At 61.0% G+C, this 53,717-nt stretch carries 49 protein-coding genes and 3 pseudogenes (1 of these 52 only partly in view); 33 read left to right on the top strand and 19 right to left on the bottom strand.

The window, feature by feature from the left end:
• Together NKH78_RS28110 and NKH78_RS28115 are read right to left on the bottom strand one after the other, a co-directional pair.
• Nucleotides 1-521 carry the 5' portion of a type II secretion system F family protein gene (locus NKH78_RS28110; protein WP_352542681.1) on the bottom strand. It extends 451 nt beyond the left edge of the window, so only the first 521 of its 972 coding nucleotides appear in the window; the start codon lies at nucleotides 519-521; its stop codon lies beyond the left edge, outside the window.
• The gene (locus NKH78_RS28115) at nucleotides 521-1,903 is read right to left on the bottom strand and encodes a TadA family conjugal transfer-associated ATPase (RefSeq protein WP_352706318.1); all 1,383 of its coding nucleotides are present in this window, start codon (nucleotides 1,901-1,903) and stop codon (nucleotides 521-523) included. Before NKH78_RS28115 ends, NKH78_RS28110 begins: the two co-directional genes overlap by 1 nt.
• Nucleotides 1,904-2,440: 537 nt before the next feature.
• Here NKH78_RS28115 and NKH78_RS28120 point away from each other — a divergent pair.
• The 11 genes from NKH78_RS28120 (at nucleotide 2,441) to NKH78_RS28170 (ending at nucleotide 11,408) form a co-directional block, all read left to right on the top strand.
• Nucleotides 2,441-2,614 (top strand): Flp family type IVb pilin, encoded by a 174-nt coding sequence (locus NKH78_RS28120; RefSeq protein WP_352719138.1) that lies wholly within the window; start codon nucleotides 2,441-2,443, stop codon nucleotides 2,612-2,614.
• Nucleotides 2,615-2,697: 83 nt separating this feature from the next.
• Nucleotides 2,698-3,735: a Flp pilus assembly protein CpaB gene (gene cpaB / locus NKH78_RS28125; protein WP_352739459.1), complete on the top strand. Its 1,038-nt coding sequence runs from the start codon at nucleotides 2,698-2,700 to the stop codon at nucleotides 3,733-3,735.
• Nucleotides 3,736-3,789: 54 nt separating this feature from the next.
• The gene (locus NKH78_RS28130; protein WP_502899861.1) at nucleotides 3,790-5,235 is read left to right on the top strand and encodes a type II and III secretion system protein family protein; all 1,446 of its coding nucleotides are present in this window, start codon (nucleotides 3,790-3,792) and stop codon (nucleotides 5,233-5,235) included.
• Nucleotides 5,222-5,512, top strand: a complete 291-nt coding sequence (locus NKH78_RS28135) for a hypothetical protein (RefSeq protein ID WP_352884831.1) — start codon at nucleotides 5,222-5,224, stop codon at nucleotides 5,510-5,512. The genes NKH78_RS28130 and NKH78_RS28135 overlap by 14 nt, the downstream gene beginning before the upstream one ends.
• A gap of 64 nt (nucleotides 5,513-5,576) precedes the next feature.
• The gene (locus NKH78_RS28140; RefSeq protein WP_352778842.1) at nucleotides 5,577-7,061 is read left to right on the top strand and encodes a TadE/TadG family type IV pilus assembly protein; all 1,485 of its coding nucleotides are present in this window, start codon (nucleotides 5,577-5,579) and stop codon (nucleotides 7,059-7,061) included.
• A 20-nt stretch (nucleotides 7,062-7,081) separates the two neighbouring features.
• The gene (locus NKH78_RS28145; RefSeq protein ID WP_352884832.1) at nucleotides 7,082-7,594 is read left to right on the top strand and encodes a TadE/TadG family type IV pilus assembly protein; all 513 of its coding nucleotides are present in this window, start codon (nucleotides 7,082-7,084) and stop codon (nucleotides 7,592-7,594) included.
• Between the two features lie 2 nt (nucleotides 7,595-7,596).
• A complete protein-coding gene (locus NKH78_RS28150; protein WP_352739450.1) occupies nucleotides 7,597-8,232 on the top strand; it encodes a TadE/TadG family type IV pilus assembly protein in 636 nt (211 codons plus the stop codon).
• Complete coding sequence (locus tag NKH78_RS28155) at nucleotides 8,229-9,392, top strand: CpaE/TadZ family protein (RefSeq protein ID WP_352739448.1); 1,164 nt, start codon at nucleotides 8,229-8,231, stop codon at nucleotides 9,390-9,392. The genes NKH78_RS28150 and NKH78_RS28155 overlap by 4 nt, the downstream gene beginning before the upstream one ends.
• Nucleotides 9,376-9,966, top strand: coding sequence for a L,D-transpeptidase (locus NKH78_RS28160; RefSeq protein WP_352739446.1), 591 nt, complete (start codon nucleotides 9,376-9,378; stop codon nucleotides 9,964-9,966). The genes NKH78_RS28155 and NKH78_RS28160 overlap by 17 nt, the downstream gene beginning before the upstream one ends.
• On the top strand, nucleotides 9,963-10,556 hold the full coding sequence (locus NKH78_RS28165) for a hypothetical protein (protein ID WP_352739444.1): 594 nt from the start codon (nucleotides 9,963-9,965) through the stop codon (nucleotides 10,554-10,556). The genes NKH78_RS28160 and NKH78_RS28165 overlap by 4 nt, the downstream gene beginning before the upstream one ends.
• 216 nt (nucleotides 10,557-10,772) lie before the next feature.
• Nucleotides 10,773-11,408 (top strand): ribbon-helix-helix domain-containing protein, encoded by a 636-nt coding sequence (locus tag NKH78_RS28170; RefSeq protein ID WP_352739443.1) that lies wholly within the window; start codon nucleotides 10,773-10,775, stop codon nucleotides 11,406-11,408.
• An 811-nt stretch (nucleotides 11,409-12,219) separates the two neighbouring features.
• Here the strand turns inward: NKH78_RS28170 and NKH78_RS28175 are convergent.
• The 5 genes from NKH78_RS28175 to NKH78_RS28195 form a co-directional block, all read right to left on the bottom strand.
• Nucleotides 12,220-12,366: a hypothetical protein gene (locus tag NKH78_RS28175; protein ID WP_352739441.1), complete on the bottom strand. Its 147-nt coding sequence runs from the start codon at nucleotides 12,364-12,366 to the stop codon at nucleotides 12,220-12,222.
• 975 nt (nucleotides 12,367-13,341) lie between these two features.
• On the bottom strand, nucleotides 13,342-14,472 hold the full coding sequence (locus tag NKH78_RS28180) for a LacI family DNA-binding transcriptional regulator (protein ID WP_352706336.1): 1,131 nt from the start codon (nucleotides 14,470-14,472) through the stop codon (nucleotides 13,342-13,344).
• 89 nt (nucleotides 14,473-14,561) lie between these two features.
• Nucleotides 14,562-16,091 (bottom strand): amino acid ABC transporter permease/ATP-binding protein, encoded by a 1,530-nt coding sequence (locus NKH78_RS28185; protein ID WP_352739439.1) that lies wholly within the window; start codon nucleotides 16,089-16,091, stop codon nucleotides 14,562-14,564.
• Between the two features lie 76 nt (nucleotides 16,092-16,167).
• A complete protein-coding gene (locus NKH78_RS28190; protein ID WP_352509064.1) occupies nucleotides 16,168-17,004 on the bottom strand; it encodes an ABC transporter substrate-binding protein in 837 nt (278 codons plus the stop codon).
• 134 nt (nucleotides 17,005-17,138) lie between these two features.
• Nucleotides 17,139-18,029 (bottom strand): PfkB family carbohydrate kinase, encoded by an 891-nt coding sequence (locus tag NKH78_RS28195; RefSeq protein WP_352509063.1) that lies wholly within the window; start codon nucleotides 18,027-18,029, stop codon nucleotides 17,139-17,141.
• A gap of 100 nt (nucleotides 18,030-18,129) precedes the next feature.
• Between NKH78_RS28195 and NKH78_RS28200 the strand changes: the two genes are divergently transcribed.
• The 4 genes from NKH78_RS28200 (at nucleotide 18,130) to NKH78_RS28215 (ending at nucleotide 21,368) form a co-directional block, all read left to right on the top strand.
• Nucleotides 18,130-19,131 (top strand): SIS domain-containing protein, encoded by a 1,002-nt coding sequence (locus tag NKH78_RS28200; RefSeq protein WP_352509062.1) that lies wholly within the window; start codon nucleotides 18,130-18,132, stop codon nucleotides 19,129-19,131.
• A 63-nt stretch (nucleotides 19,132-19,194) separates the two neighbouring features.
• Entirely contained in the window at nucleotides 19,195-20,322 is a 1,128-nt protein-coding gene (locus tag NKH78_RS28205; RefSeq protein ID WP_352509061.1) for an NAD(P)/FAD-dependent oxidoreductase, read from the top strand.
• A gap of 430 nt (nucleotides 20,323-20,752) precedes the next feature.
• Nucleotides 20,753-20,995 (top strand): type II toxin-antitoxin system Phd/YefM family antitoxin, encoded by a 243-nt coding sequence (locus NKH78_RS28210; RefSeq protein WP_292653697.1) that lies wholly within the window; start codon nucleotides 20,753-20,755, stop codon nucleotides 20,993-20,995.
• Entirely contained in the window at nucleotides 20,976-21,368 is a 393-nt protein-coding gene (locus NKH78_RS28215) for a type II toxin-antitoxin system VapC family toxin (protein WP_352884833.1), read from the top strand. The genes NKH78_RS28210 and NKH78_RS28215 overlap by 20 nt, the downstream gene beginning before the upstream one ends.
• A gap of 774 nt (nucleotides 21,369-22,142) precedes the next feature.
• Here the strand turns inward: NKH78_RS28215 and NKH78_RS28220 are convergent.
• The 4 genes from NKH78_RS28220 to NKH78_RS28235 form a co-directional block, all read right to left on the bottom strand.
• Nucleotides 22,143-22,580: a TA system VapC family ribonuclease toxin gene (locus NKH78_RS28220; RefSeq protein WP_352706342.1), complete on the bottom strand. Its 438-nt coding sequence runs from the start codon at nucleotides 22,578-22,580 to the stop codon at nucleotides 22,143-22,145.
• Nucleotides 22,577-22,804 carry a CopG family transcriptional regulator gene (locus NKH78_RS28225; protein ID WP_352479447.1) on the bottom strand — a complete coding sequence of 76 codons (228 nt, stop codon included), beginning with the start codon at nucleotides 22,802-22,804 and terminating at the stop codon, nucleotides 22,577-22,579. The genes NKH78_RS28220 and NKH78_RS28225 overlap by 4 nt, the downstream gene beginning before the upstream one ends.
• 301 nt (nucleotides 22,805-23,105) lie before the next feature.
• Nucleotides 23,106-23,699, bottom strand: a complete 594-nt coding sequence (locus NKH78_RS28230) for a DJ-1/PfpI family protein (protein ID WP_352884834.1) — start codon at nucleotides 23,697-23,699, stop codon at nucleotides 23,106-23,108.
• 153 nt (nucleotides 23,700-23,852) lie between these two features.
• Nucleotides 23,853-24,554 carry a GntR family transcriptional regulator gene (locus tag NKH78_RS28235; protein WP_352739437.1) on the bottom strand — a complete coding sequence of 234 codons (702 nt, stop codon included), beginning with the start codon at nucleotides 24,552-24,554 and terminating at the stop codon, nucleotides 23,853-23,855.
• Nucleotides 24,555-24,736: 182 nt separating this feature from the next.
• On the opposite strand from NKH78_RS28235, the gene NKH78_RS28240 reads away from it, so the two are divergent.
• Genes NKH78_RS28240 through NKH78_RS28250 form a run of 3 tightly spaced genes read left to right on the top strand, consistent with a single transcriptional unit; the run spans nucleotide 24,737 to nucleotide 28,299 of the window.
• Nucleotides 24,737-25,963: an iron-containing alcohol dehydrogenase gene (locus NKH78_RS28240; protein WP_352884835.1), complete on the top strand. Its 1,227-nt coding sequence runs from the start codon at nucleotides 24,737-24,739 to the stop codon at nucleotides 25,961-25,963.
• 18 nt (nucleotides 25,964-25,981) lie between these two features.
• The gene (locus NKH78_RS28245) at nucleotides 25,982-27,469 is read left to right on the top strand and encodes an NAD-dependent succinate-semialdehyde dehydrogenase (protein ID WP_352778848.1); all 1,488 of its coding nucleotides are present in this window, start codon (nucleotides 25,982-25,984) and stop codon (nucleotides 27,467-27,469) included.
• Between the two features lie 8 nt (nucleotides 27,470-27,477).
• Nucleotides 27,478-28,299 carry an alpha/beta hydrolase gene (locus NKH78_RS28250; RefSeq protein ID WP_352706352.1) on the top strand — a complete coding sequence of 274 codons (822 nt, stop codon included), beginning with the start codon at nucleotides 27,478-27,480 and terminating at the stop codon, nucleotides 28,297-28,299.
• Here NKH78_RS28250 and NKH78_RS28255 read toward each other — a convergent pair whose 3' ends face one another.
• The 6 genes from NKH78_RS28255 to NKH78_RS28280 all read right to left on the bottom strand — a co-directional run bounded on the left by NKH78_RS28255 (nucleotide 28,300) and on the right by NKH78_RS28280 (nucleotide 34,767).
• On the bottom strand, nucleotides 28,300-29,049 hold the full coding sequence (locus NKH78_RS28255) for a ribonuclease activity regulator RraA (protein WP_352884836.1): 750 nt from the start codon (nucleotides 29,047-29,049) through the stop codon (nucleotides 28,300-28,302).
• Between the two features lie 22 nt (nucleotides 29,050-29,071).
• A complete protein-coding gene (locus NKH78_RS28260) occupies nucleotides 29,072-30,235 on the bottom strand; it encodes a mandelate racemase/muconate lactonizing enzyme family protein (protein WP_352509052.1) in 1,164 nt (387 codons plus the stop codon).
• 33 nt (nucleotides 30,236-30,268) lie between these two features.
• Nucleotides 30,269-31,366, bottom strand: coding sequence for an ABC transporter ATP-binding protein (locus tag NKH78_RS28265; RefSeq protein ID WP_352884837.1), 1,098 nt, complete (start codon nucleotides 31,364-31,366; stop codon nucleotides 30,269-30,271).
• Between the two features lie 10 nt (nucleotides 31,367-31,376).
• On the bottom strand, nucleotides 31,377-32,267 hold the full coding sequence (locus NKH78_RS28270) for a carbohydrate ABC transporter permease (protein WP_352808439.1): 891 nt from the start codon (nucleotides 32,265-32,267) through the stop codon (nucleotides 31,377-31,379).
• Nucleotides 32,264-33,223, bottom strand: a complete 960-nt coding sequence (locus NKH78_RS28275) for a carbohydrate ABC transporter permease (RefSeq protein WP_352884839.1) — start codon at nucleotides 33,221-33,223, stop codon at nucleotides 32,264-32,266. The genes NKH78_RS28270 and NKH78_RS28275 overlap by 4 nt, the downstream gene beginning before the upstream one ends.
• Before the next feature lie 65 nt (nucleotides 33,224-33,288).
• The gene (locus tag NKH78_RS28280) at nucleotides 33,289-34,767 is read right to left on the bottom strand and encodes an ABC transporter substrate-binding protein (protein WP_352884840.1); all 1,479 of its coding nucleotides are present in this window, start codon (nucleotides 34,765-34,767) and stop codon (nucleotides 33,289-33,291) included.
• 208 nt (nucleotides 34,768-34,975) lie between these two features.
• Between NKH78_RS28280 and NKH78_RS28285 the strand changes: the two genes are divergently transcribed.
• The 14 genes from NKH78_RS28285 (at nucleotide 34,976) to NKH78_RS28350 (ending at nucleotide 52,869) form a co-directional block, all read left to right on the top strand.
• The gene (locus tag NKH78_RS28285; protein WP_352739431.1) at nucleotides 34,976-35,686 is read left to right on the top strand and encodes a GntR family transcriptional regulator; all 711 of its coding nucleotides are present in this window, start codon (nucleotides 34,976-34,978) and stop codon (nucleotides 35,684-35,686) included.
• Nucleotides 35,687-35,741: 55 nt separating this feature from the next.
• A complete protein-coding gene (locus NKH78_RS28290) occupies nucleotides 35,742-36,908 on the top strand; it encodes a mandelate racemase/muconate lactonizing enzyme family protein (protein ID WP_352706358.1) in 1,167 nt (388 codons plus the stop codon).
• A gap of 55 nt (nucleotides 36,909-36,963) precedes the next feature.
• Nucleotides 36,964-38,325 (top strand): mandelate racemase/muconate lactonizing enzyme family protein, encoded by a 1,362-nt coding sequence (locus NKH78_RS28295; RefSeq protein ID WP_352778850.1) that lies wholly within the window; start codon nucleotides 36,964-36,966, stop codon nucleotides 38,323-38,325.
• A 17-nt stretch (nucleotides 38,326-38,342) separates the two neighbouring features.
• The gene (locus tag NKH78_RS28300) at nucleotides 38,343-39,542 is read left to right on the top strand and encodes a mandelate racemase/muconate lactonizing enzyme family protein (protein ID WP_352778852.1); all 1,200 of its coding nucleotides are present in this window, start codon (nucleotides 38,343-38,345) and stop codon (nucleotides 39,540-39,542) included.
• A 475-nt stretch (nucleotides 39,543-40,017) separates the two neighbouring features.
• Nucleotides 40,018-41,121: an efflux RND transporter periplasmic adaptor subunit gene (locus tag NKH78_RS28305; protein ID WP_352650761.1), complete on the top strand. Its 1,104-nt coding sequence runs from the start codon at nucleotides 40,018-40,020 to the stop codon at nucleotides 41,119-41,121.
• The gene (locus tag NKH78_RS28310; RefSeq protein WP_352778854.1) at nucleotides 41,118-44,321 is read left to right on the top strand and encodes an efflux RND transporter permease subunit; all 3,204 of its coding nucleotides are present in this window, start codon (nucleotides 41,118-41,120) and stop codon (nucleotides 44,319-44,321) included. The genes NKH78_RS28305 and NKH78_RS28310 overlap by 4 nt, the downstream gene beginning before the upstream one ends.
• Nucleotides 44,322-45,699: 1,378 nt before the next feature.
• Nucleotides 45,700-46,311, top strand: coding sequence for a cupin domain-containing protein (locus NKH78_RS28315; RefSeq protein WP_352778856.1), 612 nt, complete (start codon nucleotides 45,700-45,702; stop codon nucleotides 46,309-46,311).
• Between the two features lie 116 nt (nucleotides 46,312-46,427).
• A complete protein-coding gene (locus tag NKH78_RS28320) occupies nucleotides 46,428-47,366 on the top strand; it encodes an ABC transporter substrate-binding protein (protein WP_352483917.1) in 939 nt (312 codons plus the stop codon).
• 74 nt (nucleotides 47,367-47,440) lie between these two features.
• Nucleotides 47,441-48,238: an ATP-binding cassette domain-containing protein gene (locus NKH78_RS28325; RefSeq protein ID WP_352778857.1), complete on the top strand. Its 798-nt coding sequence runs from the start codon at nucleotides 47,441-47,443 to the stop codon at nucleotides 48,236-48,238.
• Nucleotides 48,235-49,239: an ABC transporter permease gene (locus NKH78_RS28330; protein ID WP_254819827.1), complete on the top strand. Its 1,005-nt coding sequence runs from the start codon at nucleotides 48,235-48,237 to the stop codon at nucleotides 49,237-49,239. Before NKH78_RS28325 ends, NKH78_RS28330 begins: the two co-directional genes overlap by 4 nt.
• A gap of 4 nt (nucleotides 49,240-49,243) precedes the next feature.
• Nucleotides 49,244-50,332, top strand: coding sequence for a phosphotriesterase family protein (locus tag NKH78_RS28335; RefSeq protein WP_352778858.1), 1,089 nt, complete (start codon nucleotides 49,244-49,246; stop codon nucleotides 50,330-50,332).
• 27 nt (nucleotides 50,333-50,359) lie between these two features.
• The gene (locus NKH78_RS28340) at nucleotides 50,360-51,130 is read left to right on the top strand and encodes a glutamine amidotransferase (RefSeq protein WP_352706373.1); all 771 of its coding nucleotides are present in this window, start codon (nucleotides 50,360-50,362) and stop codon (nucleotides 51,128-51,130) included.
• A gap of 3 nt (nucleotides 51,131-51,133) precedes the next feature.
• Complete coding sequence (locus NKH78_RS28345; protein WP_352706375.1) at nucleotides 51,134-52,042, top strand: ribokinase; 909 nt, start codon at nucleotides 51,134-51,136, stop codon at nucleotides 52,040-52,042.
• The gene (locus NKH78_RS28350; RefSeq protein ID WP_352706378.1) at nucleotides 52,039-52,869 is read left to right on the top strand and encodes a BtpA/SgcQ family protein; all 831 of its coding nucleotides are present in this window, start codon (nucleotides 52,039-52,041) and stop codon (nucleotides 52,867-52,869) included. The genes NKH78_RS28345 and NKH78_RS28350 overlap by 4 nt, the downstream gene beginning before the upstream one ends.
• Before the next feature lie 14 nt (nucleotides 52,870-52,883).
• Here the strand turns inward: NKH78_RS28350 and NKH78_RS28355 are convergent.
• Nucleotides 52,884-53,114 (bottom strand): annotated as a pseudogene (locus tag NKH78_RS28355) (type II toxin-antitoxin system VapC family toxin); the annotation flags it as partial.
• A 170-nt stretch (nucleotides 53,115-53,284) separates the two neighbouring features.
• Here NKH78_RS28355 and NKH78_RS28360 point away from each other — a divergent pair.
• A pseudogene (locus NKH78_RS28360) lies at nucleotides 53,285-53,371 on the top strand (transposase); the annotation flags it as partial.
• A 35-nt stretch (nucleotides 53,372-53,406) separates the two neighbouring features.
• Here NKH78_RS28360 and NKH78_RS28365 read toward each other — a convergent pair.
• A pseudogene (locus NKH78_RS28365) lies at nucleotides 53,407-53,717 on the bottom strand (S-(hydroxymethyl)glutathione synthase); the annotation flags it as partial.

Raw genomic sequence — 53,717 nt, forward strand, 5'->3', positions numbered from 1 at the left:
CTTATAGCCACGGAAGTCGGATGACCGGCACGCAGCGAACGCACGATCATCTCAAGGGCATCCGGCAATTGCTTCGCGAATTTCTGGATTCGCCTGGCGCGCGCGCGGCGGAGAACCAGAAACGGCAGGAGGAATACGATGAGCAGAAAGATGATAAACGAAAACACGGCGGAGAAGTGCAGCAGGAACGCAAATACCAGTGCCAGGGCCAGTCCACCGAGAGCAAATGTCGCGACGAACGACAGCGGATTTCCGGTAACGCCGGATTGCGTGTACAGCCTGTTCAGGCCGACCGCATTGAAAAGAAAGTCGCCCGAGCTGGTAAGCCCACGTTCTTGCAGCAATCGCTGCAAGGTCTGTTCGGCCGGAGCGTCGTCGGCGAGCCGCTTCAGTCGACGGTTGATCGTGCTGACCGTTGAGCGCCGCTTGGAGTAAGTCACATACAGAGCCTCGGCCGCGAGGATGAGCGAGGCAGCCGCCAGTACATAGATGAAGTAGAGCAATGTCTGGCCGGTCAACATTAGAGCGGGACCTGTGGGTTGAACGCGTCCCTGGCGAACTGATGGCCAAGGGTCGCCGCTTCCTGGGCAAAGCGCGGACGAATGCCGGTCGCCCGAAATTCACCAACGATCTGGCCCTCGGCAGTCACATCGCGGCGGACGAAATGGTAAAGTTCCTGAACCTGTACGACATTGCCTTCCATACCGGTGAGTTCTGATATGGAAACAACCCGCCTTCCACCATCGGAAAGCCGTTGCGTCTGCACAATGATGTCGATGGCCGAGGCAATCTGAGCCCGTATTGAATCGTGGCTCATCGGCATGCCGGCCATACCGACCATCTGTTCCAATCGCGATATCGCATCTCGGGGCGTGTTGGCATGAATGGTGGTCATTGAACCTTCATGGCCGGTGTTCATAGCCTGCAGCATGTCGAAGGCTTCCTCGCCTCGCACCTCACCGACGATGATGCGGTCCGGCCGCATGCGAAGCGCATTTTTTAGCAATTCGCGCTGGCGAACTTCGCCCTTTCCCTCAACATTGGGCGGACGCGTCTCGAGACGGCCCACATGCGGCTGCTGCAGTTGCAGTTCCGCTGCGTCCTCGATGGTGATCAGGCGCTCCCTGGCTGGGATGTAGCTCGACAGGGCATTGAGCAGGGTCGTCTTGCCGCTGCCTGTGCCGCCCGAAACCAGGATCGACTTGCGGGCCTGCACGGCAATGCGCAACAGGTCGACCATCGGTTGCCGGATCGAATTAAACGCCATCAGACGTTCGAGCGAATAGGGGTTCTTGGAGAACTTGCGAATCGAGACCAGCGGGCCATCCACCGAGATCGGCCGCACAGCTATATTGACTCGCGACCCATCTTCCAGCCGCGCATCGACCATTGGCGCCGATTCATCGACGCGCCGGCCGATAGCCGAGACGATCTTGTTGATGACACGTAGCAGATGGGCTTCATCGCGAAAGCGGATCGCCGTCTCCTCTATGACTCCCCGCCGCTCGATGAAGACTCGCTTGTGGGTGTTGATCAGAATATCGGAAATCGAATCATCCTTGAGCAAAGGCTCGATCGGACCCAGCCCGAGCATCTCGTCAGCGGTGTCGCTGGTCAATTGGTCAAGTTCGCGGGCGTTAAGCGGCACGTTGCGAGCACGAACGAATTCCCGCACTATGGGGCGGATCTCGTTCAGGATTTCCTCCTTGGACGCACTTTCAAGGGCCGTCAGGTTGAAGCGATCAATCAAGTGGCGGTGGAGCTCGACCTTGAGCGTAAGGAAATCATCCCCCGGCGATTCGAATTCCGCAGAACGGGACAGTACGGGGACTGCCGGCACGATCGGATCAAGCTTCGGCTCGACCCGCGGCTCGCTTGGCCCTTTCGTGAATCGGCCCAGCATTTTGCGCTACCCCCCTTGGACACGCGTTGGGGGAACCTAAACGTCAACCCCGCAAGACGACAGCACCAAGCACTTCCACGAACTCAATGCTCTTGCACAGTTAACACTTAGGTCAAAAAAACATCTCATCTATTCGAAGGAGGCGTCCGGCCGTAAGTATACAAGGGCCTGCCAAAACATCCCCTGTGTCTTTTTGACCACAAGGCGCTTTACGGGCTCCGGCAAGGCCTTGGATATAATGGCATATGCCTATCCGCTAATATCGCCTCGCTTCTGCCACAGGCGCGGCGAAATTGTGAACGGATGGTTACAGACAGGCGAAAAGCAGGCAGATTCAACGTCTTGCTGCAGACAGAATCTCGAAACGTTATTACTATTTCAGGCACAGCCAGGTATAAAGAAGTCAAAGAACCGTTAACTTATTTGACTCTGCTTTTTATCGGCCCCTAGGATTAAGTCGACGGAGGATGCTTAGGTATGCGATTTCATCCTTGGCTCGTCTCGTCAGGGTTTGAACCTCCAAAGGGAGAAATTGGCATGAAAAGGCTCATGACGATGACCCGGCAGTTTCGCGACGACGAACACGGCGCTGCCATGGTCGAATATACCATCCTGCTCGGCATCATCACTGTCGCAGTGATCGCCACCATCATTCTTGTCGGTGGCTGGGTTACCGGCCAGTGGACAACGCTCCAGGCGGCGCTGCCGTGATATCCTGATTGTCATCATTGACGCCGGGAGGTCTCCCGGCGTCGATCCAGGCGGTGGGTGAAGGAGTCTGGCGGGGAAAGAAAGTGCGTGCAAACACTGTCATTATGATCGTTCTCGCCGGCGTATTCGGCGTGCTCGCAGTGGTTCTCGCCAATATCTGGCTGACCAGTCAACGCAGCGCTATGGCGAACACGGACGTGCCGCGCGACACCATTGTGGTGGCGGCCGTGTCTTTGAAATTCGGCGACACGCTGTCGGCCGATAAGCTGCGTGAAATTACATGGCCGGCGGGCGCGGTTCCGGCCGGTGCTTTCAAGACGACAAAAGATCTACTCGCTGGCGAAGGCACAAAGCAGGCGCTGCAGGCGATCGGCGCCAATGAACCCGTTCTTGCCACCAAGATTACCGGTCCCGGCCAGCGCGCCACTCTTTCGGCGGTGCTCGGCGAAGGCATGAAAGCTGTTTCCATCAGAGTCAACGATGTGCTCGGGGTCGCAGGATTCGTTTTCCCAGGTGATCGGGTCGATGTGCTCTTGACCCGCACCGTGCGCAATCCTGGAGGTGCGGACCAGAGTTTCGTCGACGTGCTGTTGCAGAGCATGAAGGTGCTCGCCGTCGACCAGGTCGCTGATGAAAGCACGGACAGTCCGACGGTGGTGAAATCGGTGACCGTAGAGGCTAGCACCAAGGACGCTCAGAAGCTGACGCTGGCCGCCGGCGCCGGCCAGTTGTCGCTGGCGCTTCGCCAGGCAGCAGCCGGCAAGGACGAGATCACCCAACGCATCACGCTTTCCGACCTGACCGGCGAAACGCCGGCCGATGTCGCAGCCAGGCAAGCCGAACTCGCCAGGCAGGCGACGGCGGATGCTGCTGCGGCAGCCGAGCGCAAGCGAGCCGACGACAAGATCAATGGCCTGACTCGGGCCGTCGAACAGGTCGGAAGCCGGCTCGACGACTTGAGCAAAGCAAAGCCTGCTCCGGCCGTGACCTCGGCACCCGAAGCGCAAGAGGTCGTTAATGAAGTGATCAAATATGTGCAGCCGGAGCCGTCAGCCCGTGCGACTATCGGCGTTTTTCGGGGCGTGAAGCTCGAAACATATGACGTACCGCGACAAAGATAACTCTGGTATATGGGATAAAGAGCGTCCGAAGAGCCGCCAAAAGGGGGAATGCAGATGCGAACGGTCCGGAAAACACTGGCAGCCGCCGCGCTGGCCTGTTCGGTGATATTACTGCCGATCGGCCTTGAGGCTACGGCAGCCGATCGCCGTATCGACGTGTCGAACCCCAAGGTCCATCGTGTCTTCCTGCCCATGTCGCAATCGCTGACGATTGAGGTGAATGCCACTCTTGGCGATATCGTCGTCGCCGACGAGAAGATCGCAGATGCCCAGCCGATGACCGACAAGACGCTCTACGTCATTGCCAAGGGCGCCGGTACCACCACCGTCAATCTCTTTTCCGAAGACAAGCGCTCGCTTGGCGTAATCCAGATCGAGGTCGGCGTCGACGTCAATGATATGGCGCAGGCAATTCGGCAGGTAGCGCCCAGATCGCGGATCGATATCGGTTCGGTCAATGGCAAGGTCCGGCTTGGCGGGCATGTGAAGGACGGCGCCACGCTGGCGTCGATCCTGGAAGTGGCCCAGCAATACGGTCCCGACGCGATTATCAATGCCGTTACCGTTGATGACAGCCAGCAAGTTAATCTGGAAGTGCGCGTGCTTGAGGCCAAGCGCAATGCCGGTCGTGACCTTGGTGTGTCGATCCGGAGCACGAACAACAGCGGAACGACACGAACTGGAACGGGCATTGCCGCCGTCGATGAAGATAACGTGGTGCTCGGACCGGGCGGTCTGCTCACTGGCCTGCTGTCGAACACCAATCCATTCGCGGCGCTGATCACTCGCGTCATCGACAGCAACATCAAGGTCGATCTGATCATCGAGGCGCTTGAGGCAAAGGGTGTCGTGCGCATGTTGGCCGAGCCCAATCTCACCACACTTTCCGGCGAGCCGGCCAGCTTCAACGCCGGCGGTGAAGTACCCATCCGCAGCCTCGACAGCGATGGCCAGATCAACATTGTGTACAAGCAGTTCGGCGTAAATCTGCAGTTCACGCCGATCGTGCTCAACGACGTCAAGATCCATATCAAGCTAGCGCCGGAGGTAAGCGACCTGAACGGCTTCACGCCGGCCGGTGACCCGATCTTCACCACCCGCAAGCTGGCGACCGTCGTCGAGTTGCGCGACGGTCAGAGTTTCGCCGTCGGCGGGCTTTTGTCCAGCAAGAATACCAAAATCCAGAGGCAGGTACCATGGCTGGGCCAAGTGCCGATTGTCGGCGCGCTGTTCCACAATTCAAGCAATCAGAAGGAAGAGACCGAACTGGTCGTCATCGTCACCCCGCATATTGTTCGCCCAGTGAAGCCCGGCGAGCAACTGGCGACCCCATTCGACAAGACACGGCCGGCCAACGACCCGGAATTTTTCGTGCTTGGCCAACTGGAAGTAACCAAGGACATGGTGCGCAAATATGAAGTAGGCGAAGGCGTCGTCGGCCCCTATGGCCACATGCTCGACGTGAAATCCAAGGACAAGATGATCTATGTCAAGAAATAGGGTGTTGATCATGCTTTTGTGCGCCAGCGGGCTGACGGGCTGCGCCGACTATCTGAACCGCTACGACACGGTGACATTGGCCGCGGGCGACACCCAGAAATACAATTCGCTTCTGCAGACGGTCGACCCGCTCAATCCGGCGTCGAAAAAGACCACTATTGAAGGGGATGGCGCGCGCGCTGCTGCTCTTGCCCAGAGTTACAAGTTCCCACCGCCACCGCCGCCGCCGCCAGCGATAACGGTCAATGTCGGGACGCCGAAAGACACAGCGGATTGAACGGAAGGATCAGCGCGTCAGGTAAACGAGGGATCCTGGCGCCAAAGAGCAAAAGAGCAAGGCCATGCTGCGTATTGTTCGCGCGTTCTGGCACGATCAGAGGGGAATAGCGCTGATACTGGTCAGCGTCATGCTGCCGGCGATCATCGGGTTTTCTCTGCTGGTGATCGACATGAGCCGGGTCAACAATCTGCACAACGATCTGCAGAAGGGGGCTGATGCGTTTGCGCTGGCGGGCGCGGCTGAGCTGGATGGGACGTCGGACTCTATCAGCCGTGCTGACAGGGCGATCGCTACGCTGGTAAGCAATCGATACACCTTCTCGACCGCCGGCCCTCCTCAAATGCTCGCTTCTGCCGGAGTAACACGCCGATATCTTCGCTCGTTGCCGGCCACCGACAATCTCCCGATTGTGCCCGCCAATGTGATCACCGACGAGCTGAATGACGCCAAACTTGCCCGTTTTGTTGAAGTCACTGTAACCCCGGTCGGGTTTGCCGCAATCTTCCCGGCTTCCTTCTTGTCATCCGGCGCCAGCAACAGTTTCAATGTCGGCGCAGTCGCCGTGGCGGGCTTCACCTCCGCCGTCTGCGATTTCACGCCGGTCTTTATGTGCAACCCCTACGAGACGGTGAACGGGACGAATGCAGCGGGCGGATACACACTTGAGCAAGCCATCGCAAATCCGGCTGTCCATCGTCGACTGATCGAACTGAGGAAGGTCGGAAACGGGGCTGCCGCTGGTCCTGGCAACTTCGGTTTCCTCGAACCTCCGGCCGGTGTGGGCAACGGTGCTCAAGCTCTCGCGCAAACGATTGCAACATCAAGGCCGATTGGTTGCTACAGCTCCGCTAGCGTTAGCACGAAGACTGGCCAGAACGCCGGCCCAGTGCAAGACGCCTTCAATGTTCGTTTCGGCATTGCGGCAAGCGGCAACCATTTTGATAGTGCCGAATACGGTCCAGCCGCGAACGTCCGCAAAGGGGCAATTAAGACCCGAGGGAGCGCAAACCAATGTCCTTCCATGAACCAACTTTCATTCACCGAAGCTGGAACAATGGGCCTTCCGCGCGACGCGACCACTCCATACCTCGGCGGCCGAATGGGCGATGGAAATTGGAATTTCTCTGGTTACTGGAGCACCAACTTTGGCTCCGCTGCCTATCCATCCTCATGGAATACGACCAAGCCGACGCGCTATCAGGTCTACCGTTACGAAATATCGGCCGGGTTGGTAGGCACGGCGTCGACCGGTGGAGAGATCGGAACCCCGTCGGCAGCTTGCCAACCCCCTGTCACGACGGTTGACCGTCGGTTGATTTACGGCGCGATCCTGAACTGCAATGCACTCCAAGCAGCCGGCAGCGATCTGTCCGGCCACAGCACGGGTCTGCCGGTCGAAGCTTTTGCAAGCTTTTTGCTCACTGAACCGGTTGCGTCGCCGTCGGAAGACGCATCCGTGATGGTTGAACTGGTAGACGTTACTGGGGGTGGTGGCCAAGGCACGCTAGACAATTTCCTCCGCGACGAAGCTCAGCTTTACCGGTGATGGCGATGATTGGAATTCTATTGCGTCATCTCGATAGATTTCGATACGACCAGCGCGGTGCAGTGCTCATCGAAATGACGCTGATCACGCCGCTGATGCTGATTTTGGCGGGTGGCGTGTTCGAGTTCGGTAATCTGATTCACGAAAAACTCTTGATGGAAGCCGGGCTTTCAGATGCAAGCCGCTTCGCCGCGCGCTGCAACAGCCAATTGTATACACAAGCCGGGCTTGCGGCGATCAACTGCGCCGACATTGCTGCAAATATCGCGGTGTTCGGCAATGCGGCGGGAACAGGCAGTGCACGCGTCGGCGGCTGGCAGAAATCGAATGTGACGGTGACAATCGCTGCCGCCGGTTCCTGCCATGACGCTGTGGTCGCCGGCGTCGCCCAATATCGATCAACCACCGCGCAGGTCTGTATCGTCAGGGCTGCGGGTACCTTGGCGTACAGCGGGGTCGGCATGCTATCGATCATCGGCCTCGGCCCGATCACGCTGAACGGCTCTCATGAGGAGCGGCTGATCCGGTTCTGATCATGATCAAGCGTTTTGCGGAATCGGACGACGGCGCGGCGATGGTCGAAATGACCATCGTTTCGACGCTGCTGTTTGCCCTTGTCCTCGGTTTCGTCGATTTCGCTCACGCCTTCTACCAATGGAACGCTGCTACCAAGGCGGTCCAGCTCGGCGCCCGGCTGGCCTCGATTTCAGACCCCATTGCGACGGCCCTTGCGACTGCGGCGCCGACGACGACACCGGGTGCGCCTGTCGTTGCCGCGGCATATGGCCCCTTCGTCTGCACATATACTGCTGGCACAGGGGCTTGTACCAACGGGGGCGCATTCAATGCCGCCAACTTCAGCCGTGTCTTCCGCGGGGACACGGCAAACACCAACGATGATGCCTGTCCCCCACTCGCAGCAAATCAACGGCCCGGGATGTGCCACTTCTTTCCGCGCTTGCGCCGCGACAACGTGGTGGTCACCTACAGCGCGACTGGCTTGAGCTATCAGACCCGGCTGGGCGGACCGGTGCCGACAATCACCGTAAGTCTTCAAAACGTGACCTTTCAGTTCTTCTTTCTGCAAGGGCTGATGGGCTTTGCGAACGTCACCATGCCGTCCATGCTAAGCACGGTTACGGGCGAAGACCTGAAGAGCACATCACCATGAACGCTATCAACACCAAGGTTCTCCCAACCAAACGAAAGCAGGTCGCCCTGTTCTCGTCGGATTCGCAGTTCAAGCATGACGTGGCGACGCGGCTCGATGCGCTGGCGATCTATGACGTCCGGATTTCCGAAACGGATGACTTTCTCAAAGGCCCGACCCCCGACACGCGGCCGGGCATCGTAATCCTCGATCTTGCCAATGGCGATCTGCTTGGCAAGCCCGGCATTGTCGAGGGGCGCGCCCTGTGGGCGGCCGTGCCGCTGATTGCGGTTTCAGACGAGCTGACCTCTGAACAGACGCGCATCCTGGTGCGCATGAACGCCTCGGACTGGCTGCACAAACCACTCGATGCCAAGGAGCTTCTGAATGCGGTCACCTTTCACGACACCGGCAACCAGGGCACCAAGAGCCGCATCATCACCTTCATCAGCGCTAGCGGCGGCGCCGGCGCCACGACGCTCGCTTTGTCGGCCGCGGACTTCCTGGCCTCGAAATCCGCCGAACGTGCAGCTTCGACCTGCCTCGTCGACCTCGACTTCCAAAGCGCCAATTGTGGCGCCTATCTCAACCTCTTCAACCAGTTCGACCTTGCCGGCATCATCGGCCAGCCGGAAAGGCTCGATGTCGAACTGATGGACGTTATCAAGCTCTCGCGCCCGTCCGGCCTGACGCTGTACGCCTTCGAAAGGCCGCAACTGCCATTCGAGCCGCAGGGCGCGGATTTCGTGTTCCGGCTGCTGGACCTCGTCGCCTATCGCTTCGATGACATCGTCATCGACCTGCCCAACATCGAAACTCCCTGGCAGAATCCTGTGCTTTCCACGAGCGACGCGATCTTCATCGTGTTCGAGCTCAACGTCGCCTCGCTGCGGCAGGGCAAGCGGCTCTACAAGAAGATCCGCGATTTGCGCGGCAATTTGGTGAACATCACGCTGGTCGCCAACAAGCACAGGCGCAAATGGTTCGGCAACCACTTTTCGCGCAGCGAACTCGAAAAGATATTCAAGGCACCGCACATCAAATCGGTTGCCCTGGACAATGCGCTGCTGACCGATGCGCTGAACCGAGCCATCATGCCTTCCGAAGTGGACGGGCGGGCACGCTTCAACAAGGATTTGAAGCGGATGTTCAAAGAGCGGCTCGATGACACTGCCCGATAGATATCGCTTCGTTCCAACGCTTGCGGGCGCCTGCATCATGGGCCTGGCATTGGGGGCATCGGCCTGGGACTGCGCCGATGCCCGCTCCGCGCTATCGGACCAGCCGCCGCTGCCAGCCATGGGCCCCAGCCTGCGCAAGTTCGTTGTTTTCCAAACCGCGGAACAGCCGGGCACGATCATTATCCGCAAGCAGGAGAAGGCGCTCTATCTTGTGACCCGAGAGGGTGAGGCGCTGCGCTACCAGATCAGCGTCGGGCGTGACGGATTTGGCTGGACCGGCACCGTTGAAGTGGGGGCGAAAACCGAATGGCCGGAATGGCGCCCACCAAGAGAAATGCGCGCGCGCCAGCCGGAGCTGCCGGATATGGTGCCGGCCGGTCCCTACAATCCGCTCGGCGCACGGGCGCTCTACTTATCCCGAGACGGACACGACACGCTTTATCGCATACACGGCACCAACGACCCTTCAGGCGTTGGCTTCGACGGCACATCGGGATGCTTTCGTCTTACCAACACCGATGTGATCGATCTTTTCAGGCGCGTCTCGGTCGGTGCAAAGGTGGTGGTCCAATGACGATGATTAGCGACCCGGACATGCCGGCGATCGACATTGGGCCGGCGACCCAACCTATAGAGCAAGCTGTCGCTGGGAAACCGAGCAATGCCAGGATGATCGGCGTTGTCGCTGCAGGCGCCTTGCTGATCACAGCCGCAAATCTAACAGCCGCGTTCTATCTCTTCCGCGGCATCAACGATCTGCGCTCTGTCGAAGGGAGGCTGGAACAGCTCGGATCGTTCGAGCAACGGATTGCGGCCCGGCTCGACACCGTCAATAACGGCTTTCAAAGCCGGTTCGAAAAACTGCACAATCAACTGCAGGGTAGCTTCAGCCAGATCAACGGCAGCATTGCCCGGATTGAACAGAACTTACCGCTGGTCCACGACGACGTTTCTAGCGTGGCGGAGCCTCTTGTTGAGACGACCAGCGCCACGGCGGAGCCGCTCAGCGATCTCGATGGTGAAGAAGCGACCGAACACAGTATCGTCGAAGCACCACGCCCGCCCAAAAGGAGGAGCGCAGCACCGGTGCCTCCTGCCCCAAGCTCCTCCTACCGGCGCATAGAGCAGCCTGACGGCAAGGTGTATTATCGCAAGATCGATTAGAGCGGGATACGGGAGCGTAGGGAATGCTTGCCAGACAAGATCGTCCGCCACTTTTGGCGTCGCGCGTGTCGCGACAGACGAATCGACGCTCGAAAGGGAGGCAAGACTTATTCGGTCATTCGGGGGCATGATGTGCTCAGTCGACATCGAGACGGGTCGCAATACGACTCTGAGTTACCTTTTGAAGCCGATCATCAAGGCGTCAGGAGATCATGAGTGAGCGATATCGCCACCTCTCCTCCCACCAATCGTGATCGGCTGCTTCTAACGATCACGAAAGAGGATTTCGGGCTGGAATTCCGGGTGGTCGCGCGTGGCGGCATACGCCGCGGCATCCGTCTGGAAAAGGCTTTTTGGATATCTCTGAAGCAGATGGCTGAAAGTAGGAAATGCACGATCGGCATGCTGATCGAGGAGATCGCCGAAAGTGCGACCAACACTGGTAACCTGACATCGGCGATACGGGTGGCCTGCATAAACGGGCTCGCCGATGAAAACATCGTCCTGCGGAAGCTTGCATCGATCAGGACGATCAATGCCATATTGCTTGCCTGCCCCTCGCCCGCTTTTGCCTTGGCGTCATCGAAGAAGATCCTGACGTTCAATGCTTCGTTCCAGCAATTGGTCAAGCGTCAGTTGCCGATCGGAGCAAACAATGATGCACGACTAAATCTCAAGCTGGCGCTGGATCTTAATGTCGCCGACATCTTTGCCCAACTCGACGCCGGCGAAGTACCGATCGCCAGCGGCTTTGTAATCGGGGCCGGCGAACTTCGGTATCGAGGTCAATTGAATATAGTACGGGCGCCCGTACCCGAACCGGAGTTGCTGATGGCGTTCGTCAACAGTTAGAGCTGCGGCCTCCGGGGAGCGAGGCTCAATCCGGGATGAAGATGCTTCGTGTCATTTAGGGCGAATAGGAACTGTCTGCGAGCCTTCGCTTGGACCCGACCGCTATGGCCAGCACGACGGCCCACGCCGTTTGGCAGGATCGGATTCTACCATCGCCAATCAACCGAATTCATTACAATGAAGGGCGACAACCTCGAAGAGAGAGGGCATGACGACGTACTGGCGCCAGAGAAGGCTTGGCGAGCGTAAAAACGGAATTGGATCCGAACTCGGGTGATCATCGCGCAGATCCGCGTGGAAAAGCTACGCAAGCTGCAAGAAGAAATATCGCAGGATCGAAACACATGTGTTGGCTGCAAAATAGTAAGCTTCCTCGATCCGCGAAGGTAATTGCCGAGGCTGAGCACGCCGAACGTACCGAAAAAACAGCAAGACTGAGATCGCTTCGGATGGCAGCTCAAAGTGACCTGAAGGTTACGTTCGTCGAGGAGCTCGATTGCTCTTTACTTGTCGCGGCACTGACTAGAGGCGAATTATCGGCTGAACCTCCCGACGGCCTGAATGATCGCATTGGCAGGGGCCGAGCAAGGACAGCGGGCAAAAACCAGTATTCCTCCGCGCTCGCCAATTCGGATTAGCGAGTGTTCCCTCGTCCGATGATTCAGAAGGCGATCTTGACACCCGGCTTGCCGCTGACAGTGGAACTGTCTTGAGACCACCTTGCCGCGAATTTCACTGCTGGGCGTGGTCGATTGAGCGTTGAACCCAGACGACATTGCGACATTGCGACGAGAAGTCTGCGTCTTCAAACTCACTCTTCGCCCTCAACGCTTGCCGTGTTGGAATAGCCGAAGCGCTCCTGGATATCCGCTCGCGCATACGGGCTGATCACCATACCGTCGCCGAACAGAAAATCGGCGTAAACTCCAGGTTCGAACTTGACTGCGCCAAACGACAAACGACTCTTTCGATACGAGACCTGAGCCCGTCAACAGCGCAGCCTTGGCAAGTTATTGGCTACCCTGCAGACGGGTCATTGGGCCCATTTCCATCATCGATGCCGCAGCTTTGATGTTCGCCGCACCTTGGGTTCGCACGCCTACAAGTTCGGTCTCCATGCTGTTCTCGATTGGCTGCGGCGAAGCTTTGCGCGCGATGCTCCGTTACAGGAAACGGCTTGAACGCTCCCCGCGCGGCTTGGGGCCGGCTCGCTTGGGCTGTTCTGTCTGGCGACAGCGGCTGTTTCACGCGAATTTTGCAAAAAAATGAACTGGTGCATTTGAAAAAGGATCTCGTGCTGTAGGCACCGCAGCTATATCCCTCGATTGGGTGATTAGCCGCTGGCGGTCTCCCGACTGGAACCCCGAACACTTTGCGAATTGTTGGCGGATCCGACAGGACTCTGAGGCATAGCTAAGATCGCTTTAGCTCGCGCCCGAGCATGTTCCCGTCTTCGATCATCTGCGCGGTCATCCCGCATCTTCTATGACATGGGCTTCAACGGAACCGGCATTGCACAGACGCCCATCGGCGGCCGCGTGCTCGCCAGTCTGGTGCTCAGCGCAAGGACCGGCGGAGCGCCAGCGGTCTTGTCGGCATCGACCGGCGGCTGGCATTGCCTCCAGAGCCGTTCCGCTATCTCGGCGCCAGACTTGTACGCGGCGCAATCCGGCGCAAGAGCGACATCGAGATCCGCAATCGGAACCCGGATGTTCTCACCCGTTTTCTTGCGCAGCTTACGCCGAGGCATCGCAAGCAGTAGTAGTCGTGCCCAGCAGTCCGCCTGGGCTGTCATTCAGCCGAGCCGATCCCGATGGCCGATGTTGTTGTAGGCAAGCGAAGAGACATACGACACGTCAATATCCGTGCATGGCCTCAACCTCGGCATAGACGCGCTGCAATTCAGCTCCAGCCAGACCGTCGCGGCCGGAGATCAGACGGCCTCGCGGTTGCGGTGAACCGCAATTGAATTACGCTCCACCAAGCGGGCCGCCAGCACACGGTGCTCGAAAGGCAAACTGGCCTCCCCTAACCTCCTCAAGAGAAGCTCCGCCGCCGCCGCTCCGATCAATTGTGCTGGCTGCGCGATGGCTGTGATGCCGTGGGCCACGAATTGCATCCAGTCGAGATCGTCGAAGCAAAGCAGCGAAAGGTTTCCCGGGATCGCAAGCTTCAGTGCCGATGTCGCCTCCAGAACGCCTGTCGACATCACGCCATCGGCGGTAAACAGGGCGGACGGCGCATTGCGCATTGTCAGCAGGTCGAGTGCCTCCTTGCGGGCCGCCTCGCTAGAATAGATCGCCACGCGGCGGATCAACTGCGGATCCGGTGTAATGCCCGCAGCGCGATGGGCTTCGAGGTAACCCAATAGCCTTTGCCAGCTTGGATGATGATAGCGAATATCAGCGCTGGAGAGATCGGCGTTTGCCACAAACGAGCCAACATCATCGCGTTGGCCCGGTCCGAGCTCCGCCAGAATTCCGATGCGGCTGTGTCCGGCGCCGATCATCGCCGCGATGCTGCTACGCGTTATGGAAACATTGTCGACCACCACTGTATCGGTTTCCAGGCCCGCGACCATGCGGTCAAACTGCACGACGGGACAGCGGGCTGCGACTGCCTCACGAAGATGATCCGGTTCGTCCACGAAAGTCGACGAGACAACTAAACCGTCGACCTGCTTTTCCAGCAGGAGCTGCACCGCCTCTCGCTCGAGTTCGGCATTTTCGTCACTATTCGTGACGATAACCCCGAAGCCGCCACAGCGCGCGACATCCCCTATTCCGCGCAGGACGCTGGCATAGAAGGGGCTTTCGATGTCGCCGACGACAACTCCGATAGTCTGCGTCTTACCGGTGATCAGGCCTTTGGCCAGGCGATTGGGCCGATAGCCCAGCGCAGCTGCCGCGGCGCGCACCTTCTCCTGAACCTCGGGGCTGCTGTAGCCGTACCCACCAAGGACACGCCCGGCCGTGGCGGAACTCACCCCGGCCCGGCGAGCGACCTCTATGATAGTTGCGTTTTTCGACGATCTTTGAGTCACTCGGCAAACCCCGCCGCCCATGCGCGCGTTGTGACGGGGACCTAGCGGCAGTTAAGCCCGCGCCGCAAGGCCGAACACCGAAGCACCCGCCGTTGCGCACACCATTGCAATCACAGCACCTCTGACAGAAAGCGCCGAAGACGTGGACTCTGCGGATTGTCGAAAAGGTCCTCTGGTCGTCCTGCCTCGACTATCCGCCCCTCGTCCATGAATACGACCTGGTTCGCGACTTTGCGAGCGAAGTTCATCTCGTGTGTAACGACCACCATCGTCATCCCGCCCCGCCCGAGGTCGGCCATCAAATTCAGGACACCTTTGACCAATTCCGGATCGAGGGCACTGGTGACTTCGTCGAACAGCATAACCTCAGGTTCGAGGGCCAGGGCGCGCGCGATGGCCACCCGCTGCTGTTGCCCACCCGAGAGATTAGCCGGCCGATGATCTTTGCGCTCCAGCAGTCCGACTTCATTCAGCCTCGCTAAGGCCGCCCCCTCAGCCTCCTCGCGCGACATGCGTTTAACTTTGCGCAGCGCCAGGGTGATGTTGGCGAGGGCGCTGCGGTCGGGAAACAGATTGAACTGCTGGAAAACCATGCCGACGCGCCGCCGGAGTTGGTCAGGGGTCTGTTTGTAGATGTTTTCGCCATCGAGCAGAATGTCACCGGCTCGACACTCTACGAGGCGGTTGAGGCAACGCAGCAAGGTCGACTTGCCCGAGCCGGACGGCCCGATGAGGCAGGTGACGGTCCCGGGCTGCACTTTCAGACTGACGTCATGGAGCACCTGGACGACGCCGTAGGCCATGTCGATATTCTTGACCTCGATGCCGCCGCCCTTGAAGCGTGTGGGCGCCGCTGCAGGCAACGTCGCTGCGCCCGGCACGATCGCTTCGGCAAGCTCGGCGACTTCCTTGAGGCCGCTCTGCACAGCGGTGATACGTTTGCCGACGCGCATGCGAGCGTCGATGTAATTGACGAGGTGGGTTAGCGGCACCGTGATCACGAGATAGAACACGCCGGCCAGCAACAGTGGTGACAGATTGCCGGTCAGCACGGCCTGGTCCTGGCCGACGCGAAACAGTTCGCGTTCGGAGGCGAGCAGGCCAAGGAAATAGACCAGGCTGGAGTCCTTGACGTTACCGATGAACTGGTTGACCAGTGCAGGCAGGACGCGGCGGATGCCTTGCGGGATCACCACCAGGCGCATGCCTTGGCCGTACGTCATACCGAGAGTGCGCGTTGCGTCGATCTGACCACGCTCGACGCTCTGAATACCGGCGCGAAAAATCTCTCCGATGTAGGCGCCGGCAATCAGGCTGAGTGCCAGAATGCCCAGCGGATAAGGCGATGGACCGAACAGATCTCGGCCCAACCGCGCGAAGCCTTGGCCAATAATCAGGATCGTGACAATGGCGGGAAGCCCGCGGAAGATATCGGTGTAGACTCGGGCAAGGAGTTTCAGCGGCCGGTTTTCGGAAATCCCCATGACAGCGAGGACGATACCGATCAGCGTCCCGAAAAACGTCGAGGCAAGGGCCAGGATCAAAGTGTTCTTGAGGCCGACCATCACCATGTTTGGCAGAACTTCTGCCATCGCCTGGAAATCAAGGAAGCTGCGGGCGAAGGTATCGAACCAGCTCATATCAAGTCCATCTATAACTCGGCCGGGCACCGTTGCTCACGGGCCCGGCCGGAAACGAAAATGAATACGCGCGAATTTACTTCTTGGGCAGATATTGATCGGGCATCGGAGTGCCCGGGAACCACTTCTCATGCAGCCGTTTCCAGGTGCCATCGTCCATGGCCTCGCGCAGCGCCTTATTCAGCGCCTCGCGGAAGGCATCGTTGCCTTTCTTGACCACGAACCCGGCCGGCGCATCGAAGGACGGCACGTTCATTGTTATCTTCAGGTTCTTATAGCGCTCCACATACTGCTTGGCCGACTCATAATCAGTGAAATGGCCATCGATCGTCCCGTTATTCAGCGCCGCCACCGCAGTGTTGTTGTCGGGGAATTTGACAATGTCGCCCTTCAGATTCTTCTCGGCATAGATTTCCTGCAGCGTTCCCTGGATCACGCCGATGCGCTTTCCGGCGGTGCTCTCATTGCTCGTCAGTGCCGGATCCGCCGAAATGATCGACAGGTAGCCGGCGAGATAGCCGTCGCCAAAATCCACGGTCTTCTTGCGCTCCGCGGTCGTGCCGATGGCCGCGACAGCGACGTCGAAGCGGCCGTTGGCCACCGACGGCAGCAGCGCCGAGAATTCCTGGCCGGTGAAAACGACCTGTTCCTCCTTGAACCCGAGCCGGCGCGCCACATCACGGAACAGTTCGGCGTCGAAGCCAGTGAAGTTACCGTTGGCGTCGGTGAAGACATAGGGTTTCGCATCGCCCATGGTTCCGACGCTGATCACCGTCGGGTCGATGAGGTTGTAGGGGTTGTCGGCCGCGTTTGCCTGCGTTGACGAGGCCAACGTGCCAAGTCCTGTCAACAGCGCGATCGTCAGCGCCAGACCGGATTTCACCAGTTGGCGCCTGCTCAAATTCGTGTGCATGTCTTCTCCTCTTACGATTGGCCGAACTCGGCCCTGCGATCCCACTCGACGTCTCATTTAAACGCTCTTAGGTGGCGTTTTGGTCAGATAGGTGAGAACGTTATCATTTTCACTAGCATTGTCCATTTCTCGCGTCAATTGCTTCGGAGAATTTCGCTGCTAGACGGTTTCCAGTCTTGAGCGTGCCTAGCTCCGCGAAGGATCTCCGGCGTCATCTTTCCTAACTCGATTGCTGTCGCGTGGCCGATCGCCCCGTAGTACTGGCAGGTAGCGGCCGCCGCCTCCGCGGCATGGCCGAGAATGTCTTGAGGCGCCTCTTCCTTAAGCAGGCCGAATAGCGTTCTGGCGATGAAGGTGTCGCCCGCGCCCAGGGTGTCGACGGGTTCGACCAGCCGCGCCGGGGTGCTGTAGGAGACGGTGTCGCTGTGAAGCACCGCGCCAGCTCGACCTCGAGTCACCAGAACCCATTTTGAACCACATGCAAGCAGTTCGGATACGATTGCAGCCAATTTATCGTCGTTGAGACCGTCGCCCGAGACGGAGGCCAGATAGCAATAGCGCCCAATCTCGCGCCGGTGTCCCGGCTCCCGCCGTGTAGAAAAATCGTAAGATAACAGGGATTTGCTCGATACCGCGGCAACCCACGGGTCTAACCCGCTGGATTGGCCGATGTGGACGGCCTGAAAGCCCGAGAGAAAATCCAGATCTTCTTGCGTTGGCGTGAACATCGAGACGCCGAGGTCGAAGTCCAGGAAAATCCGATCAGCGTTTCGGTGACCTATGAGGCAGTAGGCAGTCGACCCTTCGAGGCGACGCAATCGGGTGACGTCCACGCGTTCCGACGCCAGTGCAGCGCAGATCAGGTCCCCGGCCCGGTCTTTGCCGATCGCTCCAACATAGGCCGACTGCCCGCCGAAGCGGCTCACATAGACCGAGACATTGAGGCAGTTTCCTCCGGGGAACATCTCGCCGCGAGCAAGATAACAATCGACCACGTTATCACCCATCGCGGCAATCTTGACCATTGCATGACTTTCAGTTTAAAGGATATGAGAACGTTCGCACAATCACCACTATCTGTCAATTGTGCCCCCGGCCAAGCTTGTCAACGAGACGAGGAAGCTCATGATTTCCGCCCTGCCCGCCGACGTGGAACGCGCCCTGACCGCTACGACGGGCAAGCGATTTTCGCACCTATTCCTCGTGGCGTGCGGCGGCTCGCTCTCGATCATGATGGCAGGCAAATACTTCGTCGACCGTCACAGCGGCACATTCGCCTGCGACATCTACAACGCGGATGAGTTCGTCTGCCGAGATCCGCGACGGTTGGGACCTGACACGCTCGTTGTCCTTTGCTCGCAGACAGGAACCACCACGGAGACCGTGCGGGCGGCCAATCACGCAAAACACCGAGGCGCAACGACAATCGGTATGACGCTCGACCAAACATCGCCCCTCGCGCGGGCGGTCGACCACCCGGTAGCCTACCAGGCATCCTACACGACGGGCAAAGCAATCGATGCGGCCTACAGCAATTACGGCGTGCTCTATATGTTGCTCGCTGGCCTGATCGATGCTCGGGAGGATGCCAAGCTAACCGCCGACCTGCTGATGAGCCTGAGCCATCTTCAGCCGGCCATCGAACGTGCGCACCGGATCTATGCCGACCGGTTTCGGGCCTTTGCACCCCGTTTCGCGCCGCGCAAGGGGATCTACACACTTGCCAGCGGTGCCAGCTATGGCGCGGCCTATTCCTACGCCATCTGCGTGTTGATGGAGATGCAATGGTACGACTCGCAGGCCATACACGCCAACGAGTTTTTCCATGGCCCCTTTGAGGTGGTGGACAAGGATGCCGGCTTCGTCGTGATGTTGGGCTTGGACGAAACGAGGCGCCTCACGGAACGCGCCCGCGACTTCCTTGTCAAGTACGGCAGCCGGGAAAACACCCTGGTGCTCGATGGAGCGGAACTCGACCTCAGCGGTATGTCCAATCGCATCAAACCCTATCTCGTGCCCTTGGTCTTCTTCGACACTCTGTGGCGTTTTGCCTACGAGCTGGCCGGTCTGCGCGGCCGGCCGATGCTCGAGGGCCGGCGCTACATGAAGAAGCTAACGGACTACTAGTTCCGCCGCGCTCTGCAGCGATCTAACAACTCCAGCCCGTCTTCTGCGAAGAAGGATTTCTCTATGACTGCATTCCCAAAGCCGCGCCATGTCGTTGTTATCGGCGCGGGCATCTTCGGCATCTCTTCCGCGTTGCACCTCGCTCGTCTTGGCGTTGATGTAACCATTGTCAACGACGGCGCGCCCGCCAATGGCGCATCCAGCCGTTCACTTTCCTGGCTGAACTCAGCACGACGTGCGGACACTGCCTACCACCGCCTGAGGCTTGCAGGCATCGACCGTTATCGGACCCTGGCCGCCACAAGGCCGGAAACGGCGGCCTGGCTTCGCTTTGACGGCGGCCTCACCTGGGATGCGGATGACGAGGCGAACCAGATCGCGTCCATCTGCCAGCTGGAGCAGGATATCGGGTATGACGCGCTTCTGCTCGGCCCTGCCGAAGTCGGCGCAGTGGCGCCCGGCGTCAACGCCAGCGCCATCACCCCGCAGGGTGCCATCTTCAATCCTGGCGAAGGATGGGTTGACCTGCCCTGCCTGATCGATCTGCTGCTCAATGAGTTCCGCTCCCGCGGCGGCAAACTCGTGCAGAACGCTGGACGCGTGCGGATAGATGCCACAGATGGTCGCGCGCGTGGCGTCGTCACTGCCGACGGTATGCCGTTAAAGGCGGATGCGGTGGTCCTTGCCGTTGGGCCAGCGACGCCCGCCATGCTCGCGACGGTCGGAGTTCATGTCCCCGACGCCACCCCGATTTCACTTCTCTTGAAAACCAAGCCGATCAAGACCGAGCTCCGTGCCGTGCTGAATACGCCCCGCGTGGCGGTGCGCCCGACGCCGGATGGCGCACTTGTTTTGGATTCGGCGTGGTCGGAGGAAGAAGTCATGGTCAACTCCGACGGAACCTACACCGTGCACGACAAGACCGTCAAAGGACTGCTCGAGGAGGCTAGTGCGGTGCTCGAGGGCAATCCGCGGCTCCAACTCGCTACCTATGCAGTTGGCCCGAAGCCGATCCCCGGCGATGGCGAGCCAGTGCTTGGCTCCGTCGAGACCGTTGCCGGGCTTCACGTCGCCTTTAGCCACAGCGGCGCCACGCTTGGATTGATCGTCGGCGAATTGCTTGCCAAAGAAATCGCCTCAGGCAATCCGCATCCCATGCTTGCAACGTTCCGCCCTAATCGTTTCAACTGAAAGGGCAATTGGGCAAGGCCGAACCGTCCAGATGGGCCGCGGGCCTGGGGAATCTTGCCCTTACCGAGAGAGGGGTGACAGGATCGCGTGATCAGGTCGTCGTCTTATGGTCAGATGGCCACTCGCGATCCATTGGAGTGCGCTGACCGCGACAAGTTGCAAGCCTCTGCATCTTCGAAAACCAGATAACCGCGCACGATCAGAAGCCCCGTTCCACCAGAACGAACAACTTCACCTTGTTGAGAGACGGCCCGCCTTGCGGTCTGCGAGGGGTCGGCAATGTCCAGGCCTAGTGACTTGACCAAGCATTGACCAAGCGTCAGCATTGCGCCTATTGTTGTGTACAGCGATTGTCGGGCAATCCACACTCAGCTCAACGGCAATGAACACGGCTCGCCGCGAGGGGCCCCGACGTGTACAAGGACAGAAAATGCCCATCACGGTGAAAGTTGGCGAGGCCAAGACGCATCTCTCGGAACTGCTTTCAAGAGTCGAAGCAGGCGAGGAGGTGATTATTTCGCGCGGCAACGATCCCATCGCTAAACTGTCGCGGATTCAACGGCGCAACGATGTCGAAGCCGTGATCGAAGAGATCAGCGCTGCCCGGGCCCGCGCCAAGCCCGTGACGCAGGACGAAATTCGGGCCTGGCGCGATGAAGGGCGCCGCGCTTGATGGCGATCATCGTGTGATGCCTTTCGTGGTCGACCTTTCCATGGCGGCTGCCTGGATTCTTCCTGATGAAGACAGCGAGGCGGCGGCCGCCCTGATGCGACGATTGCCGGGAACAAGGGCGCCTGTCCCTTCTCTGTTCTGGCACGAGGCGCGGAACGTCGTACTGATTGCCGAGCGGTGTGGCCGCATCGCGGCGGGCGAAGCTGCCACCACCATGGCACGGCTGCGCCGATTGCCGCTAGAGGACGCGGGCGGCGGGTCGGACGGCGCGGTGCTGAGCCTAGCGGCTTCGCACGGGCTCAGCGTCTATGACGCCGCCTATCTTGCGCTGGCAATCGAAACCGAGTTGCCCCCTGGCCACCCTCGATCGTAAGCTCGCATTTGCCGCGCGCGGCCAGGGAGTCCGAATTCTGGGGCCGCTCGCGAATGGCAACTGACCTCTTCGCTCGACCACCTGCCAATGTTGTTCGACGTGCCAAAGTCTCTCGTTTCCGTGCTGCCCTTGGATCGCCGCAAGTTTCTGGCCGAACTTTGACCGACGACGCCCACGCCCTGGGAACCTGCCCCATCTGGCTAGGAAGGCATTTTGTGCCCAGAGGCGCTTGCCCGCCGGTCGACCGGAAGACCGATAAAATCCTATTTGCGGAAAGAAACGGGCACAAGCGGCCTTGGCAGTTCGATAACGCGCCGATATGCGGGACAAGGGTGGCTGCAATGCTGGGGGGCCAGATGCTGCTGGCATGCCGCCTCATCACTTCGACCAGGCCGGCGTGGTAAAGCCGACCCATTGGACCATCGGCGACAAGGCAGTCGCGTGGCAGACACAAGCCGCGTCGGGACGATCCACACGTATCCAACTGTCGGCCAGCGCAGCATCGAAACGGCCGGCGCCGGAAAAGAGGCCGGAACAGAAAGAAGCGCGAGCCGGCCAACGACGCTGAGGCGACCTTGGATCGTGGCCGCGGTGTAGAATCCGAGCCGGGCTTTCTGGAACCCAAGAACAACCGCTTTCGATGAGAGGCGGCATATCGAGACAATCGGGCCTTCGAGCAACGGTCGCGCGTTTGCGCCTGAGCGCAACGGCCTGATGGTGCTGCGCGGCTACGCCTATCTCAACTGCGGGAACAGACACAAAGACCCCGGTGGTCTACCTTGTGGGAATCAGGTGCAGTGCAGACTTCCCGCCCTTCACGGCCGCCGCCGACAGCTTGCGGTCAAAGCTTGCAAGCTGGCCGCCACGCGCCTTGGCGAGCGCGAGAAGATAGGTGTCGGTGACCTGTGCCGAGGTCAGGATTTTCGCTGCATCTATGTTGCCAGAGCCAACCAGGCTCACATCGTCGGGCCAGAAGCTGTGCCCGTGCAGAGTCCGCAACTTGCTAACGATTTGCGCAACGACGGCGGGCGAGCCGGGACAATTGGGATATCTTTGGTTGCCGACGATGCGCAGGACGCCGTTTTCGGTGATGGGACACGTAGCCCATGCGGCGTTACCGGTCACTTCGAACCAGCCATGCGCGTCGTCATGGGCGACGTGGCCAGGATCGATCAGCGCGACCAGCACATTGACATCGAGCAGGAACGTCAAGGCAGTTCGTCTCGCAAGGCGTTGACCGTCTCAAGCGTGACAGGAGGTGCGTCCGGCCGAGGCGACAGAAGAGGAATCCCGTTACGCTCGCCGCCGGCTTGAGGCCGGCGCAGCGAGCGCCGTGCGAGATCGGTGATGACCTCGCCGAGGCTGCGATCCTGCTGCTGGGCGATGGCCTTGGCCGCGACCAGGACATCGTCATCGATCGCAAGTGTGGTTCTCATATCGCCCTCCTTGGTGCGCATCAAACATCACGCATCATATAGAATAGCGACGTCGGATACTCAAGCTGTGCGACTTCCGACAGCGGTGCGACTTCGTAGCGTCGTAAGCAGATGAGTTGTCCGGATTCCCTCATACTTTGACTCCCGACAAAGTTGCGCAGGGCCGAAAGGACCGTTATGGCCGCGCTACCTAAGGGACGTGCCTTCCGGAAGCTTATCAGCTCGGGAGACTATCGGCAGAAGCTACGGAGGCTGCAGCAAGGACCGACGCACCCCCTTTGAGATGCGTCGAAGCAATGGTCTACGCGTGGCGGATTTCGGTTCCCAGAACCTTCAGGCATTCGCGGATGAACGCAGCAAGCGCCGTCCAACCTTTTGCCGAAACCATCGTCCCATCCACATATGCCTCCGTTGGAGACAGGTCGATATAGGTGCCGCCCGCAAGCGTCACCTCCGGCTCGCATGCCGCCAGTGCGCCGACCTTCTTGCCACGCACGACGCCATCTACCGCGATCAGGATCTGCACGCCGTGGCAGATCGTGAAAATCGGCTTCCTGCTTTCGTGGAAGTGACGCACCATCGCCTGGACGCGCTTGTCCGTGCGGATGTATTCGGGCCCACGACCGCCGGCGCAGTAAACAGCGTGGTATTGCTCCAGCTGCTTCTCGGCGTCGGAGAAGGTCTTGTTGATCAGGGCATAGTGACCGAGCTTTTCGGTGTAGGTCTGATCGCCCTCGAAATCGTGCAGCGACGTTTTGATCAGGTCTCCGGCGCTTTTGTCTGGGCACACGACGTGAACGGTGTGGCCCACCGCTTCCATAGCCTGCTGGTAGACGAAGATTTCGTATTCCTCGGTGAATTCACCGGTCTGCATCAGGATCTTTTTGCCTGGCATGGTACTTCCTTTCCTGTGAGAACGGGGCCGGGCGAGACCTGTACTCGCCCGGTAAGCTTGAGTTTCTAGAAGGCTGAATCGGGGAAGTAGTCTTCGTTGGCACTGGCCTGCGTGATGATCGTCGATGGCGGGTACGGGGACATCGGGACAGTCTCAGTCGAACGCCAACAACAAACGGTCGCGGGAATGCTCAATATGGCGACGCATCGCCTGCTCGGCAGCAGCAGGATCGGCCGCAGCGAAAGCGGCCAGAATGGCCTCATGCTCGTCAAGCGCCTCCTCGGTGACGCGCGAATGGAACATCAGGCGAAATATGTGGAAGTGGGTATGCTGGTGAGCCAGTGTCTCGCGCACGAGTTCGTTGTTGGCGAATTCCATGACCTTGTCATGGAAAATGGCATCCTGGCGGGCGAAGTTGGAATACCGCAGGCGCTCGTCCTTGCCCTCATGGCGCGCCATGACGCCGGCGGATTTCTGAAGTTGTGCGAGCTTTACCTCATCCATGAGCACCGCTGCCTTTGCTGCACCATGAGGCTCCAGCAGCAGGCGAAGCTCGTAGAGTTCGTCGAACCGCCGTTTCGTGATCTGCGGCGCAGCGCGGTAGCCGATCAGATGCGTCTTCAGCACCAGGCCTTCGCCCTCGAGCCGGCCGAGCGCCTCGCGGATCGGCGTATGGGAGACGTTGAATTCCTTGACCAGGCTGTCGACCGTGATGCGCGAGCCCGGCGCAATCTTCAGCGACATGAGTTGCGCAAAAATCGCTTCGTAGACGTCCTCAACCAGGCTGCTGGAGCGCTGGATACGCCCGCCGCCGAGGTTCGTATCGTCTGCATTGAGTAAGTTAATGGCCTGCATGTTTTGCCTCTTGACACATTGAGTTGCTAACACGATGCTCGGGCCAATGCAATCCTATATTATATACGATTTTATAGAGGATATCATTTGCCGCCGTTACGAGACGAAACAATGGCGCTAGCGGTGGCCCTGCGGGAGCAGCGTGCCGCGCCCGCAGCCTTTCCAGACATAGGATGCAGGTCATGAGCCTTTTCGCTGCCATAAGGCTGCCGCGCGAAATCCTCTTCGGGAAGGGCCAACGCCACGTCATTCCGGTTGTCGCGGCCAGGCTTGGGCGTCGCGCGCTCGTCTGCACCGATGAACGTTTTGCCGCAACGGGCTCGTTCGCAGAGATTATCGCGGCGCTGCGAGCCGCCGCGATAGATGTGCTGGTGCATGACCGAGTACTACCCGACGTTCCCCGAGACACGGTTGCCGTCTGCGTCGAGGAGGCGCGGAAGTTCGCGCCCGACATGGTGATCGGCATTGGCGGCGGCAGTTGTCTCGACATGGCCAAATGCGCCGCGTTGCTCATCAGCCACGGCGGTCAGCTCCAGGATTACTACGGCGAGTTCAAGGTGCCCGGTCCAACGCTGCCGTTGATCGCGGTGCCGACGACAGCTGGAACCGGCTCCGAAGTGACCCCGGTTGCCGTGATCTCGGATCCGGATCGCACACTGAAGGTCGGCATCTCCAGCCCTTATCTGATCGCGGCCGCAGCCATATGCGACCCTGAACTGACGATGACATGCCCGCCGGGATTGACGGCAATCGCAGGCGCCGATGCGCTGACGCATGCAATCGAGGCCTTCACCGCCGCCAGGCGCGGAACCGATCCCGGCCTTCCGCAGAAACATGTCTTTATCGGCAAAACCGCCTTGACCGATCATTTCGCCCTGCTGGCGATCAAGCTGCTTGGCCGAAGCCTTGAAACGGCATACCGCCGGCCCTCTGACGAGGACGCCCGGGCCGACGTGATGATGGGCGCACTTGCAGCCGGCTGCGCGTTTGGAACGGCCGGCACGGCGGCAGCGCACGCCGTACAATACCCGGTCGGCGCGATAACCCACACCGCTCACGGATTGGGTGTCGCCACCATGTTGCCGTATGTCATGAAGTACAACAGAACAGCCGCAGCGACCGAGATGGCTGAGATCGCCAGCGCGCTCTGCCTCGATGGAAAGGGCCGAACGCCGGACGAGTTGGCCGACGCGACCATTGGCGAGGTCAGTCGCCTGTTTGGGGCAATCGGGATCACCCCCTCGTTGGCCGAGCTAGGGCTGCCCGCCGACAAGCTCGATTGGACGGCGGAACAAGCGATCGGTATCGAGCGCCTCATCAAGAACAACCCACGGCCATTCGATTTGAGGTCCATGCGACGCCTGGTCCAGGCCGCCTTTGATGGCGACCTCGCCAGCTGCGCTGTGTAAACAATCGGGAATATCGAGATGAACACGTTTTCACAGGTTCTGTCGGATGATCAGGGCGTCAGCGACTTCCACACAATTTCGCACGGGCTCTATATTGACGGCCAATGGCGGCAGTCCGCCGATGGCAAGGTAATTCCGGTTATCGATCCCTCGACGGAAGCCATCATCGCTGCCGTACCCGATGCGACCTTGGAGGACGCGGCCGCCGCCGTTGCCGCCGCTGCCAAGGCAGCCCATGGCTGGCGGACAACGTCGCCGCGAAAGCGCTCCGAGATCCTCCGACGCTGCTTTGAACTGATGACTGAACGATCGGAAGCGCTGGCTACTCTCATCGCATTGGAAAATGGCAAGGCCCTGCGGGATGCCCGAGGCGAGATCGCTTACGCAGCGGAGTTTTTCCGTTGGAATGCCGAGGAGGCGGTTCGCATTACCGGTGAATTCGGTACTGCGCCCTCCGGCACCAACCGCATCGTGGTCGACTACGAACCGATCGGCATCTGCGTCCTGATCACGCCCTGGAATTTTCCTGCCGCAATGGCGACGCGCAAGATCGCGCCGGCACTTGCCGCTGGATGCACGGTGATCCTGAAGCCGGCCAGTGAGACCCCGCTTACCGCCTACGCGCTGGCTGCGCTCTACCAGGACGCAGGCGTTCCACCGGGGGTGGTCAACGTCCTGACAACTTCCAGTCCCGGGCCTTTGACAGCCGCCATGCTGGCCGATCCGCGAGTGCGCAAACTCTCCTTCACCGGCTCGACGGGTGTGGGTCGCGCTCTGCTGGCAGAAGCTGCCAGGCATGTGGTTTCGTGTTCGATGGAGCTCGGAGGCAATGCCCCTTTTATCGTGTTCGACGACGCCGATCTCGAAGCGGCGCTCGATGGCGCAATGGTGGCCAAGATGCGCAACGCCGGCGAGGCCTGCACCGCCGCGAACCGCCTCTACGTGCAATCCGGCATCTACGAAGCCTTTTCGGATGGCCTCGAGAAGCGGATGTCGTCGCTCAAGGTCGGCCCCGGCACTGATCCGGACACGGAATGCGGGCCAATGATTACGAAAAAGGCGGTCGAGAAGATAGACCGCCTTGTCACCGACGCGGTCGCACGCGGCGCGCGGGTCATGTGCGGCGGCTCAGTCCTGCCCGGACGTGGCTTCTTCTACCCTCCGACAGTGCTTCGCGACGTGCCAGGCGACGCAAAGATGGCGCATGAGGAGATATTCGGGCCGGTGGCGCCAATCTCCAGCTTCGAAACCGAGGCCGAGGTCATCGCGCGCGCCAATGACACTGAATATGGGCTTGCTGCCTACATCTACACGCGCGATCTGGCGGGCGGGATGCGGGTGGCCTCCCGGATCGAGGCCGGGATGATTGCTCTCAACCGCGGGCTGATGTCCGATCCGGCTGCCCCCTTCGGCGGCGTCAAGCAGAGCGGGCTCGGCCGCGAGGGAGGGCAGCATCACGGCATTGCGGAATTCATGGAGGCGAAATACCTCGCCATCAGCATGTGAGCAGAAGAATGCAAGGCGACCCCTTTCGCATCCGCGACCACGTCGCGGAATTTGACGAAATCGTGCAGGACTTCGTTGATCGCAGCAAGGCCGCCCGCGCCACTATTGCGATGACCGCGGACGTGGCCTACGGACCGGATCCGACCGAAACCATGGACCTGTTCTTCCCCGCAGGCAAAAGAACGGCCCTGCCAGTGCACGTCTTTGTCCACGGCGGCTACTGGAGAATGTTCTCCAAGCGCGATTATTCATATATGGCGACGACGATTACCCAGGCCGGGGCCATTGCCGTCATCCTTGATTACGCTCTGATGCCCAAGGTCAGAATGGCGAGGATCGTCGACCAGGTGCGCCGCGCCAAGCAGTGGGTCCTGGCCAACATCGCCGATCATGGTGGAAACCCGATGGCCCTGACTGTCAGTGGTCATTCGGCAGGAGCACATCTTGCAACGTTTCTGTTCGAGGGAGAGCATACCCCCTCGAATGTGAGGGCAGCCCTTCTGTTGAGCGGGCTCTATGATTTGAAGCCGCTCCAGGATTCCTTTCTCGCCAACGAGATTGGAATCACCGACGAGGAAGTCGCCATGTTCACACCTCTCGCTTGTCGGCATGATCCTCAAACCAAGACGGCGGTTCTGGTCGGAGCCAATGAGACGCCACCCTTCCATCAGCAAGCCGATCGATTCAAAGCAAGCTTGCTGCGGCAGGGATCGCTAGTAACGTCGCATGTGCTCCCGAACCGCAACCACATGGACAGTGTCAGAGATCTTGGCGTGCCGGGGACTGAGGCTGCCGATTGCCTGGCAAAACTGATCGCCAAGGCCTGCTGACTAACTCGGGTTCTCGGGGCGGTTTGTTTTGCGCCACTCCTCGTACTCCCCGCGGGCATCGTCATGCAACGGATAGTAGCGTTGCAACGGCCCGCCCTCCATGAGCTTCGCTCGCGAGAACTCCTCCCAATCGTGATGCTTCTGTGATTCTTCGATCACCTTCGGGGCCATTACGACGGGAAGCACTACCACGCCGTCGTCGTCGGCGACGATGATGTCGCCGGGGATCACCGTGACACCGCCGCAGGCAATCGGGACGTTGACGGCATTGGGATAGATGCTGGTCTGCACATGATAGTTTGGCGTCCAGCCGCGCAGCCAAAGGGGCAGGTCGAGCTTTTCGACATTGGGCCGGTCGCGCATGCATCCGTCGATGACGATACCCGCCCCACCCCTGCCCTTGAAATAGGTCGACATCATATCGCCGAAGACGCCTGAGCTCATGTCGCCGCGCGCGTCGACCACGACCACATCGCCCTCCTGCGCGTGATAGAGCACGTGCCGGTGCAGTTGCGTCTCCGGATCGGCATATTCTCCCTCGGTGAAGAGGTCCGGCCGCTGCGGCAGGAACTGCAGCGTCAACGCCGGCCCGACGATCGATTTCCCGTGGTTTTGCGCCACCGGACCGACCATGTGCGGATTGCGGAAGCCCATGTGGCCAAGCGTGCCGGCCACCGTCGCGGCGCCGATCTCCCTTAGCGCGTCTATCAGGTCTTTAGGCGGCCGCATGATGTCGGAAGGATGCGTCATTGTGGACTCCGATTGAATAGAACTACCAGTTCGTAACAGAACCGTCGCGGCGCCTAAGGTGAGGCGCTTCCCAGAAACGCAGACTTTGCGCCTGGACCGCAACTTCGTTGACCTCGACGCCGAGCCCCGGCAGATCGCCGACCGGGTAATCGGTCCCGTCGAGCCGTGGTTGCACGGGGAAGAAGTCGGAATTGTCGAAGCCCAGCTTCGTTTCGGGCGCCCTGGTCTCGAGCCACGCGAAGTTGGGTACCGCTGCAGCGAGATGCACGGTCGCGGCCGTGCACACTGGACCAAGCGGATTGTGCGGCATCAGGTCCACATAATGCGCCTCGCTCCAGCCAGCGATTTTCATCGCCTCGGTGAGCCCGCCGACATTGCAGACGTCGATCCGGTTGAACTGATGGATGCCGCGCTCGATGTAGGGCAGGAACTGCCACTTGCTGGCAAATTCCTCGCCTATGGCAAAGGGGATGTCGGTCATCGTGCGCAGTGATTCATAGGCCTCCGGCGTCTCGGCCCGTATCGGCTCCTCGAGGAAATCAAGCACGCCGCGGCCGAGCTTGTTGCAGAAGCTCGCCGCCTCTGCCACCGACAGCCGATGATGATAGTCGAGGCCGAGGACCACGTCGCCGCCCAGCGCCTCGCGCGCCTTGTTCAGCATACTCGCGGTAGCGCCGATCGACTCGCGCGGCTCGAAGATGTCCTTGCTGTTTTGCCCGAAAGGGAAGAAGCGGATTGCCTGCCACCCCTGTGCGCGAAGCTCGCGCGCCCGTTCGATGGCAACATCGCCTTCGGCCTCGTCGCCGGTCGAGGCGAAGGTGGGGATGCGGTCGCGCTGCTTGCCGCCCAGCAGCTCATAGACCGGCACGCCCAGCGCCTTGCCCTTGATGTCGTGAAGGGCGATGTCGATGGCGGAAATCGCCGCCTGAAGGACTCGCCCGCCTTCGAAGTACTGGCTGCGATAAACCTCCTGCCAGATCCGTCCGATCTGCATCGGGTCGCGGCCGATGAGAAACTCGCGATAGTGCTCGACCGCGCCGGCCACGGCCCTCTCGCGACCGCTCAAGCCGCTCTCGCCCCAGCCGAAGATGCCTTGGTCGGTCTCGATCTTGACGAGCATCTGATTGCGGGTTCCTACCCACACCGGATAGGGCTTGATCGCGGTGATCTTAAGCTTCTCAGTCATCCACGCCCACGTTTCACGCGCATTCGCGCTATCTCAGTTGGCCTTGAGGGCCATTTCAGTTTCGCCGTCGAACAGATGCATCCGCTCCTGGTCGAACTCGAGCCAGATCTGCTCGTCGGGCGCGACGGCAATGTTCGGCGGCACGCTGACGTTGACGATGGCGCCGGACAGGAACGCCTGCACGAAGGTGTCGTCTCCGGTCGGCTCCACCGTGTAAGCCTTGGCCGGGACGCTGCCTGGCACGGCACTCTTGTGAAGCTTGATCGTCGAGTGGCGTGCGCCGAGCACGACTTTCCTGGTCGTCGCTTTCGCCACCTTCTGGGCATTGCGCGCTGAGAGCTCAAGGCGCCAGCCCTCGGCGCCGGTCAGCACCGTGTTGCCGTTTGCCATCGAGGCCTCTAGCGGAATAAGGCTCATCGCCGGGCTGCCGATGAAGCTGGCCACGAACATGTTCACCGGATGGGCAAAGACCTGCGCCGGTGAATCGTATTGCTGCAGGTAGCCGCCATTCATCACCGCCATCTTGTCAGCCATGGTCACGGCTTCGAGCTGGTCGTGCGTCACATAGATAATCGTCGCCTTGAGGTCCTGGTGGAAACGCTTGATCTCCGACCGCATCTGCACGCGCAGTTTGGCATCGAGGTTAGACAGTGGCTCGTCCATGAGGAACACCGCGGGGTCGCGAACGAGGGCACGGCCAAGGGCCACACGCTGCTGCTGTCCGCCCGAAAGTTCGCGCGGCTTGCGCTCGAGCAGATGCGTCATGTCGAGCACTCGCGCCGCTTCCTTGACCTTCTTGTCGATCTCGTCCCTGGGGAGTTTGCGCATCTGAAGCGGGAACGCCAGGTTCTTGTAGACTGATTTCTGCGGGTAGAGCGCGTAGTTCTGGAACACCATTGCGATGTCCCGGTCCTTGGGGTCGAGGTCGTTGACCACCCGCTCGCCGATGATGATGTCGCCCGATGTAATCGGGGTCAGCCCGGCGACGAGATTGAGCGTGGTTGTCTTGCCGCAGCCTGAAGGGCCGACGAGCGCAACGAACTCGCCGTCATTGACCGTCAGTGAGACGTGGTTGACAGCTTTGAAGCTGCCATAGCTCTTGACGAGATCTTGGAGGACCACGTGGGCCATCGGCAACTCCCTAGTGCTTGACCGCGCCTTCTGTAAGGGCACGTACAAAGTATCGTTGCAGGACCAGGAACAGCACCACGACGGGCACGCTCATCATGAAGCTCGCCGCCATCAGGCCCGGAAAGTCCGTCGTATTTTCCGAGAAGAAGCGTTGGATGCCGACCGGCAGCGTCAACTGCTCGTTCTTGGAGAGGAAGGTGTAGGCGTAGATGTACTCGTTCCACGCGCCGATGAAGGAATAGATTGCGGTGGCGATGATCCCCGGCGTCGAGAGCGGCATCACGATCATGATGAAGGCCTGGAACCGTGTGGCGCCATCAATGCGCGCCGCCTGCTCAAGCTGCACCGGGATGTTGTCGTAAAAGCCCTTGAGCAGCCAGATCGCCAGCGGCAGGCCGAAGGTGAGATAGGTGAGGATCAGCGAGCCGTGCGTGTTTATCAGACCGATGGCGCGCATCAGGATGAAGAGCGGTACGAGAAAGATCACCGCCGGGAACATATTGCGCAGCAGCACGGCAAAGAACAGGAAATTCCGGCCGGGGAAACTGAAGCGCGAAAACGCGTAGGCCGCAGGGACAGCCACGATCACAGAAAGAATTGTCGTGACGGTCGACACGAAAAGGCTGTTCCAGAAGAAGCGGAGGAAGTCCTGGCCGACGCTGTTCTGCGGATCGAGCAGTTTCTGGTAGCTGGCGAGGGTAGGTTCGTCCGGCCACCATTGCGGCGGGAATTGTGTCGCCGCGAATCCGGACTTGATCGAGGTGATCAGCATCCAGATCATCGGCAACGCGGTATAAAGCAGCATGAACACGAGGAATATGCGCCCGGCCCACCGCCATCCGTCGACGCGCATGCGGCGACGGGCCTTGGCTCGAGGGGCTGTCTCGGCAATCGTGCTCATTGGCTCCCCTCTTTCCGCTCGTTGCCGCTTAACGCACGGACGTAGAAGTAGCCCAGCGTCATCAGTGTGAGGAACAGGAGCACCGAATAGGCCGATGCCACGCCCCAGCGCTGCCGTCCGAAGGCGAGCTCATAAATGTGGGTTATCCAGATATGCGATGCGTTCGACGGCCCGCCGCCGGTCATGATCCAGGGGATGATGAAGGAATTGAAGTTGGCCACCGCGAGCAGCAGCATCGTCACCACCGAGACGTTGCGCAAGTGCGGGAAGGTGACGTGCCAAAAGCGCTGCCATGCATTGGCACCGTCGACTTTTGCGGCGCGCAGCAACTGGTCGGGGACTGTCTGCAGGCCGGCCATCATCATGATCATGGCGAACGGAAACTCGCGCCAAATATTGACGACGATCAGGGAGGGCAGCACCGTGCTGACATTGTCGATGAAATTCGGCGGCTGGTCGGCCAATCCGAGGCCAACCAGCACCGCGCCGATGATTCCGAAGTCCGAATGGTAGATCCACTTCCAGATGTAGGAGGCGGCGACGGCACTGATGACCCAAGGGATGATCAGGACAGCGCGCAAGACGCCACGGCCGATGAAGTCGCGGTGGAGCGCCAGCGCTGTGGCAAACCCCAGGACAAAGGAGATGAAAGTTGACCCCAGTGTCCAGATCAGTGTGTTCCAGGTGACTTTCCAGAACACCTGACTGGTGAGGATGGTCGTGTAGTTGTCGAGGCCGATGAAGGTCTTATCGCGGAGCTGCAGGCCAGGCGGTGTCTTAAAGAACGACAGCTCGACCGTATAGTAGATCGGATAGGCGATGACGATGAGCATCACGGCGATCGCCGGGAGCACGTACGCGTAGTCCGCGCGATGCTGCCAGATCTTCCGCAGCGCGCCGGACCTGCCGGGTTGCACTCTTCGGCGAGCCTCGGCCTTGCCGGTTACGATCGTCACTGTGGGGTGCCCTTATTCTTCGGAACGAACCGGCTGGACCATCGACCCAGCCGGTCAGGCTTGCGCTAGAGTCCGCCCATCAGCTCTCTCACCCTCTTGGCTGCGTCGTCCGCTGCCTGGTCGACGGTCATCGCTCCGGTCAGGGCGTTCTGCAGCATGTCCGGGATGATGATGTTCATGATCTCGGGGGCCTGCGGCAGCGCTGGGAACGGGATGCCGTATGGCAGCATCGAGGTCGTGACATCGAGGAACTTGATGTTGTCCAGACGTTCCTTCATCCACTTGGTCTTAAAGCCGTTGAGGTTGCCCGGATTCGAGCCGGCGTACGCCATCTTCAGCGACCATTCAGGGCTCGTCCACATGCAGATGATGGCCTTTGCAGCCGGCTCATCTACCTTGCCGCCCTCGACATATTCGGGCTTCAGGATGTGAATGTTCGAGCCGCCGAACACGACGGCGCGCTTGCCGTCGGGACCGGTCGGGATCAGGCCGTAGCGCATGTTGTCGATGACCGTCTGCGCCTTGTCCTTGTCGGTGCCCGTCGCCTTTTTCTGCAGGTCGAGCATCACGTTATAGTCGGACGGGTGCGAGATCATCATGCCGAGCTGGCCGGCGACGAACAGGGGCTGATTATCGGCCTGCTGGTTGGTGAGTGCCGAAACCGGAACCGACTTGTCGCGAACATACATGTCGTAGGAGGCTTGCAGCGCTGCCTTGCTTTGCGGGCTATCGAGCTGGACCTGCTCATAGGTCGGGTTCGGCGTCGCTTCGTCGAAGACGCCGCCGCCATAGGCCCACAGCTGTGGCATGAAGCGGTACGGCGTATTGCCGGCATTCTTGCGAGCCACGAGGCCATACCCGGCAATGCCGAGCTTGTCGTGGATCTGCTTGGAATACTTGACCACGTCGTCCCACGTTGCCGGCGGCTTGTCCGGATCGAGGCCGGCACGCTTGAAGATGTCGGCGTTCCAGATGAACGCCATCGTCTCGTTGTTGGTCGGAATACCGTAGGTCACGCCCTCCCAGGTCACGGCCTTCATGGCGCCGGGCCAGAAGTCCTCGGTCGTATACCCCACATCCTCGGGCTTGAGCGGCTGCAGATAGCCCTTTGAGGCGAACTCGGTACCACCCAGGATTTGCAGGCGGACCGCCATCGGCGCGGCATTGCCCAGGAGCGCCGTGCGGAACTTGTCGAGAAGGTCGTTATAAGTGAGGGCTTGTTCCTCGAGCTGGATGTTCGGATAGGTCTTGCGGAAGGTCTCGAAGAAATCCTTGTAGTACTGGCGCAGGAGGTCGGGGTCGCCCTCGAACACGCCCTGATACCAGAAAGTCAGTCGCCCCTTGTAATCGAGCGGGGTGACCTTGGCGCAATCGGCGGCCGTGTCAAAATCCTGTGTGCCCGCAATCGAGCGCACATATTCCGGCGACCACTTGCTCAGGTCGACCGGCGGTGCACCCAGCGCCGATGTAGACGTCAGGGATGCGATCAAAGCAGTGGCGACAGTGCCGCGCAGGACGGCACTGCCGAGGGCAATTCTCGTCATAGGTATCCTCCCTGGTTCTCCCATGCCGCCCTAAAGCGGTCCTTGCTCGTTTCGATCGCGAGGATGCTTCTTTCAGATCAGTGTATCCGCTCGATCGCTTGGTACGTTTTCAGATCATGGATTGCCTGTCAACGCGCAGAATCGTACATTGTTTGCGGAAGCCGTGTGTGATATCGGGCAAGGTATGTATTAAAACGGGGAGCCGGCCTTGGCCGAAACAAGCGATTTCAAAGCGATGCCACCGGTGGGGACCGATCCCATCGGAGCCTCGAGCGAGGGCGCCTCGCTTTATGAATTGATCCGGGAAGACATCATCGAGGGACGGCTCGCCCCCAACGAACGGCTTGTCGTCACCGATCTCGCCCGGCGTCACGGCACTTCGACCAATCCTGTGCGCGAAGCCCTGCAACTGTTGCGCGGCGAAGGGTTTGTCACCTTTGTCGCCAACCGCGGGGCGCGCGTCCGACCCATAGATCAGGATTTTGTCCGGGATATCTACGAGATCGGTGTTCTGATCGAGCCAGCCCTGACACGATGGTTTGTGAACATGGCTACCAGCGAGGACATCGCCGAACTCGAACGTCTCCAGGGCCTGATCGAAGAGAACAACTTCGCCGACACATTCAGGCATAGTGAGCTGGATACCGCTTTCCACACCGTGATGTACCAACGGCACTACAACCGCCACGCCGCCGAGCTTTGGTGGAAGCATCGCGAAGTGCTGCGAGCCGTGAGCCGTCGTTTCAATTTCACGCTGGCGCGACGTGCCGCGATCATGCGCGAGCACCGCGAACTCATCGCGCTTGTCAAGGCGGGAGAGGCCGACAAGGCGGCCGAACTCGTTTCCCGCCATGTCGAGGGTTCGGGCAGGCATATTCTGGAACAGATGCGAGCGCGCAACGCGGCTCGGGCCGGATAGAATGTCCAGTCCAAAACCATCGTTAGCTGACTATTTTCAGGCAAAGGTAGTTGAGATGAAAATCACGAGCATTCGGCCGTGGCTGATCAAGTCCGATGCTTCTTACTGGGGAGAGTTCCTGTTCGTCGAAGTGACGACCGACGAGGGAGTGAGTGGCTGGGGAGAGATCACCACCACGACAAGGCTCGCCAACCGCGCTCTCTGCACGATCCTGCGGCAGATCGGCGTCGCCGTGACAGGCGAGGATCCGGCGCGCATCGAGCATCTCTGGCACAAGATCTTCCGCAGCTTCACCTACATGGGAAGCCGCGGCGCCGCCGTCGAATGCGTGAGCGCTATCGACATAGCCCTCTGGGACATCAGGGGCAAAGTCCTCGGCAAGCCGATTTACGAGCTGCTGGGCGGGCCGGTACGCGATGAGATCGCGCTCTACACCCATCCCAACCAGGCCAAATTCACCAGCAAGGAGGCTGTGGTCCGCGAAATTCTAGACATTGTCGAGTCCGGACACACTGCGCTCAAGTTCGATCCCTACCCCCACCAGGGCCGCAGCGCCGATGGCCTGCCCCGCGAACAGCGGGACGGCTACCTCGACGGCAGCATGACCCGCAAGGACGAGCGCGAAGCCGCCGAGCTCACGGCTCTGATCCGCGAAACGGCAGGACCCGATATCGACATTCTCATCGATGCGCATGGCCGCTTCGACGTCCCCACCGCCATTCGCCTCTGTCGGAGTCTCGAAGAGGCCGGCCAGATCGACTGGTTTGAGGAGCCCTGCCCGCCCGAGAGCCTTAACGCCCTCAAGCAGGTGCGTGAGAAGGTCAATACCGCTATCTCATGGGGCGAGCGCGGCCACACGAAATGGGATTTCGTGCCGGTACTTGAGAACAGGCTCGCCGACTACATCATGCCCGACGTTACCTGGACCGGCGGCATTACCGAACTCAAGAAAATTTCTGCGCTGTGCGAAGCCTACTACGTGCCGGTCTCGCCACATGACGCCGCGGGACCAATCAACGTGGTTGCGGGAGCGCAGGTGATGATGACTGTTCCCAACTTCTACAAACTCGAAACGTCGGAGTGGAACCTGGGCAAATACGATCACCTGATCGACAGACCACTCGACATTTCGAACGGCAGCCTCAAGCTGACGTCGAAGCCTGGTCTCGGCATTGAGATGGACCGCGACTACCTGCAGGCCCACGAGATCGAGCTGGGCTAGCAACACTCTGTGCCGGCGCAGGGTGCGGGGCGACAAGCCGAAACGAGGATAAGTCATGGCAAAGACAGCTGGCGCCGACGAAGCGCTCAATCGGGTGAACGCGAACTCCAAGCCATCCCAGCTTCGCATCACCGACATGCGGATAGCCGAAATCGTCGGCGCGCCGTTCACCTCAACCCTGCTCAAGATTTACACCAACCAGGGCATCGTCGGGCTTGGCGAGGTGCGCGACGGCGCCAGCGCCACCTACGCGCTGATGCTGAAGAGCCGGCTGCTTGGCGAGAACCCTTGTGACATCGACCGCCTGTTTCGCCGGATCAAGCAGTTTGGTGGGCACGGCCGGCAAGGCGGCGGCGTCTCGGCGGTCGAAATTGCGTTGTGGGATCTCGCCGGCAAGGCCTACGGCGTGCCCGTCTACCAGATGCTCGGCGGCCGGTTTCGGGAGAAGGTGCGCGTCTATTGCGACACCGACGCTACCGTGCCGAGCGGCACCGAGACCGGCAAGCGCCTCAAGCAGCGCATGGCGCTCGGCTTCACCTTCCTCAAGATGGATCTGGGGCTGATGCAGATCGCGGATGTACCCGGTGCGGTCGTGTCCCCTGCCGGCTCACTTGAAGGGTACCGCGTCCATCCCGGCCGCGGCCCCGTCAAGACCCTTGAGGAGCGACGCGCCCGCAATGCCGCCTACGATTTGCACAACGTCCCCCATCCGTTTACCGGCCTCCACTTTTCCGACAAGGGCCTCGACCTGCTTGAGCAGTACATTGCCGAGGTTCGCGATGTGATCGGCATGGATATTCCGCTCGCCATTGACCATGTCGGCCACATCTCGCTGCAGAACGGAATTCGGCTCGCCAGGCGGATTGAAAAATACGTGCCGGCCTGGCTCGAGGATGTGATCCCATGGCAGTACACCGAGCAGTACCGGCAACTGCAGGCCGCGACCACGGTGCCGATCTGCACGGGCGAGGACATTTACCTCAAGGAGGGTTTCGAACCTTTGCTCAAGACTGGCGGTGTCTCGGTCGTCCACCCGGACCTGCTCACCAGCGGAGGCATCCTCGAGACCAAGAAGACCGGCGACATGGCCCAGGACCACGGCGTCGCGATGGCCATCCATATGGCCGAAAGTCCCATCGCCGCAATGGCGGCGGCACATGTGGCGACCGCGACCGAAAACTTCATGGCGCTCGAATACCACTCTGCCGATGTCGACTGGTGGGACGATATCGTCACCGGCGTTCCCAGGCCGCTCGTGAAGGACGGCTTTGTCACTGTTCCGGACAAACCTGGCCTGGGGATTGACGACGTCGTCGACGAGGTAATCTCGCAGCATCTGCAGCCAGGTGTCACCGGCATCTGGCAGCCCACGGATCACTGGGATAACGAGTATTCCTGGGACCGCACCTGGAGCTGAGGCGAAAAGAACCGAAGATGAAGATCACCGACCTCCGCTGCGCCGTCATCGGCAAACATCCCATCGTCCGCATCGTTACCGACGAGGGCCTCTATGGCCTTGGCGAAGTCGAGTTTACCAAGACCTACCTCAAACCCTGGGTGCTGCATTTCCGCGAGGCGCTGATCGGCGAGGACCCGACCGACGTCGAGCGGGTGATGCTGAAGATCCGCCAACGCGGCTCTTTCAAGCCCTATGGCGCGGCGGTAAGCGCTATCGAGCATGCGCTGTGGGACATAGCCGGCAAGGCCGCAGGCGTGCCGGCCTACAAACTGCTCGGCGGCAAGGTGCGCGACAAGGTGCGCGTCTATAACGGCTCGATCCGCCAAAAGCGAACGGGGGACCGGCCGGAGGATTACGCCGCTGACGTGAAATGGATGATGGAGCAGCCGCAGAACTTCTTCATGATCAAGCAAGGGATCTCGTTCCACTCCAACATGAAGGACACCGTCGAGGGCTTCCATTACGGCGTGACGCAGAAGAAGGCTGGCTATCACGGTGCCATGGATCAGGGCGTGATCAGCGAGCGCGGTTTCAACCACATGCTCGACTGCGTGATCGCGATGAAGGAAGTGATGGGCGACAAGGTCAGCCTGGCGCTCGACTGCGGCCCTGGCTGGATGCTGCCCGATGCGATCAAGTTCGCTCGCGCGGTCGAGAAGTACAATTTGATGTGGCTCGAGGACATGCTGACCGGCGACTATGTGCCGTGGGTCAATCCGCAGGCCTATCGGGAGCTGACCACCTCCACCTCGACGCCAATTCATACCGGCGAGCAGATCTATCTGCGGCACAATTTCAAGGAGCTGATCGAAACTCAGGCGGTGCGCGTCATCGGTCCCGATCCGGCCGATATTGGCGGCATTGCCGAGCTCAAATGGGTCGCCGAGCACGCCTATATGCACTCGATCCTGATGGCACCGCACGGCACCGCGAACGGCCTTCTAGGCCTCGGCGCGCTGATCAATGTCTGCGCCACCCTGCCCGCCAACTACATCGCGTTTGAATACCCGAGCGCCTCCGACCCGTGGTGGGAGGACCTCGTAATCGGCCTGCCGTCGCAGATCGTGAAGGACAGCATGGTGGACCTGCTGGAAGCGCCGGGGCTGGGCCTCGACATCGACGCCGAAGCAGCCAGGAAGCATCTCCGGGAAGAGGATGCGGGCTTCTTCGACTGAACCATGTTCTTGCGCCACCCTGCACCGCGCGGACCGCTTCACGCAGCCTGTCATCCGGAATGACCGTTTCGGGGCCCGATAGCGGAATGGCGGCTTTAACGTTTGAAGACCGATTGCAGACGTTCAGCCCGACGGCACCAAAGTTGCTCCTAGGTCTAGCCGCTCCCCGTCTCAATGGCATCCCGGATCGCCCGGTGGATCTGCGTCGCCAGTCGCGGGTGGCGGAGCAGCCACAGGGTGGACATTTCAGCCCACATGGAAAATGATCATCTTGCCATGCACAACACTGCAGTGCTCTGATTTCGACGAGTAGCCTGAACGTAGAAGCGGATCAACCGGCCTCCGGGTCCAGCGAGCGGGGACGCAAATGGACACCCTAGAGAATGGGCAATTGCATGGCGACGCGGGCGGGCGACCCCGTCGATCGGCCGACTGGCTTGCCCGCGCCGCCGTATCGGCGACATTCCTGCTCGGCATGGCTTTCAGCACTGCGTTTGCGCAGGACCAGCAGCTACCCGTGGTGACGGCGGCCAAGCCAGTGGTCCGTGAAATCGTCGAAGACGACGAGTTCGTCGGGCGCTTCGAAGCCGTCGACCAGGTCGCCATCCGTTCGCGCGTCAGCGGCTATCTGGACAAGGTCAGCTTCCAGGACGGCGCACTGGTCAACAAGGGAGACCTGCTCTTCACCATCGACCAGCGTCCGTACCAGGCGGCTTATGATGCCGCCAAGTCGCAAGTGGACGTCGCCAAGAGTCTGCTCGAATTCTCCAAGATGCAGCTGGATCGCGCCGACGAACTCGCCAAGACCGGCAACATCTCAACCGCGACGCTCGACGACCGCCGGCGGGAATACCTTTCGGCGCAGGCGCAGATGCAGGGCGCGACGGCTGCTCTGACGACGGCCAGCCTGAACATGGAATTCACCGAGATCAAGGCGCCCTTGTCCGGCCGCATCGACCGCCGGCTGGTGTCGGTCGGCAATCTCGTGCAGCCGGATTCCACCTTGCTGACGACCATCGTTACGCGCGATCCGATTGACTTCTATTTCGACGTCGATGAGCGCCTGTATTTCAGCTACGCCCGCGACGCGAAGGAGCGCGGCGGCAGCATGCAGGAAGGCGCCGGCGGGCTCGAGGTAGTGGTTCGCGTCGCCGACCGCACGGAGGCGGTATTCAAAGGCAAGCTCGATTTTGCCGAGAACCGGATCGACAACGCGACCGGCACCATGCGGGTGCGTGCAAGGTTTCCCAACACCGACGGCATTCTCCAGCCAGGCATGTTCGGGCGCATCAACGTGCCGGGGTCGCTGCCGCATAGCGGCGTGCTGGTGCCCGACGAGGCGATCGGCGCCGATCAGGATCGCCGCATCGTGTTCCTGGTGGATGAGGCCGGGATGGTGTCGGCGAAGCCCGTGCGCACCGGCCCGCTTCTCGACGGCTACCGGGTGATCCGCGGGGGCCTGACCGGCAACGAGACGATCATCGTCAACGGGCTGATGCACGCCAGGCCCGGCACCAAGGTGAAGGTCGAGATGGTGACGTTGCCGCCCAAGGCCGAGATCGCCGAGTTGCAGCAATGAGGTTCGCACATTTCTTCGTCGACCGTCCGATCTTCGCATCGGTCGTTTCGGTCGTCCTGCTGATCCTCGGCGGGATTGCTTATACCCAGCTGCCGGTCGCGCAATATCCCGAGATCGCGCCGCCGACCATCGTCGTTCGCGCGCAGTATCCGGGCGCCGACGCCGAGACGGTCGCAGCGACGGTGGCAACGCCGATCGAGCAGGAGATCAACGGCGTCGAGGGCATGCTCTACATGTCGTCCTATTCGTCGGGCGACGGGGCGATGGCGCTGACCATCACATTCAAGCTGGGCACCGATCTCGACCAGGCGCAGGTGCTGGTGCAGAACCGCGTGTCGGTCGCCGAGCCGCGGCTGCCCGAAGAAGTCCGACGCCTCGGCATCACCACCACCAAGAGCTCGCCCGACCTGATGATGGTCGTGCACATGCTGTCGCCCGACAATACCTACGACCAGCTCTACGTCTCGAACTACGCCCGCTCGCGGGTGCGCGACATACTGCTCAGACTCGACGGCGTAGGCGACCTCATCATCTTCGGCGAGCGCGAATATTCGCTGCGCATTTGGCTCGATCCGGAAAAACTGTCCGCCCTGGGGATGACCTCGGGCGATGTGGTGCAGGCGCTGCGCGACCAGAACGTCCAGGTGTCGGGTGGCTCGATCGGCGCGCCGCCGACCAGCACCGGCACGGCGTTCCAGTACACGGTCACCACGCAAGGCCGCTTCAACGACGCACGCGACTTCCGATACGTGATCGTCAAATCGGCCGCCGACGGCCGCCTGATCTCGCTGCAGGACGTGGCGCGCATCGAGCTCGGCGCCAAGGATTACGTCACCAACTCCTATCTCAACGGCAAACCGGCGGTGGCGCTCGCCATCTTCCAGCGGCCGGGCACCAATGCGCTCGCCGCAGCCGCGGAGATCCAGGACAAGATGAAGGAGCTTTCCCGCGACTTCCCGAAGGGGCTGAGCTACGACATCGTCTACAATCCGACCGAGTTCGTCGCCGAGTCGATCCAGGAGGTCTACAAGACAATCCTCGAGGCGATGCTGCTGGTCATCATCGTCATTATCGTCTTCCTGCAATCGTGGCGCATGGCGATCGTGCCGATCGTGGCGATCCCCGTGTCGCTGATCGGCACGCTGGCGGTGCTTTACGCCGCCGGCTTCTCGCTCAACATGCTGACGCTGTTCGGCCTCGTTCTGGCGATCGGCATCGTCGTCGACGATGCGATCGTCGTGGTCGAGAACGTCGAGCGCAATATCGCCCGAGGGCTGGCGCCCAATCCGGCGTCGCACCTGACCATGGACGAAGTCGGAACCGCGGTCATCGCGATCTCGCTGGTGCTGATAGCCGTGTTCGTACCGACAGCCTTCATCCCCGGCATTTCTGGGCAGTTTTACCTGCAGTTTGCGATCACCATCGCGGTGTCGACGGCGATCTCGGCATTCAATTCGCTGACGCTTTCGCCGGCGCTGGCCGCACTGCTGTTCAAGCCGCACCACGCCGCGGCGGCGCCGCCGCGCTTTTTCCTGGCGCGGTTCGGACGGGCGCTCGCCGACGGCTTCAATCGCGGCTTCGACAGGGTCGCCCACTGGTATTCGAGCATCATCCGCGTGCTGATCGGCTCGTGGATAACGATCGCCGCCATGCTGGCCGTTTTCGCGGGCCTCATCTACGCCACGGTCTACCTGGTGCAGGCGGTGCCGCGCGGTTTCATTCCGTCGCTTGACCAGGGCTATGCGATCGTCGTCGTCCAGTTGCCGGACGGCGCTTCGCTGTCGAGGACCGATGCGGTCATCCAGCAGGCGTCGCAGATCATCCAGAAAACGCCAGGCGTCGACTACGCAGTCGCCTTCGCCGGCTTCTCCGGCGCGACCTTCACCAACGCCAGCAATGCGGGCGTGATCTTCGCCAGGTTCAAGCCGTTTGACGAGCGACTGAAAGCCGACCAGTCGGCAACCCAGGTCATCGGCAATCTGTTCGGCAGCCTGCAAAGCATCAAGGAAGCCTTCATTATCGCACTGCCGCCGCCGCCGATCCGCGGCGTCGGCAATGCCGGCGGCTTCAAGCTGCAGATCCAGGAGCGCAACAGCGCCGACATGCGACAGGTCCTGGCGCTTGCCTACGAAATCGCCGGCAAGGCCAACAAGACGCCGGGGCTGACGGGCGTGTTTACCACCTTCTCCGCGTCGAGCCCGCAATTCTTCCTGGCGATCGATCGCGACAAGGCGCGCATCCTGAACGTGCCTATCCCCAACATCTTCGAGACGCTGTCGATCAATTTGGGCACCGCCTACGTCAACGACTTCAACGCTTTCGGGCGCGTCTACCAGGTGCGGGCGCAGGCCGACCAGGCGTTCCGCATAGATCGCGCCGACATCTTGAAACTGAAGGTGCGCTCGGCGACCGGCGCGCTGGTTCCGCTCGGCACGTTGGTCGAGATCCGCGACGCCACCGGCCCGGCGTTGGTCCAGCGCTACAACATGTACGTCTCGGTGCCGCTGCAGGGCAACGCCGCGCCCGGCGTTTCCACAGGCGACGCGCTGGCATTGATGGAAGGGATCACGGCAAAGACGCTGCCGGCCGGTACCTCCTATGAATGGACCGAGCTCGCCTATCAGGAGCGCAACACAGGCAATGCCGCTCTCTATATCTTCGGACTTTCGGTGCTGTTCGTGTTCCTGGCGCTGGCGGCGCAATATGAAAGCTTGGTGCTGCCGTTCGCCATTGTGCTGGTGGTGCCGCTCGGCGTGCTCGCGGCGTTGCTCGGCGTGTCGTTCCGAGGGCTGGACAACAACATCCTCGTGCAGATCGGCCTCATCGTGCTAATCGGGCTTGCCGCCAAGAACGCGATCCTGATCGTCGAATTCGCGCGGCAGGCGCAGGAACGCGGGCTGTCGGCCGCCGAGGCTGCCGTCGAAGCCTGCCGGCTCAGGCTGCGGCCGATCCTGATGACCGCCTTCTCGTTCATCCTCGGCGTCGTGCCGCTGATGATCGCAACGGGCCCGGGCGCAGAAATGCGCCAGTCGCTCGGCACCGCGGTATTCTCCGGCATGCTCGGCGTCACCTTCGTCGGCCTTTTCCTGACGCCGGTGTTCTACGTCACGCTCAGGTCGCTGTTTTCGCGGCGCAAGCCCCGTGCCGAGGCCGAGCCTTCGGGGCCGGCAGGGGCGCCAGCGGAGACGGCCGCCGAGTAGGTTACGAATTCGCCGCGTCGGGCAGGGCTTACCACTCCAGAAAATCGGCGCGGCGCGGCAACGGCCACGATCTGCGCGACTTCGGCGTCGAGGTACAGCGGAGACCCTTGCTCGCTCTGAGCCAGCAATCCAGCCCAACAGCCGCATCCAGCGAGACGATGCCGGGCGGCGAGGCCAATGCGATCTTCTATCTGGTCGGCCAGGCGGGGCTTAAGGGCGCAACCGCGACCTCCGGCGTCCTCGCTTGCGGTGTCTGCTTTCAGAACGCGGACAAGCTAATCTCAATGGCCGAGATTGCGGCGCAGAGCAGATGGTCGGCTTTCAAACCCGGAGCGACAAGAGCAGACCTTTGTTCGGCGCAAGTGTCGTCCTGACGTGACGCGACGCGGTCTTCCGTTGCGAGCGCCGCTGGCTGGAGCTGCGTTAAGTCGGTCGGAGGCCAATGGTATTTTCAATGGAACGCTAATATACATGGAAACCCCAACGAGCAGCGCCTGCCAGATACTTGAGGAATGCCATGCGAAGGCTCATCTTCACGGCGATGTGTATCGCTGCCGCAACAGCCGCTAACGCCCATGATTGGTACGAAGACAAGATTGACCCGCAGACCAAATTCAAGTGCTGCGGCGGTTCAGATTGCCGCGCCATACCTCGGTCTTCGGTGCGGTCCAGGGTAGACGGCGGCTACACTTACTTGCCGCATAATTTCACCATCCCACGGGACCGTGTCCAGGAATCCCCGGACGGTCAATACCACATATGCGAAAATAAATATGCTGTAACCAATCAGCTGTATTGGCGTTGCTTCTTCGCACCTCGTGTAGATGTATCTATACTTCTAAAGCATTAATCGGTCGCCGCTTCCGCAATTCACTTCCGCAAGGCGCTAGTCCATTAATTCTGTTGGACTTTCTTCAAAATTGTCGAAGCTCAAGCCGTGCGCGACTGCCCCAGGGATTTTATGACTACGCCGCGGCTATCGAGAGCCTGCCCGCCCTGGGTGTAACTCTATTGGGCCCGGCCGCGGGTGACTTCTGGCGACTCCGCGAATTCGGACAGTCCAGATTTTATCGTGTCGGCGCGGCCGTGGTTGTGTAGATTGGCTACGTGGCCCGCCTTGCCGCATTGTCGTTCCAAGTCCACTCGCCACGTGACGCAAACGCGGTAACGGCTGGCGATTTCGACCACGAGGGACAGCCAAGCGACAGGGGATAACTGCCGCGGGATCATCAGCACGGTTCATGCGGGAGCGGCATTCGCCGGATGCGGCAGCTGCGGCTGAAGTCTCGAATTTGACGCATCGGCACTTGCAAATCGTCAGCCGAGGTCTTTTGCTCGCGCGATAGTTGCCCTTGACCGTTGAATGGTTGGCGAACAGATGAACAAGATCGATCGACGGCGGCCAGAGTCAGAAACGGACGCCACCGCAAATGCCGCGAGACTTGGAACTCGGCTGCGCCTCGCCCGCCAAACACACGGCATGACGCTGAAGACGCTGGCCGCGGCTGCGAATTGCTCGGAAAGCCTGCTGTCCAAGATCGAGAACGGTAAGGCTTCGCCGTCCCTGCCCATGCTTCACCGTCTGGTCGAGGTTCTCGACACCAACATCGGCTGGATGTTCGAGCAAGTCGACGACGACGAGGCGATCGTATTCCGGGCGGGCGCAAGGCCTTTGATTGCGCTCGACGCGCTACGGCGCGGCGAAGGCATTTCGCTCGAACGCATCATTCCATATTCGCCTGGCCACCTCTTACAATGCAACATTCATCACATCGAGGCGGAGGGCTCGAGCGAAGGTCCGATCCAGCATTCCGGCGAGGAAGTTGGTTATGTGCTCGCCGGCCGGATCGAGTTGATCGTCGACGGCAAGAGCCATGCTCTCGCCACGGGTGATGCCTTCGTGTTCAGGTCGGAGCTGCCGCATCATTACCGCAACATCGGCGAGGAACGCGCCAGCATTTTCTGGGTCAATACGCCGGCGACTTTCTGAGCAACGCTCGGCGTTCATTTGGATTGACAAATATTCAAGTCTCTTGAATGGTTGCCTCGTGCCTGTAGCACCAACGGGACCAGCCGAGGTCTGGTCCGCAAGCAAGGGGAACCGAAATGCGTCTGTTCAAACTTCTCGCCGGCTGTGCCGCCGCCATTGCCATGGGCTCGGCAGCCATGGGCTCGGCGCTTGCCGATACGTTCGCTCTCGTCAACATCAACCAGCAGGCCCTGTTCTTCAACCAGATCAACGAGGGCGCGCAAAAGGCAGCCGACGCCGCCGGCGCCAAGCTGGTCATTTTCAACGCCAATAATGTGCCGAGCGCGCAGAACGACGCGATCGAGAACTACATCACGCAGAAAGTCGATGGCATCATTCTAGTCGCCATCGACGTCAACGGCGTCAAGCCTGCGATCACCGCAGCCAAGGCGGCCGGCATTCCCGTCATAGCCATCGACGCGCAGATCCCCGACGGCGACAATGTTTCGTTCATCGGCGTCGACAACACCAAGGCCGGCGAGGACATCGGCAAATTCTACGCCGACTATGTGAAGACCGAGATGGGCGGCAAGGCCAAGATCGGTATCGTCGGCGCACTCAATTCATTCATCCAGAACCAGCGGCTCGACGGCTTCAAGAAGGCGGTGACCGAAAGCGGCCAGGCCGTCACCTTCCTCGACACGGTCGACGGCCAGAACGTTCAGGAGACCGCGTTGAGCGCTTCGGAAAACCTGATGACCGCCAATCCGGACATGAACTCGCTCTATGCAACCGGAGAGCCGGCCTTGCTCGGCGCAGTTTCGGCCGTGACCAGCCAGGGCCGCACCGGCGACGTCAAGGTGTTCGGCTGGGATCTGACCAAGCAGGCCGTTCAGGGCATCGACGACGGCTGGGTGGTCGCGGTCGTGCAGCAGGATCCAGCCGGCGAAGGCAAGGCTGCGGTCGAAGCGCTGGGCAAGCTCAAGAAGGGCGAGAAAATCGATCCGATCATCAATATCCCGGTGACGATCGTGACCAAGAAGAATGTCGACCAATACCGCGCGATGTTCAAGTAAACTGCGTCGGCGACCGGGCCGCGGCGCCGCCTGGGGCTGCGCCGCGGGCACCTTGCAATCGCGTGGAATCCCAGATGAGCAGTGGCCAGACCTATCGGGTGCGGATGAGCGGCATCTCAAAGCGCTACAACGCCATCCAGACGCTCGATGACGTATCGCTGACGCTGAAGCCGGGCGAGGTGCTGGGGCTGGTCGGCGACAATGGCGCCGGCAAGTCGACATTGAGCAAGGTGCTGTCGGGGGCAGTGGTTCCCGACGCCGGCACCATCGAAATCGACGGCAAGCCGGTGATCTTCAGCTCGCCGGCGGACGCACGTGCGGCGCGCGTCGAGATGGTCTACCAGGACCTGTCGCTGTGCGACACGGTCGACGTCGCCGGCAATCTGTTTCTCGGCCGCGAGCCGCGCCGCCGCATCGCAGGCATTTCCTTTCTCGACAAAAAGCGCATGCATGACGAGACGCGCCAGATGCTCGATCGGCTCGGCATCGTCATTGCCGACACGCGACTCAAGGTCGAAAACCTCTCCGGCGGGCAGCGCCAGTCGATCGCGATCGGCCGTGCCGCCTCGTTCGAGCCGGCCGTGCTGATCATGGACGAGCCGACGGCAGCGCTTGCCGTGGCCGAAGTCGAAGCGGTGCTCGAACTGATCCGCGCGGTCAGTGCGCGCGGTGTCAGCGTCATCCTGATCACCCACCGGCTCCAGGATCTGTTCCTCGTCTGCGACCGCATCCAGGTCATGTACGAAGGGCGCAACGTAGCCGAGCGGCTGATCGGCGAGACCAACATCGAGGACGTGGTCAATCTGATCGTCGGCCGCAAGTTCAATGCGCGTTCCGCCACCAACGGCTACCGCGGTGGAGCGCCGGCATGAGCGACGCGATCCACGCCGCCCAGCCCTCACGTGTACGCAAGGGCACCTGGCGCGATGCGCTCCTCGCCAATGGCAGTGTCGTCTCGATCGCGCTGTTCTTTCTGGTCGTCTGCATCATCTTCTCGGTTGCGACCGACGCGTTTCTGACATCGCCCAATCTGTTGAACATCCTGCGGCAGTCGGCGCCGCTGCTGATCGTTGCCGCGGCAATGACTTTCGTCATCACCACCGGCGGCATCGATCTTTCGGTCGGCTCCGTGCTGGCGCTGGTGGCGACGCTGTCGGCGACACTTTTGCAGTTTGGCCTGCCGTGGCCAGTCGTTATCCTCGTCATGCTCGCGCTCGGTGCCCTGCTTGGCGCGGTGCAGGGCTATTTCGTCGCCTATGAGGGCATCCCGTCCTTCATCGTCACGCTTGCCGGGCTTTCGGTGATCCGGGGCGTGGCGCTGCTGATCACCGGCGGCTATTCCATCCCGATCGAGCCCGGAAGCGCTTTCACCGTGCTGGGCCGCGCCTGGTTCCTTGGCGTGCCGGTGCCGGCGCTGATCGCGCTGGCGATCCTGGCGATCGCCTATCTCGCCTTCAACGAGACGCCGTTCGGCCGCTATGTCACCGGCATCGGCGCCAACGCCGAGGCGGTGCGGCGTGCCGGCGTCAACACGCGGCAGACGACGCTCTTCGTCTATGTGATTTCCGCCACCGCGGCGGCCCTTGCCGGCATCATCATTGCTGCCCGGCTCGGATCGGGATCTTCAAATGCCGGACAGGGTTTCGAGCTGGAAGTCATCGCCGCCGTCGTGCTCGGCGGCACCAGCCTGTTCGGCGGCCGTGGAACGATCATCGGCACGGTGCTCGGCGCGCTGACCGTCGCCGTCATCGGCAACGGCCTGATCCTGGCGCATCTGTCGCCCTTCCTGACGCCGATCGTCACCGGAACGATCATCCTGATCGCCATCTGGCTGAACTTCCGCCTGTTCCGCGGCGCCGTGCGGAGCCGTTGAGCCGATGAGTGGTCTGTTCGATGACGCAGCGCCCAGGCAGCGGTTGCCAATCGGGGTCGAAACCGGCCAAGTGATGACCGTGCTCGGCCCGGTTCCGGTCGAGGACATGGGGATAACGCTCATGCACGAGCACATACTGCTCGACGGCGCACGCAGCTGGAAATGCCCCTGCCATCCCGATGACATAGCGATCGCCGAGCAGCCGGTGAACATCGAGATCATCGGCGAATTGCGCATGAACCCTTACGTCAACCGCGACAATGTCTCGCTCGACGACGCCGACCTGGCGTTGTCGGAACTGCAGCGCTATCGCGCGCTGGGCGGCCACACCGTCGTCGACGCCACCAATATCGGCATCGGCCGTGACCCCGAAAAGCTCGCCCGCATCAGCCGCATGTCCGGCCTCAAGATCGTCATGGGCACCGGGTTCTATCTCGAGCATACCCATCCCGAATGGCTGAAGGCCATGGATGTCGACGCCGTGACCGAGTTCATCGTCAACGATGTCGGCGGCGGCGAGACGCAGCCGCCGATCATGGCCGGGCTGATCGGCGAGGTCGGCGTCAGCAAGGATTTCACCGCCGAGGAACGCAAGTCGCTGCGAGCTTCGGCGCGCGCTTCGCGCATCACCGGGGTGCCGCTGTCGATCCATCTGCCTGGCTGGGAGCGGCTGGCGCACGACGTCCTCGATATCGTCGAGGCCGAGGGCGCCGATCTCCGCCACACGGTGCTCTGCCACATGAACCCGAGCCACGACGATCCCGATTACCAGAAAAGCCTCGCCCGGCGCGGCGCGTTCCTCGAATACGACATGATCGGCATGGACTATTATTATGCCGACCAGGACGCGCAATCGCCCTCCGACGAGGAGAACGCACGCGCCATCGCCGCCCTTGTCGAGGCCGGCTTCGGCGACCGCCTGCTATTGTCGCAGGATGTGTTCCTCAAGATCATGCTGACGCGCTTCGGCGGCTTCGGCTATGGCTATATCCTGAAGCATTTCATACCGCGTCTGAAACGCCACGGCGTCGAGCAGGCGGCCATCGACCGCATGCTGATCGCCAATCCGAAAAGCGTATTCGCGCGGCTCTAAGCGGCCTGGAACTACACGGGAGTTCAAATGTCCAAGAAGAAGATCCTGCTTGCCGGCGAATCCTGGGTGTCGACCGCGACCCACATCAAGGGTTTCGACCAGTTCCCGACTGTCACCTATCACACCGGCGCCGACGAATTGCTGGGCGCGCTCAAGGCGACCGATTTCGACGTCACCTTCATGCCGGCGCATGAGGCGCAGCGTGGCTTTCCTCAGACGATGGAGGCGCTGTCGGCCTATGACGCGGTCGTGCTCTCCGACATTGGCGCCAACACCCTGCTGCTACATCCCGACACCTGGGTCCACTCCAAGCCGACGCCGAACCGCCTGCGCCTGCTCCGCAATTACGTCAGCGACGGCGGCGGTCTGTTGATGTTCGGCGGTTATTACAGCTTCCAGGGCATCAATGGCGGCGCGCGCTACCGCAAGACGCCGATCGAGGACGTGCTGCCGGTGAACTGCCTGGCCTACGACGACCGCGTCGAGGTTCCCGAAGGCTTTGCCCCGGTACCGAAACCAGGGTCGACACATCCTATCCTCAGGGGCCTCGGTTCGGACTGGCCGATCCTGCTCGGCTTCAACGAGGTGACACTGAAGGACGATGTGGAAGTTCTGGCCAGCGTATCGTCGGATTATGGTTCGCTGCCGCTGCTTGTCACCGGCCATTACGGCAAGGGCCGCACCGTGGCCTGGACATCCGATGTCGGGCCGCATTGGCTGCCGCCGCAGTTCATCGCCTGGCCAGGCTACAAGACCCTGTTCGAACAGATGCTGGGTTGGGCGACCGGCGAGAGCTGAGCCATGCATGTCCACGTCGTCGGCAATGCCTGCATCGATACCATGTTTCGCGTCGGCCGCCTCCCTGCCGCGGGCGAGACTTTGAATGCCGTGAGCTATGCCGACGGGCTCGGCGGCAAGGGCGCCAACCAGGCGGTCGCAGCAGCGCGGACTGGTGCAGAGGTGACGTTCTGGACGGCGCTCGGCAAGGACCGCGAAGGCACATGGATCAGGAGCCGCCTCAACAGCGAACTGTCAGACCTCGAGGTCAGCGAATTCGAGCTGCCGAGCGACCGCTCGACCATCGTCGTCGATCGAGGCGGCGAGAATTTCATTGTCAGCGGCGTTGCCTGCAGCGACGCGTTCGATCCGGTGGCGCAAACAGCACTTGTCCGCTGGATCGCTCCCGGCGACATCCTCGTCTGCCAGGGAAATTTGCGTGCCGCCGCGACCGATGCCAGCCTCAGAGCAGCAAAGGAAAACGGCGCACGCACCGTTCTCAACGCCAGCCCGATCGATGCGGCATCCGTTCCCGATCTTGGCCTGGCGGAGTTTTTGGTTGTCAACCAATCCGAGGCGAAAACCCTGACCGGCCGGGATGACATGATAGCAGCCGCCGGCGCGCTGGTAGCCAAAGGTGCAGGCACCGTCGTCATCACGCTCGGCGCCGCAGGCTGTCTGGTGCTTGGCCCGGGCCAGGAAGAGCCGCTTCGTTTGCCGGCGCCGCAGGTCGAGGCGCTCGACACCAGCGGCGCCGGCGATGTGTTCTGCGGCTGTCTCGCCGGCGGGCTTGCTCGGGGCATGTTGGTTACCTCGGCGCTGGAGCTTGCGCTGGCGGCCGCCGCAATCGCCGTGACACGGCCGGGCACGCTGGCATCCTGTCCTTCCGCCTCCGAGATGGCGGTGCTCATCGATCAAATGGAGCTCTCATGACCCAGATCGGCCAATCCGGCGGCGACGCACTCTTCCACCTTTTCGGCCGCACCAAGGTAGTGATCGGCGTCGTTCACCTGGCGCCCCTGCCCGGCGCGCCGCGCTATGACGGCGAGGCCGTGGAGGTGATCTACCAGCGCGGGCTCGATGACGCTAAAGCCTATCTCGACGGCGGCTGCGACGGCGTCATCGTCGAGAACCATGGCGACATCCCTTTCGCCAAGCCTGACGATATCGGGCCGGAGACGGCGGCCTATATGGCGGTCGTTTCCGACCGCATCCGCCGCGAGCTCGGCAGGCCGGTCGGCATCAACGTGCTGGCCAATGCCGCGATCCCGGCCTTGGCGATCGCCAGCGCTGCCGGCGCCGGTTTCGTCCGCGTCAATCAATGGGCGAACGCCTATGTCGCCAATGAGGGTTTTGTCGAGGGCGAGTCGGGCCGCGCAGCGCGCTATCGCGCCAGGCTGCGCGCCAACGGCATCCGCATCTTCGCCGATGCCCATGTCAAACACGGCGCACATGCCATCGTCGCCGACCGTCCGGTGGAGGAACTGGTCAAGGACCTGGTCTTCTTCGATGCCGATGCCATCATCGCCACCGGCCAGCGCACCGGCCACGCCGCGGATTTGGGCTACATAAGCATGATCAAGCAGGCCGCCGGCCTGCCGACGCTGGTCGGAAGCGGCGTGACGCCGGACAATGCCAACGATATCCTCGCCATTGTCGACGGGGTCATCATCGCCAGCGCGCTGAAGCACGACGGCGTCTGGTGGAACCAGGTCGACTCTGCTCGAGTAAAGGCGTTCATGGGTGGTCTGAAGCGATAGCTCACTTCAACCGCCTAGCCCACCGCTCGGGCCACCTCGGTCAGAGACGACGGACACCCAGGATACTGCGCGAACAGATCGTCGACGGTCAGCAATGTGACGCCTTCCACAATCGATTGAGCAATCAGGATCCGATCGAAGGGGTCCTTGTGGATGGGTGGAAGCCCCTCCACCGCAATGGCGTGCTCGCCGGTGATTGGCGGCTCATGATAGCCATTATCTATCAGGCCCATAAAACTTAGTCTAATGGGCCCGATCTTCGAGTGTCTATCTCTCCGCCGATAGGATGGGATCCAATTGCCCATTCCCTCGACCGTGCCCGATCTTCGCGCTGGGCGCAGGCCAATGGCGCAGTCGAGGCGATTGAAATGGGCAATGCCTGAAAACTAGGGCGTCGAGGCCTACGCTCTCGGCGCCCCGTATCGGCATCACCGCCGTCCTTCACAGGCAAGGCTCCGCGATGACCCACCGTCCGCACCTGCACGTGATCGTGCCGGGCGGCGTCGCCCGGCTCGATCGATGATGGTCGAGCGGCTACTAGGCCGGCAACGCGCCGGATCTTTTGGCCGTCCAGGTGGCGATATAGTCCATCAGGCCAGGATTGAGGCAATCATAAGGTTCGAGCCCGATCGACTTCAGCTGTGACCTTATGCCGTCCATGCGGCTGGGATCGACACCGGATTCAATGATCGACGAGACAAAGGCGGTGAAGCCCGGAGGCGACCAGCCATCCTCCTGGAAGCGCTCCGGATGGATGAAGGACAGCCCCTTGAAAGCGTGGTCGCGCTCGACCGGGCCGTGCATGTGGACGCCGCAGCCGGTGCAGGCATGGCGCAGGATCAGCGCGC

The organism is Mesorhizobium sp. M0910 (assembly GCF_040319465.1).
GTDB lineage: Bacteria > Pseudomonadota > Alphaproteobacteria > Rhizobiales > Rhizobiaceae > Mesorhizobium.

Coding starts and splice junctions, on each gene's coding strand:
- NKH78_RS28250 (WP_352706352.1), top strand. CDS start 27,478: ATGCAAGGCGACCCCTTTCGCATCCGCGACCACGTCGCGGAATTTGAC.
- NKH78_RS28305 (WP_352650761.1), top strand. CDS start 40,018: ATGGCTTTCAGCACTGCGTTTGCGCAGGACCAGCAGCTACCCGTGGTG.
- NKH78_RS28345 (WP_352706375.1), top strand. CDS start 51,134: ATGCATGTCCACGTCGTCGGCAATGCCTGCATCGATACCATGTTTCGC.
- NKH78_RS28210 (WP_292653697.1), top strand. CDS start 20,753: ATGCCCATCACGGTGAAAGTTGGCGAGGCCAAGACGCATCTCTCGGAA.
- NKH78_RS28140 (WP_352778842.1), top strand. CDS start 5,577: ATGCTGCGTATTGTTCGCGCGTTCTGGCACGATCAGAGGGGAATAGCG.
- NKH78_RS28225 (WP_352479447.1), bottom strand. CDS start 22,804: ATGAGAACCACACTTGCGATCGATGACGATGTCCTGGTCGCGGCCAAG.
- NKH78_RS28245 (WP_352778848.1), top strand. CDS start 25,982: ATGAACACGTTTTCACAGGTTCTGTCGGATGATCAGGGCGTCAGCGAC.
- NKH78_RS28315 (WP_352778856.1), top strand. CDS start 45,700: ATGAACAAGATCGATCGACGGCGGCCAGAGTCAGAAACGGACGCCACC.
- NKH78_RS28185 (WP_352739439.1), bottom strand. CDS start 16,091: ATGAGCTGGTTCGATACCTTCGCCCGCAGCTTCCTTGATTTCCAGGCG.
- NKH78_RS28230 (WP_352884834.1), bottom strand. CDS start 23,699: ATGCCAGGCAAAAAGATCCTGATGCAGACCGGTGAATTCACCGAGGAA.
- NKH78_RS28190 (WP_352509064.1), bottom strand. CDS start 17,004: ATGCACACGAATTTGAGCAGGCGCCAACTGGTGAAATCCGGTCTGGCG.
- NKH78_RS28350 (WP_352706378.1), top strand. CDS start 52,039: ATGACCCAGATCGGCCAATCCGGCGGCGACGCACTCTTCCACCTTTTC.
- NKH78_RS28290 (WP_352706358.1), top strand. CDS start 35,742: ATGAAAATCACGAGCATTCGGCCGTGGCTGATCAAGTCCGATGCTTCT.
- NKH78_RS28255 (WP_352884836.1), bottom strand. CDS start 29,049: ATGACGCATCCTTCCGACATCATGCGGCCGCCTAAAGACCTGATAGAC.
- NKH78_RS28240 (WP_352884835.1), top strand. CDS start 24,737: ATGAGCCTTTTCGCTGCCATAAGGCTGCCGCGCGAAATCCTCTTCGGG.
- NKH78_RS28195 (WP_352509063.1), bottom strand. CDS start 18,029: ATGGTCAAGATTGCCGCGATGGGTGATAACGTGGTCGATTGTTATCTT.
- NKH78_RS28295 (WP_352778850.1), top strand. CDS start 36,964: ATGGCAAAGACAGCTGGCGCCGACGAAGCGCTCAATCGGGTGAACGCG.
- NKH78_RS28165 (WP_352739444.1), top strand. CDS start 9,963: ATGACGATGATTAGCGACCCGGACATGCCGGCGATCGACATTGGGCCG.
- NKH78_RS28335 (WP_352778858.1), top strand. CDS start 49,244: ATGAGTGGTCTGTTCGATGACGCAGCGCCCAGGCAGCGGTTGCCAATC.
- NKH78_RS28200 (WP_352509062.1), top strand. CDS start 18,130: ATGATTTCCGCCCTGCCCGCCGACGTGGAACGCGCCCTGACCGCTACG.
- NKH78_RS28300 (WP_352778852.1), top strand. CDS start 38,343: ATGAAGATCACCGACCTCCGCTGCGCCGTCATCGGCAAACATCCCATC.
- NKH78_RS28325 (WP_352778857.1), top strand. CDS start 47,441: ATGAGCAGTGGCCAGACCTATCGGGTGCGGATGAGCGGCATCTCAAAG.
- NKH78_RS28330 (WP_254819827.1), top strand. CDS start 48,235: ATGAGCGACGCGATCCACGCCGCCCAGCCCTCACGTGTACGCAAGGGC.
- NKH78_RS28150 (WP_352739450.1), top strand. CDS start 7,597: ATGATCAAGCGTTTTGCGGAATCGGACGACGGCGCGGCGATGGTCGAA.
- NKH78_RS28155 (WP_352739448.1), top strand. CDS start 8,229: ATGAACGCTATCAACACCAAGGTTCTCCCAACCAAACGAAAGCAGGTC.
- NKH78_RS28215 (WP_352884833.1), top strand. CDS start 20,976: ATGAAGGGCGCCGCGCTTGATGGCGATCATCGTGTGATGCCTTTCGTG.
- NKH78_RS28320 (WP_352483917.1), top strand. CDS start 46,428: ATGCGTCTGTTCAAACTTCTCGCCGGCTGTGCCGCCGCCATTGCCATG.
- NKH78_RS28205 (WP_352509061.1), top strand. CDS start 19,195: ATGACTGCATTCCCAAAGCCGCGCCATGTCGTTGTTATCGGCGCGGGC.
- NKH78_RS28340 (WP_352706373.1), top strand. CDS start 50,360: ATGTCCAAGAAGAAGATCCTGCTTGCCGGCGAATCCTGGGTGTCGACC.
- NKH78_RS28130 (WP_502899861.1), top strand. CDS start 3,790: ATGCGAACGGTCCGGAAAACACTGGCAGCCGCCGCGCTGGCCTGTTCG.
- NKH78_RS28135 (WP_352884831.1), top strand. CDS start 5,222: ATGTCAAGAAATAGGGTGTTGATCATGCTTTTGTGCGCCAGCGGGCTG.
- NKH78_RS28160 (WP_352739446.1), top strand. CDS start 9,376: ATGACACTGCCCGATAGATATCGCTTCGTTCCAACGCTTGCGGGCGCC.
- NKH78_RS28265 (WP_352884837.1), bottom strand. CDS start 31,366: ATGGCCCACGTGGTCCTCCAAGATCTCGTCAAGAGCTATGGCAGCTTC.
- NKH78_RS28270 (WP_352808439.1), bottom strand. CDS start 32,267: ATGAGCACGATTGCCGAGACAGCCCCTCGAGCCAAGGCCCGTCGCCGC.
- NKH78_RS28235 (WP_352739437.1), bottom strand. CDS start 24,554: ATGCAGGCCATTAACTTACTCAATGCAGACGATACGAACCTCGGCGGC.
- NKH78_RS28120 (WP_352719138.1), top strand. CDS start 2,441: ATGAAAAGGCTCATGACGATGACCCGGCAGTTTCGCGACGACGAACAC.
- NKH78_RS28280 (WP_352884840.1), bottom strand. CDS start 34,767: ATGACGAGAATTGCCCTCGGCAGTGCCGTCCTGCGCGGCACTGTCGCC.
- NKH78_RS28180 (WP_352706336.1), bottom strand. CDS start 14,472: ATGGGCGGCGGGGTTTGCCGAGTGACTCAAAGATCGTCGAAAAACGCA.
- NKH78_RS28260 (WP_352509052.1), bottom strand. CDS start 30,235: ATGACTGAGAAGCTTAAGATCACCGCGATCAAGCCCTATCCGGTGTGG.
- NKH78_RS28310 (WP_352778854.1), top strand. CDS start 41,118: ATGAGGTTCGCACATTTCTTCGTCGACCGTCCGATCTTCGCATCGGTC.
- NKH78_RS28115 (WP_352706318.1), bottom strand. CDS start 1,903: ATGCTGGGCCGATTCACGAAAGGGCCAAGCGAGCCGCGGGTCGAGCCG.